This window comes from Roseateles sp. (assembly GCF_039595595.1).
Classification (GTDB): domain Bacteria; phylum Pseudomonadota; class Gammaproteobacteria; order Burkholderiales; family Burkholderiaceae_C; genus Roseateles.
The window spans coordinates 1-55,981 of record NZ_JBCNLG010000016.1 but is presented as its reverse complement, the minus strand read 5'-3'; the positions used below and the strand labels follow the sequence as shown (position 1 = coordinate 55,981).

Here is a 55,981-nt window from a genome sequence, read left to right as displayed (position 1 = left end):
ATCTTGGGCCAGTCGGCCGGGTCGCACCAGCGGAACAGCTGGCTGCGGCAGAACGAGGTGATCGCCGCGACGAAGCGCGCGCGCTTGATCTTCTCTCCCAGGTACAGCGAGGCCGGGCGATCGAACTCCTCGGAGCCGTGGACCATCAGGCTGTAGGTCGGGCCGCCCAGCGCCTCGATCAGCGCGGCCAGCTCGGCCGGGTTGGTCGCGAAGTGCGCATGCAGGTGGGTCACGCCGGCCGCGCGCAGCATCGGCACGGCGACGCAGGCCTCGGCCAGATAGATCAGGTGATAGGGCCAGGGGCGATCGCCGCGGCGGCTGAGCTTGAGCGCGAGCTTGAGCGCCGACAGGAAGCGCCCGGGCGAGCTCAGCGCCATCGACAGCGTCGCGCTGGCCAGCCGCCCCATCCCGTCCTTGAGCAGGTAGTGGGTCTTGCCCTTCTCGACCTGGTCGACCGGATCGGGCGCGGGGTCGTCCCAGCCGCGCACCGCCATGCGGAACACCTCGATGCCCTGCTTCTCGACGGCGAGGATCTCGCGCCGGATGAAGGTGTGGCTGACCTTGGGGTAATGGTTGACCAGGTAGCCCACGCGCGGCCGCGTGCCGCCGGCCTGCGCCGGGGAACCGGCCACCGCGCCGGGCGTGGTGGGGGGCAGGCCGCTGGCCTGCTTGGCATCGAACTTCGTCGTGATCACTCGTTTTCTCCCTGATCGGCGCAAGCGCCTCAGGCCGTCGTCAGCAGGTCGCCGCGGGCCCAGCAATCGCCCGGCGCGGTGGCGCGCACCACCAGGCGCGAGCCCGCGAACTTGTCCGGCCACTCGAAACTGACCGACTTGCCGTCGGCCAGGTCGCCGCTGTCAAAGGTCCAGCCGCCGGACTTGGCGTCGCCGCCGCCGGCGCCGCGCAGCTGCAGGCGCAGCGTCGCGCCGTTGCCGGTGCGCGCCGTCAGCCGCATCGCCTGGCCCGGCTGCGGCTTGGCCCAGGTCACCGCGGTGATCTGGCGGCCGCTGGTGTTCACCACCGTCAGCCCCGGTTTGGCGTCCTTCACGACCACCGCCTGCTGCCAGGTCTCGAAGCGCGCCTGCGCGTCGTCGCGCTCGGAGCGCCAGGCCCCGCGCATCGACAGCAGGTTCATCGGCTCGCGCAGGTCCACCGGGCGGCCGTTGCCGTCCAGGTAGCCCTTGGCCGAGGTCACGCGGCGCAGTGCGGCGCGCATGACCTCGAGGTCGCTCGCCGCGCGCCGGTTCCAGACCGTGGCGCTGTGCAGCTTGGCGTTGCTGCCGATCTCGGCGTAGACGACGAAGGGCGTGCCGATGTTGCGGTCCACGACATAACCGCCATAGACCTTGAGCGCCTCGGCGATGCGGCGCAGCCGCGGATCGTCGACCTTGGACACGTCGAAGTCGGGCGGCAGCATCATCAGCGCGCCCTCGGGGATGCGGCCGTTGTTGTTGCTCAGGCCCACGTCGGCCGAGGTGGCTGGGAAGACATAGCCCGGATCCGCGCTCAGCCCGTTGAAGGTCAGCGACAGGGCCAGCGCGTGACGGATCGGACCGGCGCCCTCCTCCAGCTCATGGCGGCGCAGCAGGCCGCCCATGGTCGGCACGGCGGCCGCGCGCGCACCCTGGAAGTAGTGCGCCGGGTCGCCCCAGCCGCGTCCATCCAGCCGCGTCCAGGCGTACTGCTTCGCACACCACTGGTCGTCGACGCGGATCAGCCGGAAGAAGGAATGGATGATGCCGGCCTCGGCATCGACGATGTCGGCATGGCCATCCGAGCCCGTGGCCGGCAGCACGCTGGCGGGCCAGCGCGGCAGCACGATCTCGGGCTGCGTGGTCTCGGCGTCCGGATCCCAGACGCCCTTCTGGCCCGGCAGGCCGACCACGCGCATCGGCTGGTCATCGGGCTGGCAGACGAAGACGCCGGTGGACCACTTGCCCGACTCCAGCGCCGGCACGTAGGAGGCCTTGGGAATCTCCCAGTCGTCCAGCACCGGCTCGACGGGCCGGCAGTTCCACGGCGACTGCGCCGAGAAGGGTCGCAGCACGGTGCCGAAGCGCTCGCCGTGATCGCCGCGGTCGGCGGGCGCCGCGCGCTTGTCGGCCGCGGCCAGCAGCGCCTGTGGCAGGGCGCAAGCGCTCAGTCCGAGTCCCGCGGTGGCACACCAGCGGCGTCGATTCCAGGCCATGTCTCAGTCCTCCATCGTCATCGGCTGCGCGGCCGCGTCCGGCGCGGCATCGGCCCCGCCGGACGTGGCCGCCCCCGCCTCGCGCGCGACGATGCGCGCCGGATTGCCCACCGCGGTGGCGCCCGGCGGCACGTCGCGCAGCACCACGGACATCGCGCCGACCTTGCAGCCCGCGCCCAGACGCACGCCGCCCAGCACCTGCGCATAGGCGCCGAGCTCGACGCCGTCCTCCAGCACCGGGCAGGGGCCGTCGGCGACGCGGTTGCCCAGCGTCACGCCCTGACGCAGCGTGCAGCGCGCGCCGATCACGGTCTGCGGATGCACGAACACATTGCCGAAGTGCCAGATGCGAAGCCCGGGGCCGATGCGGCACTCCTTGGGCAGGCTGATGCCGGTCAGCGTCTCCACCGCGCGGAACGCGAGCCAATAGGCGCGCGTGTGCCAGCGGCGCGCGACGCCCTCGGGCATCGCGTCGACACGGCGTCCGTAGCGGTACACGCGCAGCGCCCACAGCGACTGCTCGCGGCGCAACGCGGCCGGGCCGCCGCAGCGGGCCAGGTCGGCCTGCCAGTCGGCATCGTCACGGGCCCGCCGCGGGGCGCGCGTGGCGCTCATCGCGCGCTCCCTTCGGCCGCGGCCGGCGCGCGGCGGCCGGCGCCGACCCGCTTGGCCAGGTCATTGAAGCGGCGTTCAACCTGGAAGGTCGACACATGCGCGATCGCGAACAGCGCCAGCAGCAGCAGCGGGCGTTTGAGGTACTTGGTGACCACGTCGCCGCTGCCCAGCCAGGTCGCGGCCAGCGGCAAATGCCAGATGTAGAGCGCGTAGGAGACCGTGGCGATGTACGAGAAGGCCGCGCCGCCCAGCACGCGCGAGAGCCGGTGCGCCGGCTGCGACAGCAGCGCCGCGACGAAGGCCGCGGCCAGATACGGGCGCAGGAAGCTCAGCGGATTGACGCCTGGATGCGGCAGGAAGCTCGCGGCCAGCAACGCCACGAGCAGCAGCGGGATCATGCCGGCACGCGCCAGCTGCGCCTTGGCGGCCGGCCAGTGGCGCGAGTGCATCAGCAGCGCCAAGCAGGCGCCCGCCAGCAGGTCGTCGCAGCGGAACCAGGTGACGCTGGAGGCGGTCACCTGATAGCCGACGCGCATCGCGGTCGCGCCTAGCAGCAGCGCCGGGAACAGCCACCAGATCGCGCGCACGCGCAACCACAGCATCAGCGCGGCGAGCATGTAGAACTGCACTTCCAGGCACAGGCTCCAGAAATGGTCCACCGGCGGCACCAGGCGCTGCGGCGGCAGGTTGGCGTAGAACAGCAGGTAGCTCAGCGCCGTGTCCAGGCTCACCGGCCGCACCCACCACACCACCGCCAGGCAGATCCACGCGGCCGGTACCACGCGCAGCAGGCGCCGCGCGACGAAGGACGACACCGGCGGCTGCTTCAGCAACTGGCCCGTGATCAGATAGCCCGACAGGATGAAGAACAGCGCCATGCCGAAGATGCCCAGCGACTCGTTCAGCGCCACGCCGCCCACCCGCAGCGGGAACAGGTGGGTCCACAGCACCGCCAGGATGCTGATGGCGCGCACGCCGTCGAGCACCGGCTCGCGCTCGCCATGCGCGGGGGCCGGCGCAAGGACGGGACGGTCCTCGCGGCTCATCGTCCGCGCTCCATCGCGGGCATCGGCTGCGTGATCGAGAACTCGCTCACGCGCGGCAGCGTGGCCGGGAAGTCGGTCAGCGGCGCGCGGCCCTCGCGCGGGCGGTAGCGGCTGGGCCGGATGCCCCAGGGCCGGCGCTGGCGCGGATCGGCCGCGCCGGCGATGCGGCAGGACAGCGCGCACACCGCGCCCATCGTCAACCAGAAGTACCAGTTGTAGATGAGGTAGGACAGCATGTTGTCCGACAGCGAGACCAGGAAGTTGGCCAGCAGCAGCGCCAGCGCGATCAGCGCGAGCAGGAAGCGCACCGACAGCAACGGACGCAGCAGCCGCGCGGTGGCCAGGAACACCCAGACATAGGACGCGACACCGACCGCGCCGTACTCGAAGAACATCTGCACCACGGCGCTGTGCGCGCCCCAGCTGCGGCCGCCGGCCATCGAGAAGAAGGTCTGCGAGTGGAACAGGAAGGACTCCGCGCCGTAGCCGAAGACATAGCGCGAGGTGGCCATCCACGACAGCGCGTCGGCCCACAGCAGCTTGCGCCAGGCGAACGAGTTGAGCTTGGCGTACTGCACGACCTGATTGCCCTCGGCCAGGCCGGTGACGCGCTCGCGCACCTCGGGGATCAGCATGGCCAGCATGCCGCCGATGACCAGGTAGACCAGATAGCGCCGCTCGCGGAACACGCCGTAGACGACGAAGATGAACAGCACCGAAATCCAGGCGCTGCGCGTCTTGGTCGCGAACAGCAGCCCGATCAGCAGCAGCATGTAGAGCAGCACCGTCGCGGTCGCCAGCAGACCGCGGCCGGCCAGACCGCTCTTCCAGCGATAGAAGAGGACGCCCACGGACAGCACGAGATAGAACGCCAGGATGTTGGCGTGAGGGAAGGGACCGCCGTACCGGCTGGCCGCGGCTTCGAAGCCGTCCACGCTACCAGCCGTTTTGCCCAGGCCGATGTAAATCAGGGTGACAACTGCGACAGGCACCGACGACCAGGTGACCAGCTTCAGCATCTTGTTCAGATCCGCTTCTTCCCTCACGAGATAGAAACTGACCAGGAAGAGCGCCACCACCGACAGCTGGCCCAGATACAGCCGCACCGCCTGCATGCGGTCCGGCGAATACACCAGCCCCAGCGCCTGCACCACGACGAAGGGCAGCCACACCATCCAGGCGATGCGCGGCACGCGCTTGGGATCGCGCGCGATGATGATGCCCGCCAGCACGATGATCAGCGCGTTGAGCAGGCCACCCAGGCCGCCGATCGCGGCCAGGCGGGTCTCCTCGAAGACCGGGTTGGCGCCGGCGCGCACCAGCAGCACCACGAGCAGGAAGGCCTCGCGGCTGTAGAGGAACAGGAAGGCCGTCAGCAGCATCAGCGGCAGCACGGCCATCATCACCGGCTTCTCGGAGGCGAAGCCGCCCACCAGCACCGTCAGCACGCCGACCGCCACCGCGCCGGCGAGCAGTCCCGCCAGCCCCGCGGCGGACATGCCCTCCAGGCCATCCCGCCAGCGGCGCCAGGCGGCCGACATCCATCCGCCCGAACTCCATCCCACCGCGCTCATCGCTGCCGTCCCATCGTCGTTGCGGCCCCGTCCTCAGCGCACCAGCAGGGTCCGCGTGCCCGCGGGCACCGCGGCGACCAGCTCGCGCAGGAAGCCTTCCATCACCGCCTGCGAGCGCGCGGCGCCGTCCGCCTGCGTCAGCCGCTGCGAGGCGCGCACCAGCATGCCGTCGGGAATGCGCCCGCGGAAGCCTTCGTTGAGGATGTACCAGCGCGCGGCCATGCCGTCGCCGCCGTACTGCGTGCCGATGCGGATCCAGTAGCGCACCGACTCGTAGCCGCCGCCGCGCGCCTCGGCCAGCAGCTGCGTCGTGGGCACCGGCTCGGCGCGGCCGGCGGTGGCCACCGGGGCACCGTCGCCGATGCGGCGCACGGCATAGCCCTGCGCCGGATAGCAGACCTCGGGGCGGTGCACCTTGACGTCCTGGCGCTGCCGCTCGCCCCAGGCCAGCGCGAGCATCACCTGCTCGCCCTGGCTGTTGACGTAGGTGCGCATCACCGTCTGGTCGTAGGGCTGTTCCTGCACCGTCTCCACGCCCTGCGACACGTCGACCTGCGGCACGCTGTCCTGCACCACGCGCCAGTCGCCGAAGGCCTTGGGCACGGTCGCGTCCAGACTGGGCGCGCCATGCATCGCCTGCAGCCGCGGCGTCGCCAGCCAGGCGCCGCCCGCGGCGGCGGCCATCAGCGCCACGCCGCACAGGCACACGGCGACGGACAGGCGCGGCAGCGGCGCGGCCGGCGATGCGGGCATGGGGGCCTGGGACGTCACGGGCGCGCTCATGCCGCCTCCTTGCCGCGCCAGCGGTCCCAGCGCAGCGACAGCGTGCGCAGCAACCCGTCGACGACCACGATCAGCATCAGCGCCGTCAGGAACAGCGCCATGCCGGAGAACTCATGCATGAAGCCCTGCCCCACGTCGTCGCCGAAGTGGTAGGTCAGCAGGGCCAGGATCAGGATGCGGATCACGTTGGAGCAATAGGAGATCGGCACGATCAGCACGGCCAGCGCGATGTTGCGGAACACCGATTCGTGGCGCACGACATTCATGTAGAGCAGGCCCAGCGCCTCGAGCGTGAACAGCGAGTTCAGGCCCGCGCAGGCGTCGGCCACCATCAGCTGATAGGACCCGACCTGCAGGATCACGCCGGCGCGCGCCACGGGATAGCCCAGCGCGAACATCAGGTGTTCCGCGCCCCAGGACGCGGCCAGCTTCATCGGCTGGGTGATGACGTCGACGATGGAGGCCGGCAGCGGCACCGCGAACAGCAGCAGGAAGAACGCGAACCAGTAGCGGCGCGCGATGGCCGGGCCGGCCAGGAGCAGCGCCAGGCCCAGCAGGACGGGCAGCAGCGAGCCCATCTCCAGCAGCGCCAGCGACTGCGAGCGGCCCAGCACATAGGCCGCCAGCCCCAGCACCAGCACGGTCCAGCCGGCCAGCGGCGCGGGGCGGGTCTGGAAGGTCTCGCCCTGCCCGCGCAGGCGGCGGGTCTGGAAGTAGAAGTACCAGGCCGACAGCGCGAGCACGATCGGGCCGTGGGAATTGCGGTCGCCGCGCCACGGGCCGTGGATGAAGTCGATCACCGTGGGCACGTACAGCAGCGCCAGGCCGATGGCCAGCGCGGCCAGCGCCAGCCGGTTGGCCGCCAGGAAGCCGGGCCCCGAGCCCGGCGCGGCGCGGTCTGCGGCGCGGAGGAACATGTTGCTAGCCATGACTTTCACTGCAATTTCCGCGTAAAAGGTCCCGACCCGAACGCGGAGGGGCCCGAAAACTCCACCTGCCCCGACGGCCGGCGCGGTGCCGATTTGGGATGCATCGCTAGGCGCAAACCGCAGCCATAGCCCAGCTATGGCGAGGATTTGCAACAACGCGAGGCGCCCAAATCGGCACCGCGCCGGCTGTCGGGGTCAGTACTGGTTCATGACGGTGCCGACGAGCGTCGTCGACATGCCGTCGAGGCTGTCGGTCAGATCCTGCAGCGCGGTGACCCGCGACTTGTTCTGGCGCGCCAGCACCAGCGCGGCGCCGCAGCGCGAGGCGACGATGGCCGCGTCCGCGCCGTACTGGCCGGCCGAGGTGTCCACCAGCACATGGTCGAACTTGACCGCCAGCTCGCGCATCAGCAGCCCGAAAGCCGGCCGCTCCAGCAGTTCCACCGGATTGGGCGGCACCGCGCCGACCGGCAGGACGAACAGGCTGTTGAGCCCCTCCACCTGCTGGATCACGCGCGGCTCGCTGCGGCCCGACAGGATCGAGGACAGGCCCGACTGGTTCTTGATGTCGAAGATCTCGTGCTGGCGCGGACGGCGCAGGTCCGCGTCCACCAGCAGCGTGCGGCCGCCAAGTTGCGCCAGCGTGACGGCCAGGTTGGCCGCGAAGTAGCTCTTGCCGTCCAGCGAATCGGGGCTGATCACCGCCAGCGCGCGGCGCGCCTCATTCTCGCGGTACAGCCGCATCGTGATCTGGCTGCGGATGCCGCGGAACACTTCCGCCTGCGACGAGAACGGCTGGTTCAGCGCCACCAGCTCGGGGCTGCGGCTCTTGCGCTCGCTCGGCGCGTACGGGTAGTGGAACTGCTTGGACAGCGCCTCCAGCACGTCCTCGGCGTTGACGTAGCCCAGCGCCACCGCGGCCTCGCCGAAGCGGATGCCGCGCTCGCGCTGGTACTGCAGCACGCGCTCGACCTGATCGGCGCTGAGGTTGCGGGTCTCCGCGATGATCGAGCCGATCGAGCGGTCATGCACGCCAGCGCTTGCGGGCTTGTTCAGAGGTCCGTCCACGGGGTTGCCTTGAGCCAGGGAAATGGGTTCCTGCAGGTCCGACATCACGCGGCTCCCCGGGAAGTGCGGGACGTGTGTCCCAGCAGGCGGCGCTCGGCCGAGGGCAGCGCCGACACGCGCTTGCCCGGCGCGGGCAGCACACCCAGCATCGGCAGCGGCAGCACGGCCATGACGTCGTCGGCGTCGCGGACCTTGCGATCGCGCATCTCCTGCAGCAGCGCGATGCCCACCGCCAGGATCACGCTGGCGACGAAGGCCAGCGCGGTGTTCAGCAGCAGCTTGGGGGACGAGGGCTTGAGCGGCGGCACCGCCTCGGTCAGCACGTTCACGTTGCTCTGCGTGGTCTGGCTTTCCAGGCTGGTCTGCGTCAGCCGCGTGGTGATGTTCTCGTAGGCACGCTGGGCGCTCTCGGCCTCGCGCATCAGGCCGCTGGCGTCGTCGCGCGCGGCCTTGAGCTTGGCCACCTTCTCGCGCTGCGCCTCGAGCTGGGCGCGGATCTCGCTCTCGCGCTGCTTGTTGATGTTGTTGGTGACGGTCACGCCGCCGCTGACGCGGCCGATCTCGGCGCGCAGCTTGCTGCGCACGTCCGCCACCGAGGCCTTGGCCTCGATCACCTGCGGGTGGTTGTCGCCGTAGCGCGTGCCCAGCTCCTGCAGCTTGGCCTCCGCGCGGCTCAGGTCGGACTTGAGCTGCATCACCACCGGGTTGGACAGCACGTCGGGCAGTTGGTCCGCGCCGCGGGCGGCCTGGCCCTGGCGGCTGCCGGACTCGGCCGACAGCGCCTGCAGCGCCACCAGCTGCGAGGACAGCTCCACCAGGCGGTTGTTCTCGACGTCCAGGCGCTCGTCGCTGGCGATGATGCCGTGCTCGCGCTCATAGGCCGACAGCTTGGCGCGCGAGGCCTCGAGCTTCTCCAGCGCCACCTTGGCCTGCTGGTCGAAGTAGCCGGCGTATTGGCGCGCGGGCTCCACGCGCAGGTCCAGCGTGGTGGACACGTAGGCCTTGACGAAGGCGTTGGCCAGCGCCGCGGCGAACTGCGGATCCGGCGCGCGGTAGGCCACCGTCAGGACGTTGCTCTCCTTGGAGGGCTTCACGTCCATGTTGGTCTGCAGGAAGTTGATCAGCCACTGCTCGATCGTGCCCTCGCCGCCGGTGGCGGTCTGCCACTGCTCGCGGATCGCGGGCACCTCGGCCAGGCGCAGGTCGCGCACCACGCGCAGGGCCACGCGGTCGCTGCCGATCACGTCGACCTGCGTGTTCATGAAGGCCGGCGAGGCCAGGCCCGGATAGATCAGCGCCGAGATCGGATCGGGCTTGGCATCCACCACCACCGAGGCCGTCGCGACGTACTTCTTGGGCAGCACCAGGCTGACGCAGAAGGCGGTCAGCGTGGTGAGCAGCACCACGAGGACCACCATGGACCAGCGCGCGCGCAGGATGGAAAACAGTTTGCTTGGCGTCACGGGACCTCCTGGACCGGGCCTTGAGCGCCCGGCATCACACAACTCAGAACAGGCTTTCTCGGACGAACACCACGTCGCCGTCCTTCAGCGGCTCGTCCATCGCGGGTTTGATTTCCTGCACCTTGCCCGAGGCGTCCTTGCGATGCACGCGGATGCCGCGGTCGGTGCCGCGCAGCGTCAGGCCACCGCCGGCGGCCAGGCCCTGCAGCAGCGTCATGCCGCGCTCCAGGCGGATCTGGCCGGGCTTCTGGACCTCACCGTAGATGTAGACCATCGGGAAGCGGTCGACCCACAGCACGTCGCCGTTGAGCACCACCACGTCCTGCTCGCGGCCATTGGGGCCGAACAGCGTCGGCAGGTCGACCTCGAGGCGGAACGGCTTGCCGCCGCGCACGCCGCTGAGCACCACGATGTCGCCGCCGGTGGCCGCGACGCCGCGGGCGTTGGCCAGCAGGTCGGTCAGGCGCGTGTCGGCGACTTCCAGCGGATAGCGGCCGGGCTGGTTCACCTGGCCCAGCACGCTGGCCTGGTTGCCGGTGACCTTCACCACCAGGATCGTGACCTGGGGCTGCTTGACGAAGTTGCCCTTCTTGAGCCCGTCGGCGATGCGCGCCTCGGCCTCGCTCACCGGCAGGCCGCCGATGCGCACCACGCCCAGCAGCGGGAAGGTGATCGTGCCGGCCTCGGACACGCGCGTGTCCAGCGTCATGTCGGGGTTCTGGAACACCGAGATGCGGATCGAATCGCCCGCGCCCAGGCGGTACTCGGCGGCCGCGCCGGTCGACAGGCCGGCTGGCGCGGGCGCCGTGGCCGCTCGCGGCGCCGCCTGCGAGGCGGGCTGCGCGATGGCGCCGGTGGCGAGCGAGACGGCCAGCAGCGCCGGGACGGCGGTCGAGGCCAGCGAAAGGAGAGGAATGCGCAGGTGCTTCATTTGATGCCGAGGCCCTTGGCGAGGTCGTTGTTGTCCACCGGACCGCTGGCGGCGGTGGGGCTGTCGGAGGCGGCAGGCGCGGTGGCGGGCGCGGACGCCGCGCCTTCGGCGAACTTGCCGACGTATTCGATCCTGGCGTTCTCGCGCATGGACTTGATGTCCTTGGCGACGAGCTCGGCGCGGCGCTGGTTCAGCAGGAACATCTCGATCGAGGGGCGCGCCTGCGCCTCGGTCGCGGGCTGGCTCTGCGAGCCGGCCAGGAACAGCACGGTCAGGCCGCCGGGGTGGCCGTTCATGATGAACTGGCCGTCCTTCAGACGCGAGATCGCGTCCAGGTTGTTGAGCGGGATCTGCTCGGCCGAGCGCACCATCTGCGAGCCGACGAACTTGAAGTTGTCGGCCTTGAGCGCGTCGACGAATTCGGGGAGGGTCTTGGCACCCTGGAGCTTGGCGCGGATCGTTTCGAACTGCTCCGGCTTCGCCTCGATGTTGATTTCCTGCAAGTTGTAGATACGACGCTCGGCAAAAAGTGCCGGTTTGTCGTTGTAGTACTGCCTGATTTCCTGGTCGGTCGGCTTGGTCACCGTCTCGCCCAGATGGTCAGCATAGGCCCTGGCGATGATCTCCCGCTTCGCGGTTTCGATCTGTTGCACCACCCGCGGATCGCGATCGAGCTTGAGGTCCTGGGCCTTCTGGACGGCGAGTTCCTGGTCGATCAGGCGCTCCAGGATCTGGCGCGAGGCGGCGTCCACCTGCTCGGGCTTGAGGTTGGGCTGGCGCTGCAGGACGAAGTTGATCTGGTGGACGGTGATCTCTTCCTTGTTCACCTTGGCCGCGGTCTGCGAGGCCTTCGCGCCGCTGCCGCCGCCACAGGCGGCGAGCATCGTTGCGGCAAGAACGGCCGCCGCGATCGCGGCGGCCGAGCCGGCGCGCCGCGCTTGAATCCCGAGGACCCGAGTCCTGATCACCTGCATGTTGTCGACCTTGGTAGTTTTTTCTGTGCGCGAGCCCGTCCAGGAGGCGTTTCACGCGTTCGCGAGAGCGGCGAGTGTAGCCCTGCACCATGACGGAACCGCCTCGTTCCAGGGGTCCCCGGGCCCTCCATTCCGGGGTCGGAGGGGACATAGCAAGAATGGGTCCCGCCCCCGTCGCCATCGGGCCTCCAGCCCCCGCGAACAAGGGGGACGCGAGACGCCGGGTACGCGCGGGAACATCAATGCAACCGCTTGAAATCAGCCGTAAATGAACGAGGCCGCCGACCTCGCGGACGGCGGCCCGGGACCGGCTCCGTGTCACCCCGGCGGGCGCCCGGCGGCGCGGCGCAGCGCGCCGGGCGGCTGGCCGACGATGCGCTTGAAGGCGCGGCTGAACGACGCCTCCGAGTCATAGCCCAGCCGATCCGCGGCCACCGCCACGCGCATGCCGTCGTGGGCGATCCAGCGGCGGGCCTGGAACATCTTCACCTTGGCCACGTACTTGGCCGGGCTCTCGCCGACGGTGCGGGTGAAGGCCTCGGCGAAGCGCGAGCGCGACGCGCCCATCAGCCCGGCCAGCTCGGGCACGCTCCAGTCGCGCTCGGGCTCGGCGTGGATCGCCGCGATCACCTTGCCGATGCTGGGACACTGCACGGCCGCGATCCAGCCGCTGGCGTCGTTGCAGGCGCACTCCACCCAGGCGCGGATGATGCTGGCGGCCAGCACGTCGGCCATGCGCGCGAGGATCCCGCAGGCGCCGATGCGATCGAGCGCCACCTCGCGCTCCATCGCCTCGAGCAGCGCGGGCACGGTGGGGTCGCGGCGCGCCAGGTCGTTGGCGCGCATCGCGTCCGGCATCATCGCCAGCAGCGGATGCAGCGGATCGAGGTTGAAGCGCATCGCGCCGCAGAACATCACGTCGACCGGCTCGGCGGATGGCATCGCCCTGGCCGCGGCCTCGGCCTCCGCGCCGACGAGATAGATGTCGTCGGCGACGGCGCGGCGCGACAGCGAATCGATCTCCACGGCGGGCAGGTCGGGCGCGCTCGCCAGCACGTGCGCGCTGCCGCGCGGCAGCAGCACCGCGTCGCCGGCATTGAGCCGCACCCACTCGGCGCTGCCGGCGGTCTTGAGCCAGCAGCCCCCGCGGGCGACGAAATGGAAGCGCGCCTCGGCGCGCGCCGGGAAGGCGACGGCCCAGGGCGCGCGCAGCAGGCAGCGGCCGTACTCGACGCCTTCCAGCCGCAGGCCCAGCAGGATCTGCGTGAGCAGGTCGGCCGGCTTGAGCGGCGCCGGCGGGAGCGGCCCGGTGACGGGGACATGAACGGGGGCATGAACGGGTGCGTGGACGGCGGCAGCTCTGGAGGATTCGTCAAGCATTTCGGCTCTTCCGTCATGGAAACGCCGGGATGCTATCCGTAAGCTGATCCCCATTGCCACTGCCCTGTCTTCCGCCGTGACTTCCCATTGCACCGACTGCCTCGACGCCCGCCCGCCGGTTTCTCCGGCGGCGGCCCTTCCGCCCGCCCTGCCCGGCGCCAGCCACGCCCACTGGAGCGCCATCGCCTCGCTGACGCTGGGCGTCTTCGGCCTGGTCACGGCGGAGTTCCTGCCCGCCAGCCTGCTCACCGCCATGGCGGCGGATCTGGGCGTCAGCGCCGGGGCGGCCGGCCAGACCGTCACCGCCACGGCGCTGGTCGGCGCGGTCGCGGCGCCGTCCATCCCGCTGCTGACCCGGCGCTTCGACCGGCGCCTGGTCATGGTCGCGCTGACGCTGCTGCTGATCCTGTCCAACGCCATGGCGGTCACCGCCTCCAGCCTGGGCATCCTGCTCGCGGCGCGGGTCATCCTGGGCGTCGCGCTGGGCGGCTTCTGGTCCATGGCGGCGGCGCTGGCGATGCGGCTCGTCCCCGAGCACCTCTTCGCGCGCGCCATGTCGGTCATCCTGGCCGGCGTCTCCGTCGCCACCGTCTGCGCCGCGCCGATCGGCGCGTGGATGGGCGAGGTCTGGGGCTGGCGCAGCGCCTTCATCGCGGCGGGCGCGCTCAGCCTCGTCACGCTGATCGCGCAAGTCCTGACCCTGCCCAGGCTGCCGCCCAAGGACAACCCCGACCTGCGCGTCCTGGGCGAGCTGCTCGCGCGGCCGGGCGTGCGCGTCGCGCTGCTGGCGGTGCTGCTGGTCATCTCGGGCCACTTCGCCGGCTTCACCTACATCCGTCCGCTGATGGAGAACGTCACCCATCTGCCGGTCTCCGCCATCTCCGCGATCCTGCTGGGCTACGGCATCGGCGGCTTCTTCGGCAACCTGGCCGGCGGCTTCATCGCCGAGCGCAGCGAACGCCGCGCCATCGTCGCGGGCGGCTCGCTGATCGTCGTGCTGGCGGCCAGCCTGTTGCTGGCGGGCTCCTCCACCTGGGTCACCGCGGTCGCCGTGGTGCTGTGGGGCTTCGCCTTCGGTGCCTTCCCGGTCGGCTTCCAGACCTGGATCGTCCGCGCCGCGCCGGACCAGGCCGAGGGCGCGGGCGGCCTGCTCGTCGCCGCATTCCAGATCGCCATCGCCAGCGGCGCCATCGGCGGCGGCATGCTGGTCGACCACATCGGCGCGCTCGGCGGCCCCACCTTCGCCGCGGCCGCCATCACCCTGGGCACCCTGCTCACGCTGCGTCACGGCCCCCGCGCCGCTTGAGCGAAGGCGCCCGCGGGTCGGAACGCTCAGTGCAGCCGGAAGGCCGCCACCGATTGCACCAGCGCGTCCGCCTGCTGCCGCAGGCTTTCCGCAGCGGCCGCCGACTCCTCGACCAGTGCCGCGTTCTGCTGCGTCACCTGGTCCATCTGGCTCACCGCCTCTCCGACTTGATTGACGCCTGCCGACTGTTCCCGTGCCGCGTTGCTGATCTCGCCGACGACGTCGGTCACGCGTGCGATCGCAGCCACGATCTCGGACATCGTCGCGCCAGCTTGCTGGACCAGTCCCGATCCCTGTTCCACGCGTTCGACGCTGACGGTGATCAGCGATTTGATTTCCTTGGCCGCCTCGGCGCTGCGCTGCGCCAGCGCGCGCACTTCCGACGCCACGACCGCGAAGCCCTTGCCCTGCTCGCCGGCCCGCGCGGCCTCGACGGCCGCGTTCAGCGCCAGGATGTTGGTCTGGAACGCGATGCCATCGATGGTCCCGATGATGTCGGCGATGCGGCGGCTGCTCTCGTCGATGCCATGCATGGTCTCCACGAACTGTGTCACCACCGCCCCGCCGCGCTGTGCCACCTCGCTCGCGGAGCGGGCCAGCCGGTCTGCTTCCTGCGCATGTTCGGAGGTCTGCTGGAGCGTCTCGCCAAGTTCGGTCATCGTCGCGGCGGTCTGTTCCAGCGCGCTGGCCTGTTCCTCGGTGCGCTGGCTCAGGTCGCCATTGCCCATCGCGATCTGCGCACTCGCGCTGGCCACCGACTCGCTGCCTTGGCGCACGCCGCCGACCACCTGCCGAAGCGCGCTCTGCATCGCGTGCAGGCCGGCGATCAGGCTGTGCTGGTCGCCGGGGCGGACGTGGATGTCGCTGCTGAGGTCGCCGGCCGCGACGCGGCGCACCAGCTGCGCCGCCTCCGCCGGATCGCCGCCCAGCAGCCGCCGCACGTGACGCGTCAGCAGCCAGGTCAGACCGACCGCCAGCACCACGGCCGCCAGGGTCAGCAGCAGCGTCCAGCGGTGACCCGCCACGTAGCCCTCGGCGGCGGCCAGCCGCGATTGCTCGCTGCCATGCGCGTTGTAGTCGGCCGTGCGCTCGATCGCCTTCACCCAGGTGTTGAAGCTGCTGCGCGACTCCGAGCGGAAGAAGGCGCGCGCCTGGGCGTCCGCCCCGTCATCGCGGGAGAGCTTCAGCAGCGTCTCCTGGGCCGCGAAATAGCGGTCGCGCGCCGCGGCCACCTCGGCGTAGAGCCGGCGTTCCTCGTCACTCGAGATGAACGGCTGATAGGCCTTCTCGGCAGCCATCAGCTCCTTGCGGGCGTGCTCGATGGCGCGCTCGATCTGGGCCATCTCCTCGCGGTCGGTGGAGAGCAGGTGATCCGGCTCCATGCGCCGGATCTGGTTCGCCTTGACGCGGATCGCCGCCATGCTTTGGATGCTGGGCAGCCAGTCCTCGGCGATCTCGGTGGTGCCGTCGTGGACACGGCTCATCTGCAGCAGTCCCATGCCGCCGACCAGCGCGCACAGCGCCACCAGCAGCACGAAGGACGCGGTCAACTGCGTGGACAAACGCCAGGTGCCGATGTTCATGTGATTCTTCCTCCCTTGGTTGAACCTTGAGGTCATCCCTGCGCGGGCGCGGTCGCCGCCGCAGCCCGCGAAGGGCGCTTCCCGTCACATCGGCCGATCGTGCCCAAAGGTTGAGCGCGGCGCTACGCCAGTCGCCCTTCCCCGCGGCCCGCACGGCCCGGGACGCTGTCGCTCATTGCGGGGTCATGCCGCCACCGCCCATTCGGAATGGCCCTGGCCGGCCAGCCGGATCTGGCCCTTGCCGCTGCGCTTGACCGCGTACATCGCCTCGTCGGCGGCGTGCAGCAACTCGCGGCAGCCATCGTCGCCGCCGCCCAGCACCGCGCCGATGCTGGCGCCGACCGACACCTTCTCGCCGCTGTCCAGCGTGATGCGGCGCTGGATGGAGAAGAGGCAGCGCTGCAGCGTCTGCTCGACATCGGAGGGCCGCGCCACGTCGGAGAGCAGGATCGCGAACTCGTCGCCCCCCAGCCGCGCCACCACGTCGTTGCTGCGCACCAGGTCCTGCAGGCGCTGGGCGACTTCGGTCAGCACCTCGTCGCCGGCTTCGTGGCCGTGCTGGTCGTTGATCGGCTTGAAGCCGTCCAGGTCCAGGTAGCAGACCGCGAAGCCGCGGCCCGTGCGGCGCGCCGCGTTGATCGCGTCGCCGACCTTCTCCTCGAACAGGCGCCGGTTGGGCAGATTGGTCAACACGTCGCGCAGCGCCAGGTGCTGGGCCTGTTCCTCGCTGCGCTTGAGGCCGTCGATGTCGACCAGCATCCACATCGATTCGGTCTCGGACAGCACGGTGCCGTGCAGGTCGACCCAGAACTCGCCGCCGTCCTTGCGGCGCATGCGCAGCTGGGTGTGGAAGCGATCGCCCGAGCGGATCGCGGCGCTGCCGGCATCACGGACGCGGGCGTGTTCCTGCTGGCTCAGAAAGAGCAGGTGCGAGGGCTGGCCGACCAGCTCGCCGGGGCCGTAGCCGAACATGCGCTCCAGCGCCGGATTGCCCCACACGGCCTGTTCATCGCGGATCCGCACCATGCCGATCAGGTCGTTCTGCAGCATCGCGTCCTGCTCGCGCGCCAGTTGCTGCAGCGCGTCGCGGGCGCGGCGCTCGCCGCGGTGGATGCGATGGATCAGGCCCGACGCCGCCGCCACGGCCAGCGCCACCAGCGCCGCCAGGAGCGCTTGCTGCACCACCTGACCGCGCCAGCCGGCGAGGAAGTACTCGGTGCTCATGCCGGTGAACAGCGTCATGCCGTAGCCCGGCACCTTGCGGTAGGCGGTGATGCGCTCGACGCGGTCCAGCGCCGTCGGCGTGATGTAGACGCCGCGCTCCGGGTTCTGGGCGAGCGAGCGCAGCGCCTCGTCGGACAGCGCCTTCTTGCCGAAGCCCTTGGTGGAGCTGGGCTCGCTGGCGGAGAAGCGCGCCACCAGGTTCATCCCCTCCGAGCGCAGCGACACCGCGCCCGACGGGCCCAGCGCCACGCCGCTGAAGCGGTCGACGAAGTGCTGCGCCGTGACGACGGCGTAGACGATGCCGTCGAACTTGCCGTCGTGGTCGATCAGGCGGCGCGCCAGGATCACGCACCAGTGACCCTGGGTGCGGCTGTTCAGCGGCTCGGAGACGACCATGGCGTCGGTCAGCCGGGCCTGGGCGAAGTAGGCGCGGTCGCCGATGTTGAAGGGGCGCTCGCCGGGCATCAGGCCGGTGACGACGGTGCCGTTGACGTCGGCGATGCGCAGCGCCGCGACCTGCGGCAGCAGGCCGCGCTGCTCCTCCAGCAGGTGGGCCACCATCGCGGTCTGGTCGGGCGACGGCCGCGCGCTGCGGTAGCGCAGCGCGATCGTGGCGAGTGCGTTGTCGGTGTTGCGCATCTCGGCGCCGACCTCGACCGCGATGTTCTGGGCGAGGTTCTCGACCACGTCGCGGGCCCGGTCGGTGTCGGTCAGGCGCAGGTTCCACAAGCTGAGCGCCGACATCGCGACCAGCGCCGCGACCATCAGCAGGTTGCCCACCAGCAGCCACCGGGCCATGGGGCCGCGGGCGGACCAGGACAGCGCCGGCAGCGCCGGCATCGACCACCGGGGCAGCCGGGGGAGTTTCGGCAGCGAAGGCAGAGAGATGGCGAGCTTCATGGCGGGTCCTCCTTGGGGGTCCGGTCAGCCGTGGGCGGCAGCGCAAAGGTCGGCGTTCATGCCGCCATTCATGGTCACCAGGGCTGCGCCACGGCGGCACAGCTCTTGCAGATCGCTGAGCAGTTGCTCGAAATCGAAGGCCTTGTCGTAGAAGGCATCGGCGCCGCGGTGACGGCACAGGGTCGCGCAGGTGTCGGCGGCCTCTGCGCTCAGCACGAAGACGCGGCCCGCGTAATCGTGGCCGCGCAGGCGTTGCAGCACCGACAGTCCCGTGCCCTGCGCCAGCCGCAGGTCCAGCAGCACGACATCGGGCGTGGTGGCCAGCACGGCTTCCACGGCCTCGTCCTCGCCGGACGCTTGCGCGACCACGGTGATTCCGCCGAGCTTCTCGGCCCGGCGGACCAGGAGCTGGCGGACAGGAACGTGATCTTCGATGACAGCGACTTTCATGGCTGCCATGGTCTGCTTCCCGGGCCGGGCACGCCATCCAGCGGTGCCATCTCCCGATGAACGCCGGTTGCCGGAGCGCGTGTAGGGGCTTGACCTACAGCGCGGTCTCGGCCGTGGAAACCGACATCGACAAGCGCCGCGGCCGTGACAAGTTGCGCGATCCGGCGCGCCGGAGCGGCCGGGCGCCGATCAGGCCCGGGCCGCGCGCTGCACGCCGATCGGGCGCGGCAAGCCGCGTACCCATCGGCCTCCTGATTTCCCGCATGTCCGCGGCCTCGCGGGACCGGTATGGTGCGCCGGCTCACTCGCACAGAGCCGCTCGAGCGGCCATCCCACCCTTCGGGCCACGGAGACAAGAGATGACCCTGGCCTCTTCCAAGCCCCGCCGCCTCGCGCCGCGAGCCATTGCCCGCGCGGGCGCGATCGCCCTGCTGGCGGGCGCGATGGCCGCCCCGCTGTCCGGCGCCTTCGCCCAGACCACCACGCTGGGCACGCGCGGCACGCTCAGCGCGCCCAATCCCGCGATCACCGCCAACGCCACCGCGTCCTGGCCGGCTTCGGCCTATACGCGGGCGCCCGACTACCCGCGCGCGGTCACGCTGCCGCTGCAGTTCATCCGGCTGTCTTCGGGCCGGCAGCTGGCGGTGCTGGTGTCGATGCCGGCGGACTTCCTGGGCTTTCCGAAGCCGGGGCGATTCCCTGTCGTGCTGACGCAGACCGCCTATCGGATCGACGTCGGCCAGTTCCTCGGCGTCTTCACGCCGGCCGGCGGCAATACGCTGCTGATCGGCGGGCTGGACCAGTTCATGGTGCGGCGCGGCTACGTCACCGTCGCGATCGACGCGCATGGCACCGGCATGAGCGGCGGCGTCACGCAGCTCATCGGCGCCGAGGAGCAGCAGGCCTACCGCGAGGCCGTCGACTGGGTCACGCGGCAGCCCTTCTTCAATGGCCGCATCGGCGTGGCGGGCACCTCCTATCTGGGCATCAGCTCGCTGCTGACCGCGGGGCAGCAGCATCCGGCGGTGAAGGCCGCCTTCGCGCAGGTGCCGATGGGCGACGCCTTCCGCGGCGTCGCGGCCACCGGCGGCCTGTTCAACGCGCAGTTCCTCAGCACCTGGCTGCCGCTGACACAGTCGCTCAGCGTCGCGAATGCGCCGGAACTGCTGCTCAATCCCTGGTTCGCGAGCCAGATCAACGCGGCCACCGACGACCATGTCGCGGCGATCGGCGCCTGGTACGCGCCGACCTTCGACGGCTTCGTCGCCGGCACGAGCGGCATCGCGACCGATGACGGCGGCTTCTGGGCCTCGCGCTCGCCAATCGAGAGCGCCGGGAAGATCCGCGTGCCGACCTTCATCGTCGGCGCGTCGCTGGACATCTTCCAGCGCGACCAGCCGCTGCTGTACGAGCAGCTCAAGCGCAACGTGCCGGCCAAGCTGGCAATCCTGCCGGGCGCGCATCTGCAGTCGGTGCAGGCGGGCATGGGCGGCTATGGCGGCGCGCCGTCGTTCGGTCCGCCGAGCACGACCTCGCTGCTGCTGCAATGGTTCGACCAGTACCTGCAGGGACGCGAGACCGGCGCGCAGGCGCTGCCGGCGGTGACGCAGTTCGTCGATGGCTACGGCGAAGGCGCGCCGCGCTTCGCGACGGCCAGCGATTGGCCGCATCCGCGCATGGCGCCGCAGCGCTGGTATCTGCAGCCGGATGGCAGCCTCGCGGCGCGCATGCCGGCGACGGCGGCGGGCTGGACCGTGAGCGAGCCGCCCGCCCCGACGGCCGCGCGCGGCACGGCGCTGGGCACGCTGTTCACCGCGAGCGTGCAGGTGCGTGATCACAGCGACTGCTCGGCCAGCCAGGTGCAGTGGACGCTGGGGTTGGCGGGGCTGCTGCCGCGGCCCTGCTACACGGACAGCGCGCGCGTCGAGTCGCTGCAGGGCGCGGCGGTCTACGAGACCGCGCCGATGGCCCAGGACCTCTACCTGAACGGCCCGATCCAGGCGGACCTGTGGATCTCGGCGACGCGCACGCAGGCGGCGCTGTCGGTGCGTGTCGACGACGTCGATCCGGCGACCGGCGCGGTCAAGCCGCTGACGCATGGGTTGATGTCAGCGGCACACCGCGCCGTGGATCCGAGCCGCTCGCGCTTCGTCAACGGGACGATGATCCAGCCCTGGCATCCGTTCACCACGGCGGCCGCGCAGCCGGTGGTGGCGAACGAGCCGATGCTGGTGCCGGTGGAGGTCTTCCCGGTGGCGGCGCTGGTGCGCGCGGGGCACCGGCTGCGGATCGCGGTCAGCGCGAGCAACCAGGCGCAGGGCATCTGGCCGGGGCCGCAGCAGGCGCAGGCGAACGGCAATGTGACGACCATCCTGGCTGGCCCGCAGCGGCCGTCGAGCATCGTGCTGCCGGTGGTGCCGGCGAGTGAGTTGAACTGAGCGTGCGGGTCAGGCAAGGCCTGGCCCCGCGAACGTCCATCCTCACTATCGATATGCGTGGGGGGACCGGCCTACTCGAACCGGTATCCCCCGGCGATGCGCCCTTCGGAGGGAGTGAATCGCGACCGGCTCATCGTCAGACTGCAGGGCATTCGGGATGAATGTGCAGTCGAGAAAGGATGAGCGCGATGAGTGCAGTGTTGAAGGACGTGGCGGTGGACGAGGCGCTCGTGACTGACGCACCGCACGGCGACGGGTTGCCGGCCGTCCCGCCCGGCGCCTGGGGCGAAGGGGTAGCAGCCTTGGTTCATCTGTTGAGGCACCCGGAGAAAGTGCATCGCTGGCCCCTATGCGACTTGCCGGTCAACAACAAGGAAGTCGTGGACTGGGGCGCCCTCGCGCAGCAGTTGACCTCGCTCTTTGAGGAGAAGGAGATGCGCTGCATCGATGCCTACCTCATCTTGCGCTTGGCTCTGGCGGTTCTGAAGATGAAGGAGGTTCCGCTGTGCGCAGGGCCGGTGGGCGTCTGCTTCTGGCTGGACGAGTGCGGCTTCCAGAATGTGCACCTTGAACTGACCGTGGACACGGACAGCTATCGCGCCCTGAAGCTGAGCGAGGACTTGTGGCGGCTCAAGAGCGCCTGCCATGCCGGGCGCGCTGGATTCAGCGTGAGCTATGAGTCCGTCCATCCCTACGATCCCGCGCATTGGCCGCCGAGGCCAGACCGGGAGCAGGGGGACGATGAAGATGGCGATGACGAGGAGTGAACCGCCATGCACATCACCGCCAAGCTGCTCCGGCGCGATGCCGAGGATCAAGCCCGGAATGCCACGACGGAGGTCCGGCGCCGCTCAGCCGTCTCCCGGGCCTATTACGCGTCGTATCACCGCTGTCAGCGATGGGAGGCGCTCCTTCCCTACAAGAGCACCTGCCGGCCACGGGGCGGAACCCACGCGCAATTGATCGATCGGTTGAGCGAGCCAAATCCGTTCTGCGGCAAGGCGCTCATGGATCGGTCCGAGGCACTGGGTGAACTGCTCGCCAAATTGCGCCATCTCAGGGTGATCGCGGACTACCGCTTGGAGCACGAGATTGACCGCAAGGTCATGGAGAGCCAAATCGATCGCTTGAAGCAGGTGTTCGAGAAGTGCGCCGACCCGGACACCTGACTTTCCGCATTGGCCTATGCTTGCCTGGCCCGGCCGCCGCTTCGCGGCCGGATCGACTTGCACATGGATGGTCTTATGCGCCACAGCTTCTCCCGCTCCTCCCTTTTCTCCGCCACGATGGCCATCACTGCGGCGCTGGCGGGCTTCGCCGCCGCGCCGGCGCGCGCCGACAGCATCGCGACCTCCGCCTCGAGCGCCGGTTCGGTCTCCTCGCGCCAGCTGTCCGACTCGATCGGCCAATCCAGCGACAGCTCCAGCCGTGACCGCAAGGTCGCCGAGGGTGAGTACAAGGTCCTTGCCGTCGAGGACGCGGCCGGCCGCCCCGACACCACCCGCCTGCGCCTGGAGCCGGTGCGCGCCGAAGGCGGCACCGAGTTCTTCCTTTACGTCCCCAAGCAGGCCGTCGCCGGCCAGCCGCTGCGGGTCGGCGACCGCGTGCTGGCGCGCCAGCGCGACTACGGCTACGAGTTCGCGCGCGCCGAGAACCAGCAGGCCTTCCTGCTGGCGCTGCGCGACGACTGGCATCGCGAACTTGAGTCGCATCCGGTGACCTTGTGATCGGCTGGAAGGCGGCGGCGCTGATCGCGGCGCTCGCCGCCGCACCGCGGGTCCACGCCGGACAGTTCTGCGACCGCCCCGCGGACCTCAGCGCCACCGACCAGGATCGGCAGCTGCAGGTCGTCGCGATGGCACGCCGCGCGCTCGAAGCGAGCGGCGCCTCGGCGGCGCTGGTCTCGCGATCGGGCACGGACCTGAGCCGCTTCCAGCTGCTGTACTCGCACGCCGGCCTCGCGCTGAAGGACAGCCGAAATGGCCCCTGGTCGGTGCGGCAGCTCTACTACGCCTGCAACGAGTCGCGCGCCAGGCTCTATGACCAGGGCCTCGCCGGCTTCTTGCTGAGCGCCGGCAACACCGCGCCGATCCGGCTGTCGATCGTCACGCTGCCCGATGAGGACGGCGCGCGGCTCGCGCAGCGCGCGCTGGACAACCGGCTCGCGCTCGCGTTGCTCTCGCCGCGTTACAGCGCGAGCGCCTTCGCCTTCAGCACCCGCTATCAGAACTGCAACCAATGGGTCGCGGAGCTGATGGGTTTCGCCTGGGCGCCAGCCGCCGAGGCGCATGAGCTCGACGCGCCTTCGCGCGCGCGGGCGCAGCGCTGGCTGAGTGAACTTGGCTACGACCCGGCACCAGTGGTGGTGCGTTCCCACGCGGTCATGTTCGCGGCCCAGTTCGTGCCGCTGATCCACACCGACGATCACCCGCTCGACGACCTTTATGCGATGCGGCTGCGCGTCTCCACGCCGCCGGCGCTCGAGGCCTTCGCGCACCGGCTCGCGCCGCGCGCGCAGCGCATCGAGTTCTGCGCCTTTGCCCGCGAGGTCGTCGTGCGCCGCGGCTGGACACCGCTGGATGCCGACTGCCGCCCCTCGGGCAGCGACGAGGTCCTCCCGCTGGCCTCCTGACCGCGAGCCGGATGTAAGACCTGTTTCAGGGGACGTCCCCCCGAACGCTCATCATCAAAGCTTCATCGCCAGCCCCCTACCCTCCGGGCACCTCACGTTGTTCCGACGCGATCATCACGCCGCTCGCACGCGCGCAGGCGGCCGCCCGGAACGTTTCACTCGTCCGATGGAGAGTCCCGCATGAAGCTGCTTCGCACCGCTGTCCTTGCCACCGTCGCCGCCTGCGCGCTGACGACGGGCGCCTGCGCCCACGACTGGCAACACCCGCCGCGCGCCAAGGCGCCGCTGCTGATCGCCCATCGAGGCGCCAGCGGCTATGTGCCGGAGCACACGCTGGCCGCGTACTGGCTGGCGATCGAGCAAGGCGCCGATTACGTCGAGCCGGACCTTGTGCTGACGAAGGACGGCGTGCTGGTGGCACGCCACGAGAACGCGATCGCGATCCTGAGTCCTGACGGTTCGGTCCGCGAGGCGACGACCGACGTGGCGGAGCGTCCGGAGTTCGCGTCCCGCAAGGCCACGAAGACGATAGATGGCGTCGCGATCACCGGCTGGTTCACCGAGGATTTCACGCTCGCCGAGCTCAAGACGCTGCGCGCCCGTGAGCGCATCCCGCAGATCCGTCCGGCCAACGCGCGCTTCAACGACATGTTCGAGATTCCCACCTTCGAGGAGGTCCTGCGGCTGGTCCAGCAGGCCAACGCGCGGCGGGAGCAGGAGGCCCGCGAGTCAAGGGACGGGAAGGACGTCAAGGAGGGTCCATGGGGCCATGGCCGCAGGCTCAAGCCCATCGGCGTGTATCCGGAGACCAAGCACCCGAGCTATTTCGCCGGCATCGGCAAGCCGCTGGAGGAACCGCTGGTGCGGCTGCTCAACAAGTACGGTTACCGCGGCCCGGACGCCCCGGTGTTCATCCAGTCCTTCGAGGTCGGCAACCTGCGCAAGCTGAACCGCATGACGCGCGTGCCGCTGGTGCAGTTGCTCAACGGCTCGGGCCAGCCCTATGACTTCACGCTCAGCGGGGACAAGCGAAGCTACGCCGACCTGGCCAAGCCGGCCGGCCTGGCCGAGATCGCCAGCTACGCGCAGGGCATCGGCGCGAACACGAACCTGATGATCCCGCTGGTGGCGGGCCGTCTGGGCACGCCGACGACGCTGGTGAAGGACGCGCACGCGGCGGGGCTGGTCGTGCATGGCTGGACCTTCCGCGCGGAGAACAACTTCCTGCCCGACGAGTTCGATAGCAGTGCCGACCCCGCCGCGATCGGCAACCTGGCCGGACAGATCGAGGCCTTCCTGAAACTCGGCATGGACGGCCTGTTCAGCGACCAGTCCTTCCTGGCGCGCAAGGCGATCGATGCGTCTGTGAAGCGCTGATCCGGCGCGTTGGATTCCGGCGATGGGGAGGTCTGACTGCTTCGCTAGACTCCTCCCCATTCGTCTGGAGTCTTCCGCATGACCGCCTCCGCGCCGCTGCTGCTGCCCCCGCCCGAGCTCAAGGGCGTCGACCACGTGGTCGCCGACCCGCTGCGCTTCAAGGCCAAGCTCGCCATCGGCGAGGCCGCCTACGCCTCGCTGCGCATGATCAACCGCGGCCGCGAGGTCTGGGACGTCCTGGGCGCCGCGGGCGCCGGCGCCGCCGTCGCCAAGACCGGCATGGTGGCATCGCTGCTCGGCGCCTCCGCCACGCCGATCGGCTGGGTCGCGCTCGCCGCCCTCGCCTCCGGCGGCGCCTGCTACGGCATGTACCGGCTGCTCAGCTCGACCAAGGGCGAGCGCGTCATCGAGATCCCCAAATACCTCAACACCCCGCTCGACACCCTGGGCCTGGCGCTGTTCGACCTGATCGCGCCCTTGTCGCTGCGGCTCGCGGCCGTCGACGGCGCCGTCGAGCCCGCTGAGCGCCAGTACCTGATCGATCACCTGATCGCCGACTGGGGCCTCGATCGCGGCTTCGTCGAGCAATCGGTCGCCGCCGTCGAGGCACGGCTGGGCGGCAGCGAGCTCGAGGCGATGGCCGCCGAGGGCGCCGAGTTCCTGCACCTGAACCCCGACTGCAACCACGCCACCATCGCCAAGGAGCTGGGCGTCTTCATGCGCGGCATGCTGGAGGCCGGCGGCCCGCTGACGCCCGCGGAGACCGAGGCGCTCGACACCGTCGTGCGCCTGCTCGCGACCGCGCCCGCGGGCGAGCTGTCCCGGCGCTGGAACCAGACCGTGACGATGGCCGGCGGCGCGGCCGGCCAGGTGAAGACGGTGCTGGCCGACGCGGCCGACTGGACGCAGCAGCGGCTGCCCGCCATCGATCAGGTGCGGGCCCAGGCCGGTGAGGCCGCCGTCCAGGCCGCGGACGCCGCGAAGAAGGCCGCCACCTGGACGCAGGAACGCCTGCCCAGCGCGGATCAGGTCCGCAGCACCACCGCCGACGCAGCCGCGAAGGCGATGAGCGCGGCGAAGAAGGGCCTGGCCTGGGCCAAGGACCTCACCACGCGCGCCACCGACGCCGCAGGCGTCGACCGGCTGCTGCGCCGCGACGATCCGCCGTCGAAGTCCTGATCAGTTGTTGATCACGGCATCGCGTAGTCGCGCTGCGTGACCAGGTCGATGCCGCACTTCAGTGTCCCGACCCAGTCGATGAACTGCCCCACCGCGGCGCCCACCAGCGGCGCGCCGTGCTGCGGCACGATCATCCGGATCGGCAGCGGGCGAACCATCTCCGCCCACAGCTTCAGCACCTTGCCGCTGACCATGTAGCGCCGGTGGAAGGCCGCCATCGATGCGATGTGCGGGCCGAGTTCCGAAATCGGCTGCCCCGGGTCGACGCCGATCGACACGCCCAGGTCGCCCGAGAACAGGATGCCGCTCGCCGCGTCCCAGAACTGGAAGTTGCCCTCCGAGTGCATGAAGTGCGCCGGCAGCGCCACCAGCTCGCTCGCGCCGATGGCGATGCGCATGCCGCGGTCCGGGATGCCGATGACGCGGCCCGCCGTCTTGCCCGGCTTGCAGAAATGCGGGACGAAGCGCTCCCAGATCGTCGAGATGTAGACCGGCGCCGCGGTCGCCGTCATCCACCGGTCCAGCGACGCGATGATGTCCGGATCGGCATGCGAGGCCAGGATCGCCGACAGCCGGTGCGGCGGGAAGCAGCTCGTCATGCCGATGTAGAGGTCGTTGTAGGCCAGGTTGCCGCCCGGGTCGATGACGGCGCCGGTGTGGCCGTCCACGATCAGGAACTGGTTGGCCTGCACGCCATCGTCATGGCCGAAGTCGCTGAACATCAGGCACCGATGCCCGCCTTCGTTGAAGAGTTCCATCGGCATCGCCGCTCCCTTGATCACGCTGGATCCTTGTGAAAAGCGGGCGACGATAGGACGCGGCCAAGCCGTTTCGCGCGCGGACTGCACCAGCGCGGACACGGCCTTGACGAATCGCAAGGCGAGGCGCGCTGGCGCACCGCGTCCGCGTCAATCGATGTCGGACAGCTGGCGCTTGCGGATCAGCGTCAGCCCGATCAGCCGCGACACGACGGCGGCCAGGTACATGACGCCGACGAACATCTCGATCGTGGTCATCGCCCGCGCCAGCGGCCGCACCGGGATCACGTCCCCGATGCCGGTGCTCGACAGCAGCGCGAAGCTCAGGAACATCAGCTCGGTCCAGCTGCGCGGCGCCTGGGGATCGACCGCCGCGGCGAAGCTGCCCGGCTGGATCGACTGCACCACCACGAACGCGTGCGCGAAGCCCCAGGCCAGCAGCGTGAAGGTTGCGCCGGCGGCGAAGAGCTCGTCCGTGGTGGCGTGCCAGTCGCTCATCATGTAGGCGATCAGGCTGGCGGCCGCGTAGAAGTAGAACAGCGCCTCCAGCGCCGAGGACCAGGGCAGCAACGCGTGCATGCCGAGGAAGGCCTGCAGCAGGAGCATCACGATCGCGGGCAGCGCGATGGTGACGCTGATCCAGGTCAGGCCCGGCGTGCTGCGCACCATGCGCGTGGTGAAGACCAGCACGGCGATGCCGAAGGCCCCCAGCGCCAGCGGCGCCCAGCGGCTGGTCTCGAGCAGCGGGTAGAGCACCAGGCCCAGCAGCTGCACCACCAGCAGGATGGCGGAAGGATGACGGCGCGTCAGCGCCAGGACTCGGAGCGGATGCATCGGCGCATTCTCTCCGCGCGGCGGCGGTGGCGCCGCTCAGCGCCGGCCGAGGTTCATCAGCGCCGTGCCCGCGATGGCCATGGTGCCGCCCACCAGCAGCGAGGCGTCGACGACCTCGCCCAGCCACATCGCCGAGAACACGACGCCGAACACCGGCACCAGCGTGATGTAGCCGGCGGCGGCGCCCGCGCCCAGCGCCTTCACGCCGTCGAAGTACCAGGCGTAGGCGAGCGCCGTCGAGCCGACGGTGATGCCGGCCATGCAGAGCCAGGCGTTGCGCGGCGCGGCCAGCACGCCGGCGACCCCGGCGGCGCCGTCGACCGCCAGCGTCAGCGCCGCCAGCATCAGCGCGCCGATCGCGGCGGTGATGGCGGTGGTGGTCAGCGCGTCGACGCCGGCCATCACCTTGCGGCCGATCAGCGTGTACGCGACCCAGCAGGCGACGCAGCCCAGCAGCAGCAACTCGCCGATGCCGACGCGGCCGTCGAAGACATGCCACGGCTCGCCCTTGGTGATCACGACCGCGGCGCCAATGGCGGCCAGCGCCATGCCCAGGCCGATGCGCTTGTTCAGACGCTCATGGAAGATCCACGCCGCGAGCAGCAGCGTGATGACCGGATTCAGCGTGATCACCAGCGCGCCCTTGCCAGCGGGCACATGCTTGAGACCGCTCATGAAGAAGGTCGCGTAGCCGAAGACGCCGAAGCTGGCGGCCAGCACCATGCCGGCCCAGCGGCTCGCGCTCCAGTGGCGCAGCGCCGCCAGGCGGCCGGTGCTGCCCAGCCAGATCATCAGGATCGCCCCGGCGATCAGGAAGCGGCAGGCCGCGGCGGCCAACGGCGGCATGGACTGCGCCAGCACCCGTCCCCAGGGCCAGGACGCGCCCCACAGCACCGCCATGCCGACCAGGCGCAGGTGCGTGGAGAAATGCGAGGGGGCGTGGGTCATCGGGGCGGCGCTCATGGAGGGAGACTATCGCGGCTCCAGGCGGCGCGGCGGGCGATGCCCGCCCGCGCCGCTCGGACGTGGCCGCTCAATGCGGATAGGCCATCCGCTTCTCCATCCACTTCTGCACCTGCTCGAAGGCGAAGCTCAGCAGCCAGTAGATCGCCGCGGCGGCCATGTAGAGCGGAAAGGGCTGGAAGGTGGTGGAGATCACCTCCTTGGTGGCGAGCATCAACTCGGTCACCGCGATCACCGACACCAGCGAGGTGTCCTTGATCAGCGAGATCAGGCTGTTGGACAGGCTGGGCACGGCGGCGCGCAAGGCCTGCGGACCGATCACGTAGCGCAGCGTCTGGTGGCGGTTCAGGCCGAGCGAGGTGCCCGCCAGCCACTGGCCCTGCTCGATCGCGCCGATCGCGCCACGCAGGGTCTCGCTCATGTAGGCGGCGACGTTCAGCGTCAGCGTCAGCACGCCGGCAACCAGCGGGGAGAACTCGATGCCGATGCTCGGGAGACCGTAGTAGACGATGAAGACCTGCACCAGCAGCGGCGTGCCGCGCATCGCGCTGACGTAGATGGCCATCAGCTTGTCCAGGATCGGCAGGCGAAGGACACGCACCAGCGTGATCAGGCCCGCCAGAGGCAACCCGAAGATCATCGCCATCACCGCGAAAAGCAAGGTGTAGCCGGTGCCCTTGAGCAGCACCGGCCAGGCCAGCTCGGCCAGGGAAAGCAACGACGGGATGTCCATGGAGTTCTTGGGAGAGACGCGCCTCGCGGCGGAAGTGGCGATGTTGCCATCTTCTCCTCTCCCTCTTCGCTCCCCCTCTTGAACTCCCTCGCCCGCTTGCGGGAGAGGGGGGTGAGGGCTCGTCGCACGCCACCACCGCCGTACTTCGACGCCCCCCTCTCCCCTGCCCTCTCCCCGCGCACGCGGGGCGAGGGAGTTCATGCGGGCTAGCCAGCGATGAGCGCGTCGGTGAACCGGAGGAGTGCCGTCAGTAGGCCAATGCCGTCGCCTTGCCCTTGAAGACGCTGTATGAAAACAGGCTGTAGGCCAGGATCACCGGCATCGTGAGGACCGCGCCGATCAGCAGGAAGCGCAGCGACTCGTCCGCCGCGGCAGCCTGCCACAGCGTGATCCGGTCGATGACGACGAACGGATAGAGGCTGTACGAGAGGCCGAAGAAGCTCAGCGTGAGCACGACCCCCATCAGCGCCAGCGGCGCCCAGCAGAGCTTGCCCAGCACGCGATGCGAGTTCAGCAGCCCGCGCAGCGCCGCCAGCGCCAGCAAGGCCATCAGCGGCAGCGGCGCCAGCGCGATGATCCCCGGCATGTCGAACCAGCGCGCCCGCACCGTGGCGCTCATCCACGGCGACGCGATCGACACCAGCGCCAGCCCGGCCACGACCGCTGGCCACGCCCGCTTGGCCCACACGGCCGCGCGCCGCTGCAGCTCGCCCTCGGTCTTGATCAGCAGCCAGCCCGCGCCCAGCAGCACATAGCAAGCGGTCAGCGCCAGCGCGATGCCGCCGGCAAAGACCAGCGCCCCCGCGCGATCGTCGAAGCCGGTGACGTACCGTCCCAGCATCCACCCCTGCGTGAGCGACGCCAGCGCCGATCCGGCCGCGAAGGCGCAGTCCCAGCCGCGCTTGTGCGCGGGGTTGCCCTTGGCGCGGAAATCGAAGGCCGCGCCGCGCAGGATCAGCCCCAGCAGCATCAGCGCCACCGGCGCGTAGAGCGCCGTCAGCACCACGCCCTGCGCCTTCGGGAAGGCGATCAGCAGCAGGCCCACGGCCAGCACCAGCCAGGTCTCGTTGGCATCCCAGAAGGGGCCGATGGACGCGATCATCCGGTCACGATCCCCCCCGCGCACCGCCGCGGACAGCATCCCGACGCCCAGGTCGTAGCCATCCAGCACGACGTAGATCAGCAGGGATAGCCCCATCAGAGCCATGAAGATCACAGGCAGCGCGCTGCCTTGCGCAGCGTTCAAGGCGGGCAGCGTGTTCATGCGAAGGTCCTCGAAATCACGGGGGCTGGATCCCGCGCCGATGCGGGCGATGCGGGCGACGCGAGCGCTGCTGGCGATGCGGGCGCGAGCGGGGCGCTCTTCTCCGCCATCCGCTTGATGGCGGCGATGTAGGCGATGAGCAGCGCGAGGTAAACCGTGGCGTAGCCCGCCAGCGACGCGGCGATCATCGAGCCCGGGTTGCGCGCCGCGACCTCGCTGGTGCGCAGCAGGCCGTAGACGATGAAGGGCTGCCGGCCGATCTCGGTGACGTACCAGCCGGCGACCGTCGCGATCCAGCCGGAGAAGCTCATCAGCGCCAGGCCCCACAGCCACGCGCGCGGCAGGCGCAGCCAGCCCGAGCGGCGGTACAGCCACCAGCCGCCCCAGGCGAAGACCAGCATCAGCATGCCCACGCCCACCATCACGCGAAAGCCGAAGAACAGCGGCTTGACCGGCGGATGCGCGCCTTCGAATGCATCCAGGCCGCGGATCTCGCCCGCGGCGTCGTGCTTGAGGATGAGGCTGGCCAGGCGCGGAATGCCGATGGCGAGCCGGTTCTCCCTGGCCTGCTCGTCGGGCAGCGCGAACAGCAGCAGCGGCGCGCCGCGCTCGGTGGTCCACACGCCCTCCATCGCGGCGATCTTGGCCGGCTGGTGCTGGAGCGTGTTCAGGCCATGCAGGTCACCGGCGGCGATCTGCAGCGGGATCAGCACCGCGCCGATCGTGAGCCCCAGCCGCATCACGCGCCGGGTCTCCGGCCGCGTCGCGCCCTTGAGCATCTGCCAGGCGCTGACACCGCTGAGCAGGAAGGCGACCGTCAGCCCCGAGGCGAGCAGCTTGTGGGCCAGGCGGTAAGGGAATGACGGGTTGAAGATCACCGCCCACCAATCGACGGCATGCACGACGCCATCGCGGATCTCGTAGCCGGCCGGCGTCTGCATCCAGGAGTTGAGGCTGAGGATCCAGAACGCGCTCAGCGTCGTGCCGAAGGCGACCGTCGCGGTGGCGATGAGGTGGACGCGCGGGCTGACCCGCTCGCGGCCGAACAGCATGATCCCGAGGAAACCCGCCTCCAGGAAGAAGGCGGTGAGCACCTCGTAGCCGAGCAGCGGGCCGGCGATGTTGCCGGCGCGTTCCATGAAGCCGGGCCAGTTCGTGCCGAACTGGAAACTCATCGTCACGCCGCTCACGACGCCGAGCGCGAAGCTCAGCGCGAAGACTTTCGTCCAGAACTGGTAGGCGGCGACCCACGCGGACTCGCCGGTGCGCCGCCAGCGCCAGAGCATGAAGAGCACGACCCAGCCCAGCGCGATCGTGATCGTCGGGAACAGGATGTGGAAGGTGATGTTGAGCGCGAACTGCATGCGCGCGAGGATCAGCGGGTCCATGGGCTCGAAGTGTTCTCAACTTCGCGCCAGCGCGGAAGGGACAGATCGTCCTAGGACAGAACGCCCTAGGACAAATTGCCCCGCATCACCATCCTCCGTCGCCTTCGCGATGCGGCTCGAAGCGCTCCAGCAGGAAGTCCACCAGCGCGCGCGTCTTCGCGGCGAGTTGCGCGCGCGGCGGATAGACGAGATGGATGTCCGCCGGCGCCAGCTCCCACTCCGCCAGCACCGGCCGCAGCCGCCCTGAGCGCAGCATCGGCGCCGCTTCCCACAGCGAGCGCATCAACACGCCGTGTCCATCCAGGCCCCAGGCGAGCACGCTCTCGCCGTCATTCGCCGCCAGCGGCCCCCGCACCTTGACCGTCTCCTTGCGCGCGCCTTGCCGCAGGTGCCAGGTCCCGAAGGTCTCGCCGCTCTCGCGGATGAACAGACAGGCATGCCGCGCCAGCTCGCGCGGCGACGCCGGCTCGCCCGCCCGCTTCAGATACGCCGGCGACGCGCACAGCACGCGCCGGTTGCGCGCCAGCAGCCGCGCGGTCAGGCGCGCGTCGGGCGGCTCGCCGACATGCACCTCCAGATCGATCCCCTGCTCGATCAGATTCACCGGCCGATCGGTGAGCTCCAACTGCAGCTCCACCTCGGGAAACCGGCGCGCGAACCTGGACAGCGCCGGCGCGATGTGCCTGCGCCCGAAGCCGAAGCTGGCCGCGATCCGCAGCAGGCCTTTCGGCGCCGCGCGGCTCCCCGCCACGGTGCGCTCCAGGGCCTCGAGCTCCTCCAGCACGCGCGCCCCGTCCACGAGATAGGTCTCCCCCTCCGGCGTCAGCCCGATGCGCCGGGTCGTGCGCTGCAGCAGCCGCACGCCAAGCCGGCGCTCGATCGCCGCCAGCCGCTTGCTGACCGCCGGCGGCGTGACGCCGAGCTGCTGGGCCGCCGCCGCCAGGCTGCCCTGCTTCACCAGCAGCGCGAAGAAGGCCAGATCCGAGAAGCCGTCCATTGATGATCCTCAGGAACGAAAGAACTGCCAATCTGGAAATTATGTGCGCCGGATTCACTTCCAGAATCAGGTTCAACGCGGACCGCCGGTCTTCGACGCCCGATCCCGCCCCTGGAGACCGCATGCCCCCTTCCCCCGCCATGAGCGCCCCGGCCCCGTCCGCCTTCGCCGGACTGCCCGAGGCCATTGCCGGCCGCGGCGCGCTCGATGCGCTGTTCCCCGGCTTTCGCCACTTCCGCGTCGCGACCGCCGACGGCGTGCACATCGAGGCCACCGTCGGCGGCTCGGGCCCGCCGCTGCTCCTGCTGCACGGCCATCCGCAGACGCGCGCGATCTGGCACAAGGCCGCGCCCGCGCTGGCCGCCCACTTCACCGTGATCGCGGCGGACCTGCGCGGCTACGGCGACTCGTCCAAGCCCGAGAGCGGCGGCGATCACGCGGCCTACAGCAAGCGCGCGATGGCAGCCGACGTGCTGACCGTGATGCGAGCGCTGGGACATGCGCGCTTCGACGTGCTCGCGCATGACCGCGGCGCGCGCGTCGCGCACCGGCTCGCGATGGACGCGCCCCACGCCGTGCGCCGTCTGGCGCTGCTCGACATCGCGCCGACGCTGGCCATGTACGAAGGCGCCAACGACGCCTTCGCGCGCGCCTACTGGCACTGGTTCTTCCTGATCCAGCCCGCGCCGCTGCCCGAGCGGCTGATCGAGGCCGACCCGGGCGCCTACCTGCGCGACGTGATGGGCCGCCGCAGCGCGGGGCTGGCGCCCTTCGACCCGATGGCGCTGGCCGAATACCAGCGCTGCCTGGCGCTGCCGGGCACCGCGCGCGGCATCTGCGGCGACTACCGCGCCAGCGCCGGCATCGATCTCGATCACGACCGCGAGGACCGCGCCGCCCACCGCGCGCTGACGATGCCGCTGCTGGCGCTGTGGGGCGAGCAGGGGGTCGTGCATCGCTGCTTCGATCCGCTCGCGCTGTGGCGCCGTGTCGCCGCGGACGTTCGCGGCCAGGCCCTGCCCTGCGGCCACTACATCCCCGAGGAGGCCCCGGCACTGCTGCTCGAGCACGTGCTGCCCTTCCTCACCGCCCCGCAGCGCCAGGAAGGCCAGCCATGACCGCCTCGCCCCCGCACGCCGAACGCCCGGACACCGCGCCGCGCACGCTCTATCGCAAGCTCGTCGACAGCCACACCGTGGCCACGCTGGACGCGCAGAACGTGCTGCTGTTCTGCGACCTGCACCTGATGAACGAGTACACCAGCCCACAGGCCTTCACCGGCCTGCACGAGCAGGGCCGCGGCGTCGCGATGCCGGGCCAGAACGTGGCGGTGGTGAGCCACATCATCCCGACCCATCCGGTCGCGCCGCAGCTGCGCGTGATCGCCGACCCGCCCTCGGCGCTGCAGGCCACCAACCTCAAGGCCAACTGCGACCGGCATCGCATCCGCCTGTTCGACACCACCGACGCGCTGCAGGGCATCGAGCACGTCGTCGCGCCCGAGCACGGGATGATCCGGCCCGGCATGGTCGTGATCTGCGGCGACAGCCACACGACGACCTATGGCGCGCTGGGCGCGCTGGGTTTCGGCATCGGCACCACCGAGGTCGAGCATGTGCTCGCGACGCAGACGCTGATCTACCGCGTCGCGAAGGACATGCGCATCCATGTCGACGGCACGCTGCCTGCGGGCACCACGGCCAAGGACCTGGTGCTGGCGATCATCGGCCGCATCGGCGCGCAGGGCGCGCGCGGCTATGTGGTCGAGTTCCGCGGCACGGCGATCGACGCGCTGTCGGTCGAGGCGCGCTTCACGCTGTGCAACATGGCGGTCGAGGCCGGCGCGCGCGGCGCGCTGATCGCGCCGGACGACACGGCGATCGCGTACGTGCTCGCCCGCTGCCCCGGTCTGGCCGGCGTCTGGCGCGAGCCCGCCCTCGCCCACTGGCGGACGCTGCGCAGCGATGAGGGCGCGGTGTTCGACATCGAGCACCGCTTCGATGCCGCCGATGTCGCGCCCCAGGTCACCTGGGGCACCAGCCCCGACCAGGTCGCGCCGATCGATGCGCGCGTGCCCGATCCGGCCGCCATGAACGACGGCCCGGTCCGCGCGAGCGCCGAGCGCGCGCTGCGCTACGCGCGGCTGGACGCTGGCGCCGCGCTGGAGGGCACGCCGATCCAGCACGTGTTCATCGGCTCCTGCACCAACGGCCGCATCGAGGACCTGCGCGCCGCCGCCGCCGTGCTGCGCGGCCGCCGCGTCGCGCCGGGCGTGCGCGCGATGGTGGTGCCGGGCTCCGGCGCCGTGCGCGCGATGGCCGAGGCCGAAGGCCTGGACCGCGTGTTCCTAGACGCCGGGCTCGAATGGCGCCAGCCGGGCTGCTCGATGTGTCTGGCGATGAACGACGACGTGCTCGCCGACGGCGTGCGCTGCGCCTCGACGACCAACCGCAACTTCGAAGGCCGCCAGGGCCGCGGCGCGATCACGCATCTGATGAGCCCCGCGATGGCCGCCGCCGCCGCGGTGACCGGCCGCCTCACCGACGTGCGCCGCCTGGCGCCGCCACCCGACCAGGAGCATCCGCGATGAATCCCGTCCGTCACGTGGAAGGCCGCAGCGCCGCGCTGAGGCTGGAGAACCTCGACACCGACCAGATCATGCCCAAGCAGTTCCTGCGCGGCATCGACAAGCGCGGCCTGCGCGACGGGCTGCTGCATGACCTGCGCTTCGACGCCGAGGGCCGCGAGCGGCCGGACTTCGTGCTGAACCAGCCGGCCTATGCCGGCGCCTCGGTGCTGATCGGCGGCAACAACTTCGGCTGCGGCTCCAGCCGCGAGCACGCGGTGTGGGGACTGCAGCAGGCCGGCATCCGCGCCGTGGTCGCACCGGGCTTCGGCGAGATCTTCTATTCGAATGCGATGGGGAACGGGCTGCTGCTGGTCGCGCTGCCGGAAGCGGACGTCCGCCGGCTGATGGACGAGGCCGATGCGGCGCCGGACAACGTCGTCAGCATCGATGTCGCCGCGCTCACGCTGCGCAGCGCGGGCGGCATCCACGCGCGCTTCGAGATGCTGCCGCGCCATCAGCGCATGCTGCTCGACGGGCTCGATGCGATCGGGCTGTCGATGACCTACCGGGATCGCATCGAGTCCTTCGCGCGCGCCCACTGGGCCGCGCAGCCGTGGCTCAAGGACGTGGCGCGCGCCTGATCACGCCGCGGACCTCATGCGGGGAAGGGCAGGCTGCGCAGCCGCTTGCCCGTCAGCGCCGCCACGGCGTTCGCGATCGCCGGCGCGATCGGCGGGACGCCGCATTCGCCCATGCCGGTGGGCGGATCGGCCGAAGGCACGATGAACACGGCCACCTGCGGCGCGTCCAGATGGATGGGCACGCGGTAGTCGTTCCAGTTGCCCTGCTCGACCTCACCGTTCTTCAAGGTGATCGCCGCGCCCGGCAGCGTCATGCCCAGGCCCATCACCAGCGCGCCCTGCACCTGGGCCTCGATGGTGCGCGGGTTGATGGCGAGGTTGCAGTGCACGCCCGCCGTGACCCGGTGCAGCACCGGACGCCCGTCCTTCATCGACACCTCCGCCACGTAGGCCACCACGGTGTTGAAGGACTCGTGCACCGCCACGCCCCAGGCGCGGCCCTTGGCCAGCTTCGTCTTGCCATAGCCCGACCGCTCGACCGCCAGATCCAGCGCCGCGATGTGCCGCTCATGCTTGGCGAGCAGCTTGCGGCGGTACGCCACCGGGTCCTGCCTGCCGGCGCGCGCGAGCTCGTCGACCAGCGTCTCCATGACGAAGGCCGTATGCGTATGCCCGACCGAGCGCCACCACAGCACCGGCACGTTGACCTTCGGGTGATGGACCTCGAGCGCGATCGGGAAGGGATAGGCGCTCTCGGCGACGCCTTCGGTCATCGTCGTGTCGGCGCCGTTCTTCACCGTGAAGCCCTCGAAGGGCGTGCCCATCGTGATCGACTGGCCGACGATCACATGCTTCCATGCAACGACGTTGCCCTGCCGGTCATGCGCGATCTCGACGCGGTGCAGGTGCGACGGCCGGTAGTAGCCGCCGCGCACGTCGTCCTCGCGCGACCAGATCATCTTGATCGGACCGCTCTTGCCTGCCGCATGCCGCGCCTTGGCGACCTGGGCAGCCTCGACGAGGTAGTCCGACGTCGGCGTCGCGCGCCGGCCGAAGCCGCCGCCCGCCGTCATCGTGTTCAGCGTCACCTGCTCCGGCTTGAGCCCGAGCACGCCCGCCACCTGCGCCTGATCGACGGTCTGGAACTGCGAGCCCACCCACACCGTGCAGCGGTCGCCGCGGAAGTCGATGCTGCAGTTCAGCGGCTCCATCGGTGTGTGGGCCAGATAGGGGAAGGTGTACTCCGCCGAGATCCGGCCCAGGCCCGGCCTGGCCGCATCGAGCGCGGAGGTGTCCGCCTTCTCGACCACGATGCCGGGCGTGCGCGCGAGCGCGCGGTACTGCTCGAGTTGCGCGGCGCTGTCGACGCGCTCCACCCCGGCCAGGTCCCAGTCGACCTTGACCAGCTCGCGCGCCTTGCGCGCCGGCCAGAAGCCGTTCGCGACGATGGCCAGCCCCACCGCGCCGCCGCTGAGCGGCACCTGGATCACCTCTTCGACACCGGGAACGGCCAGCGCCGGCGCCGGATCGAAGCGCGCGACGCGGCCGCCGAAGACCGGCGGATGGACCATGACGACGGTGCGCAGGCCCGGCAGCTTCAGGTCGATGCCGAAGTCCTGCCGGCCGCTGGACTTGGCCCGCGCATCGAGCCGGCTCACCGGCTTGCCGATCAGCTTGAACTGCGCCGGCGTCTTCAGGACGACGCCGCTGGGCACCGGCTCGGCGAACGCGGCCTGGGCCAGCACGCCGTAGCCCAGCCGCCGGCCATCTGGCGCGATCACGCTGCCCGACTCGGTGCGCAGCTGCGCGGCCGGCGCGTTCAACTGCTTCGAGGCGGCGCCCACCAGCATCGCGCGCATGCGGGCGCCGATCTCGCGGTACTGCTGCCACGAGCCCTTCATGCTGGTGGAGCCTCCCACCATCTGGATGTGGAAGAACGGATCCTTGTAGGCCTCGCCGGCGGGCGCGAGCTCGCAGCGCACCTTGCTCCAGTCGGCGTCCATCTCCTCGGCGACCAGCATGGGCAGCGCGGTCTGCACGCCCTGGCCGAAGTCGATCTTGCCGATGGTGACCGTGACGATGCCGTCGGCGTCGATGGCGACGAAGGCCGACGGCTGCTGGAAGGGCTTGAGCGGCTCCGGCGCGCCGGGGCCGCTGCCGCCCTGCGTCGCGTCCTGCGCACTGCCGCCGGCCGCGTACAGCGCGAAGCCCGACGCCAGGCTCATCTTCAGGAAGACGCGGCGGCCGAGGCCGCCGGGCGCTGCCGCGGCGGACTCCTCGAGCGCCGCGGGCAGCGCGCCGTTCAGGTACTGGAACATGGGTCGCATGACAGGCTCCTTCAGGCGAGCGCCAGCGCGGCGTCCTTGACGGCGGCATGGATCCGCACGTAGGTGCCGCAGCGGCAGAGGTTGGCGCTCATGGCGGCGTCGATGTCGGCGTCGCTGGGCTTGGGATTGGCCGACAGCAGCGCGACGGCGGCCATGATCTGGCCGCTCTGGCAGTAGCCGCATTGCACGACGTCGTGCTTGACCCAGGCCTCCTGCACCGCCTGGCCGATGCGATCGCCGCCGACCGCCTCGATGGTGGTGATCTGCTGGCCGGCGACGGACTCGATCGGCGTGACGCAGGCGCGGCGCTGCTGGCCGTCGATGTGCACGGTGCAGGCGCCGCAGACCGCGATGCCGCAGCCGAACTTGGTGCCGGTCATGCCCAGCGTGTCCCGCAGGACCCACAGCACCGGGGTGTCGCCCGGCACGTCGACCTGTTGCGGTTGGCCATTCAGGCGGAACGAGATCATGGCTGGCTCCTCGAAGCGGTGTGGTCGTTGTTGGCGGCGAGCGCGCGCAGGTGGTCGACGACCTCGCGCGTCGCGTCCGCCTTCGTCGTGCCGATGGACCGGCGCAGCGGCTCCGTGGCGTCGCAGGGCGCGCCGTTGCGGATCCAGGCGCGAACCTGCTCGTCGAAGGCCGTCTTGTCCAGCGGCGGCAGCGTGCGCCCCGGCCCCGGCTGCCAGCCCCAGGCGACGAGGTGGTCCGTCACCATGTGCTGCTCGAGCATCGCCAGCGAGCGCTTGCCGTTGGTCTCCGGTTCACGCAGGACCTTGCACAGCGCCGCGCCCTTGAGGCCGATCCACGACATCTTCATGTGCTCGGGCGGCATGTGCCAGCCGGGGCGGCCGTCCGTGTCCAGGCCCGGCGGCACGTGCGGCAGCGGGCTGTTGGCGGTCGAGTGGCAGGTCGCGCACTGCAGCGGCGCGACGCCCTTGCCATCGGCCCCGCGCTGCACCGGCGGGTAGTGCACGCGGCTGAAGTCGCCCTGCAGCGGAGCGTTGGGAACGTGACAGTTCAGACATCGCGGATGGAGCAGCACGCGCTCCATCTGCGCGAAGGCGGCCAGGCCTGCCTGCCGGTCCGGTGTCGCTGAAATCGGGGTCGGCTGGAAGCCACCGCCGCTGTTGCTGCTGTCCCCGGTGCCGGCGGCATGAGCCGGCGCAAGCGCGGCCAGCAGGCCCAGCGCCGCCGTGCAGGCGATCGCGCACGGCGATGGCCACGAGACTGCCGATGCGAAACGCACATCCATGTCGACCTCCTGTCCGCTGCGTCGGACGCTCCGCAGTCTAGAAAGGCGGGCGGCGGCGCGGCTTGCCTGATCCGACGGGAGGCTTGCACGATGCTGCGCGCCGCGAGCAGGCGCGCCCCGGGTGAAGGCCTCCGTCCGCGGCGGGGATCGACGGCGCAGGCAGGGGCATCAGCGGGAGCCAACGAGAGCGCCAACGAGAACGTCAGCGAGAACGTCAGCGAGGGCGCGAGAAGCGCCGGGCCCCGGCGACGCAGCCGATCACGGCGACGGTGACCGCGAGCATCGCCGGACTCACCGCTTCCCGCAACAGGCCCGCCGCGAGGGCGAGGCCGAACAGCGGCTGCAGCAGTTGCAATTGGCCGACGGCTGCGATACCGCCTTGCGCGAGGCCGCGGTACCAGAACACGAAGCCGATCAGCATGCTGAACAGCGACACGTAACCGAGCCCGGCCCAGGCCGCCGCGCCGACGCCTGCGACGCTGGCGGGCAGCCGCCACAGCGCGAGTCCCAGCATGAACGGCAGCGCCAGCGCCAGCGCCCAGCAGATCACCTGCCAGCCGCCGAGCGCGCGCGACAGCTTGGCGCCTTCCGCGTAACCCAGCCCGCACACGGCGATGGCCGCGAGCATCAGCAGGTCGCCGGCGGGCGCGGCGCTCAGGCCCTGGGCGGCGGCGAAGGCGACGACCAGCAGGCTGCCCAGCAGCGAGCAGGCCCAGAACGCGGGACGCGGGCGTTCGCCGCCGCGCAGCACGCCGAAGGCGGCGGTGGACAGCGGCAGCAGGCCGATGAAGACGATGGAATGCGCCGAGGTCACATGCCGCAGCGCCAGCGCCGTGAGCAGCGGAAAGCCGATGACGACGCCGATCGCGACGATGACCAGTGGCCAGGCCTGCGCGCGCGTGGGCCGCGGCGCGCGCAGCGCGGCCAGCGCCAGCAGCGCGAGTGCGCCGGCGATGGACGCGCGCGCGGCGGTGAGGAAGAGGGGATCGAAGTCGGCCACGGCCACGCGCGTGGCCGGCAGCGAGCCGCTGAAGATCAGCACGCCGATGAATCCATTCAGCCAGCCTCGCGTTGCGGTGTCCATGAGCGCCCTGCCTCGATGCGATGAAAGCGGTCAGCCTATCCGGCTCCATCAATACAATCAAAAAATTGTCATGGGTACACGGAGGGGACGATGGCGGAGCCCAGGTACAAGGCCGTGGTGGACCAGTTGGCGCAGGACATCCGCGCCGGCGCGATCGCGGCCGGCACGCGGCTGCCGACGCACCGCGAACTCGCCCAGCGCGAGGGCATCGCGCTGGTGACCGCGACGCGGGTGTACGCGGAGCTGCGGACGATGGGACTGATCAGCGGCGAGACCGGCCGCGGCACCTTCGTGAAGGAGACGGCGCTGGCGCCGGGACAGGGCGTGGACCTGGATGCGGTGGCGGCGGACATGGTCGACCTCAGCTTCAACTACCCGTCGCTGCCCGGCCAGGCCGAATTGCTGCGTGGCGCGCTGCGGCAGCTCGCCGGCGCCGGCGACCTCGAGGCCTTGCTGCGCTACCAGCCGCATGGCGGCCGGCTCGCCGACCGCGCGGCGATCGCGCGCCACTTGGTGCGCCGCGGGCTCTCGGTCGAGGCGGAGCGGGTGATGATCGTCGACGGCGCCCAGCATGGGTTGGCTGTCACGCTGATGGCGCTGCTGGAGCCAGGCGACGTCGTCGCCGTGGACGCGCTGACCTATCCGGGCTTCCGGCTCGTGGCGGAGATGCAGCGGCTCGAACTCGTGGCGGTGCCCGCGGCTGGCGCGGGGCCCGACCTCGGCGCGCTGGAGACGCTGTGCCGGCGCCGCCGGGTGAAGGCGATCTACACGATGCCCACGCTGAACAACCCGCTCGGATGGGTGATGGCGGCGACGCGGCGGCGCGAGCTGGTGGCGATCGCGCGGCGGCACGGCCTGCTGATCGTCGAGGACGGCGCCTATGCCTACCTCGCGAAGGATCCGCCCCCGCCGCTGGCGATGCTGGCGCCGGAGCGCACCGTGTATGTGTCGGGCTTCTCGAAGAGCGTCGCGGCGGGGCTGCGGGTCGGCTTCGCGGTGGCGCCGCCGGACCAGGTCCGCGCGATGGCGCGCGCGATCCGCGCCACGACCTGGAACACGCCCGGCGTGATGACCGCGATCACCGCGGGCTGGCTGGAGGACGGCACGGTCGCGCGCCTGGAGGACGAGAAGCGCGCCGACGCGACGCGGCGGCAGCGGCTGGCGGCGGAGCGGCTGGGGCCGATCAAGCGGATCGGGCACCCGTCCTCGTACTTCGTGTGGCTGCCGCTGGGCGAGGCCGTGCGCGCGGATCAGGTGGCGATGGCGCTGCAGCGCGAGCGCGTGTCGGTATCGACGGCCGAGCCCTTCGCGGCCGGCCGCCAGGTGCCGCATGCGATCCGGCTGGCGCTCGGTTCGGTGGAGATCGGCCGGCTGCGCAGCGCGCTGGACCTCGTCCGCGCGGCGATCGAGGCACGGACTTTCTGAGCCGCGCGGCTGGCGGGTGGCTGGCGGGCGGCTTCAGCCGATGCTCAGCAGCGCGCCGCGGCCGCTGGCGGCGGTGGCGCGGTAGAAGCCGGCCAGCGCCGGGAAGTAATGGAGCAGGTAGTCGAGCGCTTCCTCGCCGTCGCGGACCCAGATGTCGGGATAGATGTCGGCGGCGGCCATGGCCTCGGGGTCGAAGGCCTGGCGGAGCTGGTCCTCGGTGATGGTCGCGAGCGCATCGGCGATCTCGCGGACCTTCGCAGCGTCGAGCACGCGCACGTCCTCGTCCTCGCTGACCGGATCACCGCCGAGCACGGCTTGCGCCAGCGGCGCGTCCTCGCCCGCGCCGGCGGCTTCGGCGATCGCGCTCAGCAGGAAGTGCAGGCCGTGCCAGGCCTTGTCCACGTCCACGATGCCGAGATCGGCCGGATCCTCGATCTCCTCTTCCTCGTCATACAGGCGCTCGATCGCCTCGGGGTCGTCGCGCAGCGACTGCGCGGTGTCCTCGTCGATCGGTCGGAAGCTGGCGTACAGGCCCATGAGGCTCTCCCTGATGGCGGTGGGGGTCGAAGGGAAACGGTGGATGAAGGACGGCGGATGGTAGCCGCCGCGCGCGTCAGGTGGGCGACATCGGCTGGCGATACACGAGCACCTTGAGCGCGCGCTCGTCCGAGACGTCGGCGAAGCTCGCCGGATTGGCGACGCGCTCGATGAACGCGAGGCCGGGCGCTTCGGTGGCCAGGAGTTCATGCAGGAACTGCGTGCCGAGCTTGGGCGTGTTGAGGCACACGAGCGCATGGCCGCCGGGCGCGAGCAGCTCGGGCAGTCTGCGTGCGAGGCGGGCGTAGTCCTTGGTCGCGACGAAGCTGCCCTTCTGGTAGCTCGGCGGGTCCAGCACGATGAGGTCGTAGGGACCGCCGCGGCGGATCTTGCCCCAGGAGTTGAAGATGTCGTGCGCGTGGAACGAGGCGCGGTCCTGCACGCCATTGAGCTGATGGTTGCGCCGTCCGATGGCGAGCGGGGCGCGCGCCATGTCGTAGTTGTCCGCCGAGGCGGCGCCGGCGTGCAGCGCAGCGACCGAGAACGCGCAGGTGTAGGCGAACAGGTTCAGCACGCGTCCGCCAGGGCGGGCCTGCGCCCAGCGCCGGACCCAGCGGCGGCCCTCGGCCATGTCGAGGAAGAAGCCGTGGTTCTGCCCATGCGCCAGATTGACGAGGAAGCGCAGGCCGTCTTCCTCGACGACATGTTCGTCGGGGATGGCGCCGGCCATCAGGCGGTTGACGGGGCGGTTTTCGTCGCGATGCTGGAAGAGCCAGTTCAGCGGCTCGCCCGGGGCGATCTCGGACCAGCGAGCAGCGAGCGCGCTGCCGATGCGCGCGAGCTCGCCCTCCTCCACCGGCGCGAAGCTGGTGAGCAGCCAGACGGGCGGGTAGAAGTCGAGCGCCCAGTGCTCGCAGCCTGGATGCAGGCCGCCACGGCCGTGGAAGACGCGGCAGGCCTGGGTCGGGCGGGACAAGGTGGCGATGGCGTCGAGAAGCGGCTGCATGGGGGGCTCGGGGGAAGGGGCGACAGTGTAGTCAGGCGGACTGACTTGCATGCGCCAGCTTCGTTTCGCTATTTTCGAGATCGCGGGGACGCAGTAGGCTCGGGAACATGAGCACCAGCAAGCACGCCCAGACCTCCCGCGCCACGCGCAGCCGCAGACCGAAGGCGCCGCCACCGCCGACGCAGATGCATTTCGCGCCAGGGGCGCAAAGCGATGCGCCGGAAACCTTGACCGCCGCTGTCCGGCGGGCGCTGGCCATCTGCGCCCACCTCGGCGCGGATGATCCCTATCCCGATCCGGAGGCGCTTGCGGATGTGCACGGCGCCGTGGAGAAAGTCTTGAATGAACTGGAAGTGCTGGCGAGCTCGATCGTGCGCGTGCGGGACCCGCAGTATGGCGACCGGCGGGTGAAGGTGGAGTACTTCGCCGATCCGACCCGGCCAGCAGCGGTGCTGATGCGCTTCGAACCGGCGACTCAGGTGCCGGTCGTCATCGGTAAGCCAGAACGGATCACCACCTCCGAAGCCGCGAGCCTGCTGGGGCTGAGCCGGCCGCATGTGGCCATGCTGTGTGATCAGGGACACCTGGGTCCCGTCGAGATCACCCAAGGCGGGCAGCGCCGCGTCCTTCGTGAAATGGTCATGGCCTATCGAGAAGCGTCGCTGCGTCAGCGGCGAGCGCTCGACGAGATGCTCGAACTGACTGAGCCGCTCCTTGAAATGGAGCTGGCGGACGCCAGGCGCGCAGCCGCGCGAAAGGGTGTTCACTGGGGGTCGGCGAAGCAACTCGCAGGACAGTCCGCGAAGCGCAAACCGTCCAAGGGAACGAAGTCCGGATGAATCAGCAGAGCACTTGCCTCCAGTCCGACATTGAGACGCTCATCCGCTCAGGCCCACCCACCGTCCTTCTGGACGCCAATGTCTTGGTGCCGCAGTACCTGCGCGCCGTACTCCTCGAACTTGCGGAAGCGCGCTTGTTCCGTCCCCATTGGTCCAAGCACATCCTCGAGGAGGTGCGTCGGAACCTCGCAGGCCTGCAGAGCAGGTATCGGCTGCCGACCGAGCGCGTCGATCGCTTGCTGGCGCTCATGCAGACAAGCTTCTCGTCACGCAGAACACGCGCGACCTTCCGCAGCGCGCGTTCACTGGAACTCCGGCGCTCGCTGCGCGGCCGGACGCCTTCCTGCAAGCAATGCTCGCCATACGGCCAGCGATCTGTCTCGCAACGCTGTCAGCGCTCTGCAAGCGCCTACGCCGTCCTCCGATGAAGCGCGCGACATTGCTCGCGGTGTTGGAGAACGCAGGCTGCGCAAGCACTGCACTGTCCGTGGGCAAGCTTTGGAAACTGGTCCGGCAAGGGCGTCCACGAGGCGCCTGATTCACGAAGCTTTACCGCCGCCTCATCAATCGCGCGCGCGGCGATGCGACGCTGTGGGCTCCACTTCAGCGGAGTTCCCATGAAAGCAGTGTTGACCGCCATGGCTGGCGCCCTGATCGCCGCCCTCGCCCTGACCACCGTGCCCGCGCACGCGCAGGACGCCAAGCCACGGCAGAAGCTCGAGGATCGCTTCGCCGCCGCGGACACGGACCACGACGGCAAGCTGACCAAGGCCGAAGCCCAGGCCGGCATGCCCCGCCTGGCCAAACACTTCGACGAGATCGACACCCAGAAGACCGGCTCGGTCACGCTCGACCAGGTCAGGCAGTACGCGGCCGCCCACATGAAGGACCGCAAGAAGTAAGACCCGCTTGTCGCCGCGCCGGCCACTCGGCCGGCCCGCGTGCAGCCGATGTCGCGGCGCCCTCGCTTTCTCCGGCGTGGGCGCCGCGCCACATTCCGCGCTCGAAAGACGCCAGCCCCAGCCACGCACGCTGACCGATTTGCGTCAGTTCACTCATGGCCACCTGTTCTCACCCTCGATGGCAACCCCACCCGCACTCACCACTCCTGCTGGCGCCCTGACCGATATCGGGCGGCCGCCCCACGAATGCAGGTCAGTGGACCTCTGGCCGTCACGAAGAGGCACGATTCCGGTGACGGAGCAATCCTCCTTAGGAGCCACCCCGCCGGCTTCGTTGCATCCCGTCGAAACGCCCGAAGAATGTGTCTCCTTCGCCGCTGGAGCGGCATCGAGGACGAAGGCACGCCCATGTTTCGAGCGGCAGTCATGGAATCCCAGCGAGCCTCTTGGCTCGGCACCATCCGGGTGGCGCGCCGGCCCGGATTCGGCCTGGTCGCGGGCATCGCGCTGGCACTCGCGATCGCGTTGATCGCCTTCACGGTCATCGGCGAGGTCGCGCGCAAGGCCCGCGTGCCCGGGCTGCTCATGCCGGCCGGCGGCCTGCTGCACGTGGCCTCACCGCTCGCCGGCCAGGTCCATGAGTTGCTCGTGAGCGAAGGCGAGCCGGTCCGGCAGGGCCAGCCGCTGGTGCGCGTGCGCAGCGAGCGGCTGCTCGACGGCGGCGACATGGGCGCGCTCAACCTGCGGGCGATCCAGACGCGGCGCGACAGCCTCGATCTGGAACGCCGGCTGCAGCAGCGGCAGGCCGGCGAGCGCCACCAGACCATCGGCGATCGCCTGCGAAGCCTGCACGTCGAAGCCGCCCAGGCGCGCGAGGAACTGGAGATGGTCCGGCAGCGGGTCGCACTGGGACATCAGAACCGCCAGCGCTACGTGGCGCTCGCGGCCAGCGGCTTCGTGCCACAGACGCAGGCGCAGGAGAAGGACGAGGCGCTGCTGGACCTGCGCGCCCGCGAACGCGGCAGTCAACGCGTGATCGAGACGCTGATGCGCGAGGCCAAGGGACTCGAGGCGGAGCTGGCCGCCATTCCGACGGCGCTGGCGACCTCGCTGGCCCAGCTCGACCGCAGCGTCGCGCAACTGGAGCAGGAACGCGCCGAACTGGAGGCGCGTGCCGGTGTCGCCGTCACGGCGCCGCGGGACGGACGCGTGAGCGCCCTGCCGCTCCATGCCGGCCAGGGCGTGCAGGCCGGACAGACGCTGGTGACGCTGATCGCCGACGCGCGGCAGACGACGGATGACGCGAAAACGGCGCCCGCGGCGCGCCTGGTCGCGCAGCTCTACGCGCCGAGCCGCACGGTCGGTTTCGTGCAACCCGGGCAGGCGGTGTGGCTGCGCTACGCGGCCTACCCCTACCAGAAGTTCGGCATGGCCCGCGGCGAGGTCGCCCATGTGAGCCCGACGCCGATCGCGCCCCAGGACCTGCCGGCGGGGCAGGCCCAGGCGCTGGTCAGCGCGGCGCAGGCCAACGAGCCGCTCTATCGCATCGACGTGCGGCTGGACCGGCAGGCCATCGCCGCCTATGGCCGCGAGCTGCCGCTGCGCGCGGGCATGGCGCTGGAGGCCGACGTGAGCCTGGAGCACCGGCGCATCTGGGAATGGCTGTTCGAGCCGCTGCTGGCCACCGCCAAGCGCATCTGAGCCCATGTCCCGCCCCACCCCCATTCTTCAGGCCGAGATCGCCGAATGCGGCCTGGCCTGCCTGGCGATGATCGCGTCGGCGCATGGCCGGCCCGTCACGCTGCCCGAGTTGCGCCGCCGGTTCCCCTCGGCGCTGAAGGGCCTGTCCCTGCGCGACCTGCTCGACATCGCGGCCGGCCTGGGCTTCTCCGGCCGGCCGCTGAAGCTGGAGCTCTCGCAGCTGCGGCAGCTCGCCCTGCCCTGCGTGTTGCACTGGGACATGAACCACTTCGTCGTGATGACGAAGCTGCGCGGCGACACCGTCACGGTGCTCGATCCCGCGGTGGGCGAGCGCCGCATGAGCCTGGACGAGGTGTCGCCGCATTTCACCGGCGTCGCCGTCGAGCTCACGCCCAATGCGGAGTTCAGCGCGGCGGCAGCGCCGCCGCGCGTGTCGCTGCGCGCGCTGACCGGTCAGGTGCTGGGCCTGGGCCGCTCGCTGACGCAGATCCTGCTGGTCGCGCTGGTCCTGGAGCTCTTCGCGATCGTCGCGCCGTTGTTCAACCAGCTGATCGTGGACGACGTGCTGACCTCCGGCGACCGCGATCTGCTGAAGCTGCTCGTCGCCGGCTTCGGCCTGCTGCTGGTGACGCAGACGGCGCTGGGCCTGGCGCGGTCATGGATGCTGATCCTGCTGACGCAGACGCTGTCGCTGCAATGGCGCGGCAACGCCTTCGCGCACCTGCTGCGGCTCCCGGTCTCCTTCTTCGAGAAGCGCCATCTGGGCGACATCACTTCGCGCTTCGGCGCGGTCGACGCGATCCAGAAGACGCTGACCACCGCCGCCATCGAGGCGGTGCTGGACGGCCTGATGGGGATCGCGGCGCTGGTCATGATGCTGATCTACGCGTGGCCGCTCGCGCTGGTCGTGATCACGGCGGTCGGGCTCTATGGCCTGCTTCGATGGGCGAGCTACGGCCCCTTGCGCAACGCCTCCTCGGAACGTCTGGTCGTGGCGGCCCGCGAGAGCACGCATTTCCTGGAGACGCTGCGGGCGATGATGCCGCTCAAGCTGTTCGGCCGCGACCAGGAGCGGCGCGCGCAGTGGCAGAACCTGATCGTCGAGGTCCAGAACCGCGACGTGCGCACCGCCAAGCTGTCGATGGCGATGAGCACCGCCAACGCCTTCATCTTCGGCGTCGAGAACCTGCTGGTGCTCTACCTGGGCGCGACGCTGATCCTGGACGTCCAGCAAGGCGCCTCGACGGGGGCGCCGGCGGCCTCGGCGATGACGGTGGGCATGCTGTTCGCGTTCCTCAGCTACAAGACGCAGTTCACCGGGCGGGTGTCGGCCCTGATCGACTACGCGGTGGAGCTGCGCATGCTGGGCCTGCATGCGGAGCGGCTGGCCGACATCGCGCTGGAGCCGCCGGAGCCGGACCAGGCGCCGGCGAGTGACCTGGCGCACCTGGACGCGAGCCTGGAGCTGCGCGACGTGAGCTTCCGCCACGGCGATCGCGAGCCGTGGATCCTGCGGCACGCGAACCTGGTGGTGCCGGCGGGTCAGAGCGTGGCCATCACGGGGCCGAGCGGCGCGGGCAAGACGACGCTGATGAAGCTGCTGCTGGGGCTGCTGGAGCCGGTGGAGGGCGAGGTGCGCTTCGGCGGCATGCCGATGCGGCAACTGGGGCTGAAGAACGTGCGCGCGCAGATCGGGACGGTGATGCAGGAGGATGCGTTGCTGACGGGCTCGCTGGCGGACAACATCGCCTTCTTCGATTCGCGGCCGGATCTGGCGCGGGTGCAGGCCTGCGCGGCACTGGCGCTGGTGCATGAGGACATCTGCCGGATGCCGATGGGCTACCAGACGCTGGTGGGGGATCTGGGGAGCGGGCTGTCGGGCGGACAGAAGCAGCGGCTGCTGCTGGCGCGGGCGCTGTACCGCGGGCCGAGGATCCTGGCGCTGGACGAGGCGACCAGCCACCTCGATGTCGAGCGGGAGCGGGCGGTGGCCGCGAACCTCGCGCAATTGCCGGTCACGCGGCTGCTGATCGCGCACCGGCCGGACACGATCGCCGGCGCGGAGCGCGTGCTGGTGCTGGAGGGCGGCCGGCTCGACGAGAGACCGCGCATCGCGGTCTGACGCCGGGGCGGCGGCCGCCGGGGGTCACTTGTTGTCGATGGGCTTGCTGACGTCGCGCTCGAACCACTTGGTGGAGATCTTCGCGTAGGTGCCGTCGGCCTGCAGGTCGGCGATCGCCTTGTCGATGGCGGCCTGGAACTTCGGGCTGCCCTTGCGGAAGGGAATCGCGTTGGTGGCGGGGGTGCCGATGGCGGCGCCGGCCTTCACGGGGAGCTTGGTCTTCTCCTTGAGGTAGGGGATGAGCAGGCTGTCGTTGAGGGCGGCGTCGATGCGGCCGGTGGCGAGGTCCTGGAGGTACTCCGTGGCGCCGGGATAGGTGCGCACCTCGACGCCGTCCCAGCTCTTGGCGAGGTCGGCGAAGTTGCTGCCCTGGCCGACACCGACCTTCTTGCCCTTGAGGTCCGCGGGCGACTGGAGCTTGCGGGACTCGTTGGCGCGGACGATCAACTGGGGATAGGAGGTGACGTAGGGGGCGGAGAAGTCGAAGGTCTTGCGGCGCTCGTCGGTGGCGGCGACCTGGTTGACGATGACGTCGTACTTGCCGGCCTGCAGGCCGGCGAGGATGCCGCTCCACTCGGTGGTGGTGAATTCGGGCTTGACGCCGAGCTTGGCGGCGATGGCCTTGGCGATATCGACGTCGAAGCCGTCGAGCTGTCCCTTGGCGTCCTTGAAGTTGAACGGGGGATAGGTGCCCTCGACGGCGACGCGCAGCGTGCCGCGTGCCTTGACGTCGTCGAGCAGGTCGGCGGCGTGGGCCGCCAGGGAAGCGCCGGCGAGCAGCGCGGCCGCGATCAGGGAAGTGCGGAGAGCTTTCATGAGGCCCCTCGTTGTTCGTAGGAAGGGCCGATGTTGCCACCAGTCGTCCCGGGACGAGGTCATATCGATATGACGAGGGGATCTGTGCGAGGTTCAAAAGCTATGCCTCGCCCCCACCGCCACGACCGTCGGCCTCTCCCCCTCCCCGATGCCCAGCGGATTGATCGCGAAGTCGTAGGCGGCGCGGGCCTGGTTGTCGATGCGGGAGACATAGGCGTAGAGCCCAGTGCGCTTGGAGAGCGCGTAGTCCGCGCCGAGCGTCCATTGCCGCGATCCGCTGTCGTCGCCCGCCGAGACGAAGCCGACGCGCGCGCCGGCCGGGCCCTTGCCATCGCCGGCGTGGGTGAAGCTCGCGCGCAGGTTGAGCGCCGCGGCGATCTGCCAGTTCGCGGTCACGAAGAACGCATCGCGCCTGAGCGCGCCGATCGGTGTCTCGTAGCGCAGCCGTTCGGCGGCGGCGGCGAAGCGCCACGCGCCGAGGCGGTACGCGGCGCCGATCTTGGTCGCCGAGTCGTTGAGGCCCGGGCCCTGGTAGCCGCGATGCCGCTCGTGCGCGAGCGCCAGATTCCACGGACCGCTGTCCCACGTGATCGAGGCGGACCACAGATCCGGGCGCGATCCGCTCGGGCCGGTGTCGCCGTCGTTGACCGCATACGCGACGCGGCCCGCGAGGCCGTTCCAGGCCGGCGTCCAGTACTGCACGATGTTCTGCTGACGCCGGTCGAAGGACGCGGTGTTGGCGGTGTGGTTGGTTGTCGGCGCGGAGCCGTTGGCCATCAGCGACATGTAGCCGGCGGTGGTTGGATACCAGGGATCGAAGCTGCTCGTGGCGAGCAGGTAGGGCGTGCCCCAGTGCCCGGCGAACAGCAGGCCATAGGGCGTCTGCAGCCCCACGCGCGTGTCGCGATTGGCGAGTGACGATCCCGCGCCGGTGTCCACCGCGAGCGAGCCTTCGATCTGGAACAGCGCCTGCATGCCCCCGCCCAGGTCCTCCGCGCCGCGGAAACCGATCACGGAGCGGTTGTTGGATTCGCGATCGACGGCGCGATCGCGCGGTGAGTGGCCGGCATCGGCGTGCTCGAGCGAGACGTTGAGGCGGCCATAGATGGTGACGGTGGAGTCGGCATGGGCCGAGGGAGCGGCGAACGCGAGGGCGAGCGCCGCCGGCGCCAGCCGGGGAACGGAGCGGTACTGCATCGGAGTGACGAGGGTGGAGTCACGGCGATAGTGACGCGGGATCGAAGCCGGGGATTCTCTCGTTCGGGGGAGGCGCGAGGCGCCCTGTGCGCGCGCGCTCGGAGCGGCGCCAGCACCATTCGAAGGCGATGGTGAGCGCGACCAGCAGGACGCCATAGACGGGCCTCGCAGGATCGAACGCTTCTGTGGACATGTAAGCCGACTCCATGAAGGTCGTTCCCCGGGTAAGGGTCAGCGAGACATTCAGCGCCACATGCAGCAGGGTCGTGCAGACGATGGATTGGGTCCTCATGAAGACGATCGACAGGAGCAGGCCACCCGGGAAAATGAATGCCTCGTTGCCGATCGTATGCATGGAGGTGAACAACAGCGCACCCGCGACCGCTCCCACCCATTGGCTGAAGAACAGTCTGCTCAGCAAAGGCTGCAACAGCGCGCGACAGAACATCTCCTCGGCGAACGCGCCAACGACGATGGTCAGCACGACGCCCGTCAGCAGCCCGGGATCAGCAGCGTAGGGAGCTGGAAGGGCGAAGTGCGCTGCCCAGGACTCCCCTGGGGCGGCAATCGCCTCAGCGAGCGCGGGCAGCGTCGCTGCCGCGAGGGAAACGCCAAGCGCCGCTGCCGGCCGCGGCGCAAACAGCGTCCGCAGGGGCGGTCCGCGATGGAGCCAGGCGAGCACAGCGACCGTCACGCCGGCCTGGAGCACCAGTTCGGCCCGCGTTCTCAGATAGGGCGAGAGCCATGCGTACTTCTGGGCGAGTGCAGGCCAAACGGGCCATACCAACTTGCCGAACAACAAGCAGAACGTGAGCGCGGCCACGATCAGCAGCAGGTTCTTCGCGAAGGTCTTGACGCGGTCCGGCCCGCGAGAGTTTCTTCGGCACCAGAGCTCGACGGCGAGTGCAAGCAGCAGAAAGCCGATGAACAGGAGCGGCTTGGCCGCTCGGAATCCGGCCGGGTCCAGCAGGCTTGAGGCGATGAGCGGGCCTCCCTGCAGGCAGGCAACGGAGAGATCCAGCGTGGCGTGAATCAAGGTCGTGCAGATCACCGATCGCGTCCGGATGAAGACGACCCCGAAAAGGATGGCGGAGCAGAAGGTCGCCGGCCGGTTACTGCCCTGAGCCAGCGAGAGCATCAAAGCGGCGGCGAACAGGGCGACCCATCGGTTGCCAAGCATCCGCTGCAGCGTGGACTGCAGGAGCGCACGGCCCCAGATCTCCTGCTGCAGCGCCCCCAGCAAAAGTGTCGCCATGGCGACCAGCCAGGATTGCGGCTGCTCGAATGGATTGATCGGACGGAATTCGCTGTGAAGGACATCGGGATTGACGGCGAACGCGGACCCGAAGGCAATGAGCAGGATCGCCGTCGCCACCGGCAGACCCATGGCCACTGCCGGGCGAATCAGCGACAGCCATCGCGGGCCGATGTTCCACCAGGTCATGGCACCCAGCAGCGCCAAGCCCATGAGCGTCATCTTGAGATTCAGGGTGAACTGGTGGTCTCCATCGAATCCAGACTCGAATATTGACCATCCGCCGGCACCGCCAAATAGCGCGGCCCATTTCCCGAGCAGCACGATGGTAATCAGCAGCGGGCTCCATTTGACTATTCTGACCAGTCTTCCATAAGCGAATGGGAGGATTTTCAAGCGGTCGATATACCGAGGCATAGGTCAAGACGAAAACAATGGGAGCCGCATCCTAGTCATGCGGAAACCCATCGCCGCGAGGAGTTTCCCGATTACCTATGTTTGCCACCAGCCAGATGAACTAGCCCACATTTGCCATCCCGCCGGATCGGGCGATACGCAAGAATTTGCCGGCTTTCATGAGGAATACTCAAAGGGCGACACGGCTGTTAGCTTCCGGTCAGCGGATGGCTGTCATCCGCTCGCGCCCGAGCGGTTATCGGGAAGTTATGAGAGCGAATATGCAAGTCTTGACAAGCGAAGAAATCGGACTCGTCTTTGGCGGCAACGGCGGCAAGGACGCGCCCGAGAAGAAGCCACCAGAGAGTTCACCGAAGGAGCCGGGAAAGCCGAAAGAGAAGGAGCGCTTCGACCTCACCAAGTGCATCAGCGAATATTCAAGCCTGCCCGGTGTCAGTGAGAATTCGGCCATGATCAACTGCACCACAATCTACATTTACAACCGGTTGATGAGCTACTACTAAGAGCTCTCAAGGGCGCTGCGGCGCCCTCCTTTCATTTCCCCTTCCCCGTTAGGATGGCCGCCGTTTCCGTGCCTCCCCTTCCCTGCCGCCGGTGACTGCCGCCCTCGACATCGATCTGCTCCGAAGCCTGCTGGCCGTCGCCGAGACTGGCGCGCTCAGCAAGGCGGCCGCGCGCGTGGGGCGGACGCAATCGGCGCTGAGCATGCAGATGCAGCGGCTGGAGGATGTCGCCGGCCAGCCGCTGCTGCATCGCACCGGGCGTGGCGTGACGCTCACCGCCGCTGGCGAACGCCTCGTCGTGCAGGCGGGCGAGCTGCTGCGCAAGCACGACGAGGCGCTGGCCGAGTTGCGCGGCCAGCGCATGTCCGGCCTGCTGCGCTTCTGCTGCCCGGAGGACTACGCGGTCTCGCTCCTGCCGCATCTGCTGCAGGGCTTCGCCAGCCTGCATCCGCAGGTCCAGATGGAGGTCGTGTGCGCCCCCACCCCGCGCCTGCTGGAACTGCTCGCGCGCCATGCGGCCGATCTGGCGCTGGTGTCGGTGGCATCGGGCAGCGAGGCCGAGGTCATCCGCGAAGAGCCGCTCGTGTGGGTCGCGCAGCGCGGCACGCCGGCCGTCGGCATGACGCCGCTGCCGCTCGCCCTGGGCGCGCCCGACGCGCTCGATCACGTGCTGGCCCGGCAGGCGCTCCAGGCGCAGGGACGCGCGTTCCGCATCGCCTATGCGAGCAGCAGCCTGGCGGGACTGCTCGGGATGGCGCGCTCGGGCCAGGCGGTCACGGTGCTGACGCGCGCCGCGGTGCCGGAGGACCTGGAGATCCTCGGCGAGGACCGCGGCCTGCCGGCGCTGCCGGCCGTCGCGCTGACGCTGGCCTTCGACCGGGAGCGGCCGTCGCCGCTCACCGCCGCGTTCGCGGCCCACGTCCGCAAGTTCCTGCCGCGCTGATATCAGCCATCAACACTATTGGCTACCGCGGCGGCGGCGATGTGCCTACGCTCCGGGTCCTCGATGGTTGATGGAGGACCTCATGTCGCGCAATGCCGATCCGCTTTTCTGGGAACGTTCCCGCCAGCATCTGATCCGCTACGGCGGCAGCTTCGAGTCACTGATCATCGAGCGAGCGCGCGGCAGCTTCGTCTACGACGCCGACGGCCGCGCGATCCTGGACTTCACCTCGGGGCAGATGAGCTCGCTGCTGGGGCATGGGCATGTCGAGATCGCGACCGTGATCGCGGAGCACGCGAGCCATCTGGACCATCTCTTCAGCGGCATGCTGAGCCGGCCCGTGGTCGAGCTGGCGACGCGGCTGGCGGGCATCGCGCCGTCCGGGCTGGAGCGCGCGATGCTGCTGAGCACCGGCGCCGAGGCGAATGAAGCGGCGATCAAGCTCGCCAAGCTCTACACCGGCCGGTATGAGGTCGTGAGCTTCGCGCAGTCGTGGCACGGCATGACGGGCGTGGCGGCGTCGGCGACCTATTGCGCGGGACGCAAGGGCTACGGGCCGGCGGCGGTGGGCTCGTTCGCGATCCCGGCGCCGAATCCGTATCGGCCGCGGTTCGAGCGCCAGGGCGTCTATGACTGGCAGGCGGAGCTGGACTACGCGTTCGATCTCATCGACCGGCAGTCGAGCGGGAATCTCGCGGCCTTCATCGCGGAGCCGATTTTGAGTTCGGGCGGCTTGATCGATCTGCCGCCGGGGTACCTGAGCGCATTGCACGCGAAGTGCCGCGAGCGCGGGATGCTGCTGATCGTCGATGAGGCGCAGACGGGGATCGGGCGCACGGGCGCGATGTTCGCGTGCGAGCGCGATGGCGTGACGCCGGACATCCTGACGCTGTCCAAGACGCTGGGCGCGGGCATCCCGTTGTCGGCGGTGCTGACGACGGCGGAGATCGAGGAGCGCTGCCACGAGCGCGGGTTCCTGTTCTACACGACGCATGTCTCGGACCCACTGCCGGCGGCGGTGGGGCTGAAGGTGCTGGAGATCGTCGAGCGGGATGGGCTGGTGGCGCGGGCGCGCACGGCCGGGGCGCGGCTGGAGGCAGGGCTGCGGCGGCTGCAGCGCGAGTTCGATTGCATCGGCGACGTGCGCGGGCGCGGGCTGCTGCTGGGGGTGGAGATCGTCAAGAGCCAGGCCGGCAAGGAGGCGGCGCCGGAGCTCGGCGCGGCGATCACGCGGGCGTGCATGGCGCTCGGGTTGAGCATGAACATCGTGCAGTTGCCCATGATGGGCGGCGTGTTCCGCATCGCGCCGCCGCTCACCGTCAGCGACGAGGAGATCGACCTCGGGCTGTCGCTGCTCAAGCGCGCAATCGAACAGGTCTTCTAGAACTCCCTCGCCCCCGGCAGGGGGAGAGCAACCGTGTCAAGCGCTCTCGATTTGCCTCCATGGTTGACCGGACTTGAGGATGGCGTTGAGGATGATCAGCAGCTTGCGCATGCACGCGGTCATGGCGACCTTGTAGGCCTTTCC

The 55,981-nt window shown here is 70.2% G+C and carries 51 protein-coding genes and 1 pseudogene (1 of these 52 cut by a window edge); 20 read left to right on the top strand and 32 right to left on the bottom strand.

The window, feature by feature from the left end; all coding sequences use genetic code 11:
• The 12 genes from ABDW61_RS18110 to ABDW61_RS18055 all read right to left on the bottom strand — a co-directional run.
• Positions 1–695, bottom strand: partial view of a glycosyltransferase family 4 protein gene (locus tag ABDW61_RS18110; protein WP_343640631.1) — the 5' portion only. The gene continues 625 nt to the left of window position 1, outside the view; 695 of the gene's 1,320 nt are visible here — the first part of the coding sequence; it begins with the start codon at positions 693–695; its stop codon lies off the left edge, out of view.
• A gap of 29 nt (positions 696–724) precedes the next feature.
• On the bottom strand, positions 725–2,188 hold the full coding sequence (locus ABDW61_RS18105; protein ID WP_343640630.1) for an Atrophin-1 multi-domain protein: 1,464 nt from the start codon (positions 2,186–2,188) through the stop codon (positions 725–727).
• A 3-nt stretch (positions 2,189–2,191) separates the two neighbouring features.
• Positions 2,192–2,803 (bottom strand): serine acetyltransferase, encoded by a 612-nt coding sequence (locus ABDW61_RS18100; protein ID WP_343640628.1) that lies wholly within the window; start codon positions 2,801–2,803, stop codon positions 2,192–2,194.
• A complete protein-coding gene (locus tag ABDW61_RS18095) occupies positions 2,800–3,849 on the bottom strand; it encodes an acyltransferase (RefSeq protein ID WP_343640626.1) in 1,050 nt (349 codons plus the stop codon). The genes ABDW61_RS18100 and ABDW61_RS18095 overlap by 4 nt, the downstream gene beginning before the upstream one ends.
• Positions 3,846–5,390, bottom strand: coding sequence for an O-antigen ligase family protein (locus ABDW61_RS18090; protein WP_343640625.1), 1,545 nt, complete (start codon positions 5,388–5,390; stop codon positions 3,846–3,848). The genes ABDW61_RS18095 and ABDW61_RS18090 overlap by 4 nt, the downstream gene beginning before the upstream one ends.
• Positions 5,391–5,456: 66 nt before the next feature.
• Positions 5,457–6,206, bottom strand: a complete 750-nt coding sequence (locus ABDW61_RS18085; protein ID WP_343640624.1) for an exosortase C-terminal domain/associated protein EpsI — start codon at positions 6,204–6,206, stop codon at positions 5,457–5,459.
• Positions 6,203–7,135: an exosortase B gene (xrtB, locus tag ABDW61_RS18080; RefSeq protein ID WP_343640623.1), complete on the bottom strand. Its 933-nt coding sequence runs from the start codon at positions 7,133–7,135 to the stop codon at positions 6,203–6,205. Before xrtB ends, ABDW61_RS18085 begins: the two co-directional genes overlap by 4 nt.
• 195 nt (positions 7,136–7,330) lie before the next feature.
• Entirely contained in the window at positions 7,331–8,248 is a 918-nt protein-coding gene (locus ABDW61_RS18075; protein WP_343640621.1) for a polysaccharide biosynthesis tyrosine autokinase, read from the bottom strand.
• Positions 8,248–9,666: a chain length determinant protein EpsF gene (epsF, locus tag ABDW61_RS18070; protein WP_343640619.1), complete on the bottom strand. Its 1,419-nt coding sequence runs from the start codon at positions 9,664–9,666 to the stop codon at positions 8,248–8,250. Before epsF ends, ABDW61_RS18075 begins: the two co-directional genes overlap by 1 nt.
• Before the next feature lie 43 nt (positions 9,667–9,709).
• On the bottom strand, positions 9,710–10,597 hold the full coding sequence (gene epsE / locus ABDW61_RS18065; protein ID WP_343640618.1) for a polysaccharide export protein EpsE: 888 nt from the start codon (positions 10,595–10,597) through the stop codon (positions 9,710–9,712).
• On the bottom strand, positions 10,594–11,571 hold the full coding sequence (locus ABDW61_RS18060) for an EpsD family peptidyl-prolyl cis-trans isomerase (RefSeq protein WP_343640617.1): 978 nt from the start codon (positions 11,569–11,571) through the stop codon (positions 10,594–10,596). The genes epsE and ABDW61_RS18060 overlap by 4 nt, the downstream gene beginning before the upstream one ends.
• A gap of 318 nt (positions 11,572–11,889) precedes the next feature.
• Entirely contained in the window at positions 11,890–12,951 is a 1,062-nt protein-coding gene (locus ABDW61_RS18055; RefSeq protein WP_343640615.1) for an AraC family transcriptional regulator, read from the bottom strand.
• A gap of 148 nt (positions 12,952–13,099) precedes the next feature.
• On the opposite strand from ABDW61_RS18055, the gene ABDW61_RS18050 reads away from it, so the two are divergent.
• Complete coding sequence (locus tag ABDW61_RS18050; protein ID WP_343640715.1) at positions 13,100–14,257, top strand: MFS transporter; 1,158 nt, start codon at positions 13,100–13,102, stop codon at positions 14,255–14,257.
• Positions 14,258–14,283: 26 nt separating this feature from the next.
• Here ABDW61_RS18050 and ABDW61_RS18045 read toward each other — a convergent pair whose 3' ends face one another.
• The 3 genes from ABDW61_RS18045 to ABDW61_RS18035 form a co-directional block, all read right to left on the bottom strand.
• Positions 14,284–15,840, bottom strand: a complete 1,557-nt coding sequence (locus ABDW61_RS18045; RefSeq protein WP_343640614.1) for a methyl-accepting chemotaxis protein — start codon at positions 15,838–15,840, stop codon at positions 14,284–14,286.
• A 183-nt stretch (positions 15,841–16,023) separates the two neighbouring features.
• Positions 16,024–17,964: a diguanylate cyclase gene (locus ABDW61_RS18040; RefSeq protein ID WP_343640612.1), complete on the bottom strand. Its 1,941-nt coding sequence runs from the start codon at positions 17,962–17,964 to the stop codon at positions 16,024–16,026.
• A gap of 24 nt (positions 17,965–17,988) precedes the next feature.
• Entirely contained in the window at positions 17,989–18,414 is a 426-nt protein-coding gene (locus ABDW61_RS18035; RefSeq protein WP_343640610.1) for a response regulator transcription factor, read from the bottom strand.
• Positions 18,415–18,773: 359 nt separating this feature from the next.
• Between ABDW61_RS18035 and ABDW61_RS18030 the strand changes: the two genes are divergently transcribed.
• The 7 genes from ABDW61_RS18030 (at position 18,774) to ABDW61_RS18000 (ending at position 26,040) form a co-directional block, all read left to right on the top strand.
• Positions 18,774–20,852, top strand: a complete 2,079-nt coding sequence (locus tag ABDW61_RS18030; RefSeq protein ID WP_343640608.1) for a CocE/NonD family hydrolase — start codon at positions 18,774–18,776, stop codon at positions 20,850–20,852.
• 179 nt (positions 20,853–21,031) lie between these two features.
• On the top strand, positions 21,032–21,619 hold the full coding sequence (locus ABDW61_RS18025; protein ID WP_343640607.1) for a hypothetical protein: 588 nt from the start codon (positions 21,032–21,034) through the stop codon (positions 21,617–21,619).
• A 6-nt stretch (positions 21,620–21,625) separates the two neighbouring features.
• Positions 21,626–22,021 carry a hypothetical protein gene (locus ABDW61_RS18020; RefSeq protein ID WP_343640605.1) on the top strand — a complete coding sequence of 132 codons (396 nt, stop codon included), beginning with the start codon at positions 21,626–21,628 and terminating at the stop codon, positions 22,019–22,021.
• A gap of 75 nt (positions 22,022–22,096) precedes the next feature.
• On the top strand, positions 22,097–22,579 hold the full coding sequence (locus ABDW61_RS18015; RefSeq protein ID WP_343640603.1) for a hypothetical protein: 483 nt from the start codon (positions 22,097–22,099) through the stop codon (positions 22,577–22,579).
• On the top strand, positions 22,576–23,484 hold the full coding sequence (locus ABDW61_RS18010; protein WP_343640602.1) for a DUF2145 domain-containing protein: 909 nt from the start codon (positions 22,576–22,578) through the stop codon (positions 23,482–23,484). The genes ABDW61_RS18015 and ABDW61_RS18010 overlap by 4 nt, the downstream gene beginning before the upstream one ends.
• 180 nt (positions 23,485–23,664) lie before the next feature.
• Positions 23,665–24,861, top strand: coding sequence for a glycerophosphodiester phosphodiesterase (locus ABDW61_RS18005; RefSeq protein WP_343640601.1), 1,197 nt, complete (start codon positions 23,665–23,667; stop codon positions 24,859–24,861).
• 78 nt (positions 24,862–24,939) lie between these two features.
• A complete protein-coding gene (locus tag ABDW61_RS18000; RefSeq protein ID WP_343640599.1) occupies positions 24,940–26,040 on the top strand; it encodes a hypothetical protein in 1,101 nt (366 codons plus the stop codon).
• An 11-nt stretch (positions 26,041–26,051) separates the two neighbouring features.
• On the opposite strand, the gene ABDW61_RS17995 is transcribed toward ABDW61_RS18000, so the two are convergent.
• From ABDW61_RS17995 to ABDW61_RS17965, 7 genes are all read right to left on the bottom strand, one after another.
• Positions 26,052–26,804 (bottom strand): MBL fold metallo-hydrolase, encoded by a 753-nt coding sequence (locus tag ABDW61_RS17995; protein WP_343640713.1) that lies wholly within the window; start codon positions 26,802–26,804, stop codon positions 26,052–26,054.
• A gap of 144 nt (positions 26,805–26,948) precedes the next feature.
• Positions 26,949–27,632 carry an ion channel gene (locus ABDW61_RS17990; protein WP_343640597.1) on the bottom strand — a complete coding sequence of 228 codons (684 nt, stop codon included), beginning with the start codon at positions 27,630–27,632 and terminating at the stop codon, positions 26,949–26,951.
• Between the two features lie 36 nt (positions 27,633–27,668).
• Entirely contained in the window at positions 27,669–28,580 is a 912-nt protein-coding gene (locus ABDW61_RS17985; protein ID WP_343640595.1) for a DMT family transporter, read from the bottom strand.
• Between the two features lie 85 nt (positions 28,581–28,665).
• Positions 28,666–29,328, bottom strand: coding sequence for an amino acid ABC transporter permease (locus tag ABDW61_RS17980; protein WP_343640593.1), 663 nt, complete (start codon positions 29,326–29,328; stop codon positions 28,666–28,668).
• 247 nt (positions 29,329–29,575) lie between these two features.
• Positions 29,576–30,592: a cytochrome d ubiquinol oxidase subunit II gene (locus ABDW61_RS17975; RefSeq protein ID WP_343640591.1), complete on the bottom strand. Its 1,017-nt coding sequence runs from the start codon at positions 30,590–30,592 to the stop codon at positions 29,576–29,578.
• The gene (locus ABDW61_RS17970; protein WP_343640590.1) at positions 30,589–31,980 is read right to left on the bottom strand and encodes a cytochrome ubiquinol oxidase subunit I; all 1,392 of its coding nucleotides are present in this window, start codon (positions 31,978–31,980) and stop codon (positions 30,589–30,591) included. Before ABDW61_RS17970 ends, ABDW61_RS17975 begins: the two co-directional genes overlap by 4 nt.
• Positions 31,981–32,065: 85 nt before the next feature.
• Positions 32,066–32,977 (bottom strand): LysR substrate-binding domain-containing protein, encoded by a 912-nt coding sequence (locus ABDW61_RS17965; protein ID WP_343640589.1) that lies wholly within the window; start codon positions 32,975–32,977, stop codon positions 32,066–32,068.
• A 122-nt stretch (positions 32,978–33,099) separates the two neighbouring features.
• Here ABDW61_RS17965 and ABDW61_RS17960 point away from each other — a divergent pair, with 122 nt between their 5' ends.
• From ABDW61_RS17960 to leuD, 3 genes are read left to right on the top strand one after another with little or no spacing between them, the layout of a single operon-like run.
• Positions 33,100–34,095: an alpha/beta hydrolase gene (locus tag ABDW61_RS17960; protein ID WP_343640587.1), complete on the top strand. Its 996-nt coding sequence runs from the start codon at positions 33,100–33,102 to the stop codon at positions 34,093–34,095.
• Positions 34,092–35,567 (top strand): 3-isopropylmalate dehydratase large subunit, encoded by a 1,476-nt coding sequence (gene leuC / locus ABDW61_RS17955; RefSeq protein WP_343640585.1) that lies wholly within the window; start codon positions 34,092–34,094, stop codon positions 35,565–35,567. The genes ABDW61_RS17960 and leuC overlap by 4 nt, the downstream gene beginning before the upstream one ends.
• Positions 35,564–36,187: a 3-isopropylmalate dehydratase small subunit gene (leuD, locus tag ABDW61_RS17950; protein ID WP_343640583.1), complete on the top strand. Its 624-nt coding sequence runs from the start codon at positions 35,564–35,566 to the stop codon at positions 36,185–36,187. The genes leuC and leuD overlap by 4 nt, the downstream gene beginning before the upstream one ends.
• A gap of 14 nt (positions 36,188–36,201) precedes the next feature.
• On the opposite strand, the gene ABDW61_RS17945 is transcribed toward leuD, so the two are convergent.
• The 4 genes from ABDW61_RS17945 to ABDW61_RS17930 form a co-directional block, all read right to left on the bottom strand.
• The gene (locus tag ABDW61_RS17945; RefSeq protein WP_343640711.1) at positions 36,202–38,445 is read right to left on the bottom strand and encodes a xanthine dehydrogenase family protein molybdopterin-binding subunit; all 2,244 of its coding nucleotides are present in this window, start codon (positions 38,443–38,445) and stop codon (positions 36,202–36,204) included.
• A gap of 20 nt (positions 38,446–38,465) precedes the next feature.
• Complete coding sequence (locus ABDW61_RS17940; protein ID WP_343640582.1) at positions 38,466–38,924, bottom strand: (2Fe-2S)-binding protein; 459 nt, start codon at positions 38,922–38,924, stop codon at positions 38,466–38,468.
• A complete protein-coding gene (locus ABDW61_RS17935; protein WP_343640581.1) occupies positions 38,921–39,706 on the bottom strand; it encodes a hypothetical protein in 786 nt (261 codons plus the stop codon). The genes ABDW61_RS17940 and ABDW61_RS17935 overlap by 4 nt, the downstream gene beginning before the upstream one ends.
• 214 nt (positions 39,707–39,920) lie before the next feature.
• Positions 39,921–40,790 carry a DMT family transporter gene (locus ABDW61_RS17930; RefSeq protein ID WP_343640579.1) on the bottom strand — a complete coding sequence of 290 codons (870 nt, stop codon included), beginning with the start codon at positions 40,788–40,790 and terminating at the stop codon, positions 39,921–39,923.
• 90 nt (positions 40,791–40,880) lie between these two features.
• On the opposite strand from ABDW61_RS17930, the gene ABDW61_RS17925 reads away from it, so the two are divergent.
• Positions 40,881–42,215: a PLP-dependent aminotransferase family protein gene (locus ABDW61_RS17925; RefSeq protein ID WP_343640578.1), complete on the top strand. Its 1,335-nt coding sequence runs from the start codon at positions 40,881–40,883 to the stop codon at positions 42,213–42,215.
• Between the two features lie 33 nt (positions 42,216–42,248).
• Here the strand turns inward: ABDW61_RS17925 and ABDW61_RS17920 are convergent, their stop codons facing one another.
• Together ABDW61_RS17920 and ABDW61_RS17915 are read right to left on the bottom strand one after the other, a co-directional pair.
• Positions 42,249–42,752 (bottom strand): YfbM family protein, encoded by a 504-nt coding sequence (locus ABDW61_RS17920; protein WP_343640577.1) that lies wholly within the window; start codon positions 42,750–42,752, stop codon positions 42,249–42,251.
• Positions 42,753–42,828: 76 nt separating this feature from the next.
• Positions 42,829–43,758: a class I SAM-dependent methyltransferase gene (locus ABDW61_RS17915; protein ID WP_343640575.1), complete on the bottom strand. Its 930-nt coding sequence runs from the start codon at positions 43,756–43,758 to the stop codon at positions 42,829–42,831.
• 107 nt (positions 43,759–43,865) lie between these two features.
• On the opposite strand from ABDW61_RS17915, the gene ABDW61_RS17910 reads away from it, so the two are divergent.
• The 5 genes from ABDW61_RS17910 to ABDW61_RS17890 all read left to right on the top strand — a co-directional run bounded on the left by ABDW61_RS17910 (position 43,866) and on the right by ABDW61_RS17890 (position 49,322).
• A complete protein-coding gene (locus ABDW61_RS17910; RefSeq protein WP_343640574.1) occupies positions 43,866–44,597 on the top strand; it encodes a helix-turn-helix domain-containing protein in 732 nt (243 codons plus the stop codon).
• The gene (locus tag ABDW61_RS17905) at positions 44,594–45,025 is read left to right on the top strand and encodes a PIN domain-containing protein (RefSeq protein ID WP_343640573.1); all 432 of its coding nucleotides are present in this window, start codon (positions 44,594–44,596) and stop codon (positions 45,023–45,025) included. Before ABDW61_RS17910 ends, ABDW61_RS17905 begins: the two co-directional genes overlap by 4 nt.
• A gap of 189 nt (positions 45,026–45,214) precedes the next feature.
• Positions 45,215–45,499, top strand: coding sequence for an EF-hand domain-containing protein (locus tag ABDW61_RS17900; protein ID WP_343640572.1), 285 nt, complete (start codon positions 45,215–45,217; stop codon positions 45,497–45,499).
• 426 nt (positions 45,500–45,925) lie between these two features.
• On the top strand, positions 45,926–47,200 hold the full coding sequence (locus ABDW61_RS17895; RefSeq protein WP_343640570.1) for an HlyD family efflux transporter periplasmic adaptor subunit: 1,275 nt from the start codon (positions 45,926–45,928) through the stop codon (positions 47,198–47,200).
• 4 nt (positions 47,201–47,204) lie between these two features.
• Positions 47,205–49,322 carry a peptidase domain-containing ABC transporter gene (locus ABDW61_RS17890; protein WP_343640568.1) on the top strand — a complete coding sequence of 706 codons (2,118 nt, stop codon included), beginning with the start codon at positions 47,205–47,207 and terminating at the stop codon, positions 49,320–49,322.
• 24 nt (positions 49,323–49,346) lie between these two features.
• Here the strand turns inward: ABDW61_RS17890 and ABDW61_RS17885 are convergent, their stop codons facing one another.
• The 3 genes from ABDW61_RS17885 to ABDW61_RS17875 all read right to left on the bottom strand — a co-directional run bounded on the left by ABDW61_RS17885 (position 49,347) and on the right by ABDW61_RS17875 (position 52,914).
• Positions 49,347–50,138, bottom strand: a complete 792-nt coding sequence (locus ABDW61_RS17885) for a transporter substrate-binding domain-containing protein (RefSeq protein ID WP_343640567.1) — start codon at positions 50,136–50,138, stop codon at positions 49,347–49,349.
• A 93-nt stretch (positions 50,139–50,231) separates the two neighbouring features.
• Positions 50,232–51,335, bottom strand: a complete 1,104-nt coding sequence (locus tag ABDW61_RS17880) for a porin (protein WP_343640566.1) — start codon at positions 51,333–51,335, stop codon at positions 50,232–50,234.
• A gap of 19 nt (positions 51,336–51,354) precedes the next feature.
• On the bottom strand, positions 51,355–52,914 hold the full coding sequence (locus tag ABDW61_RS17875; protein WP_343640565.1) for a CPBP family intramembrane glutamic endopeptidase: 1,560 nt from the start codon (positions 52,912–52,914) through the stop codon (positions 51,355–51,357).
• Positions 52,915–53,267: 353 nt separating this feature from the next.
• Between ABDW61_RS17875 and ABDW61_RS17870 the strand changes: the two genes are divergently transcribed.
• From ABDW61_RS17870 to ABDW61_RS17860, 3 genes are all read left to right on the top strand, one after another.
• Positions 53,268–53,510, top strand: coding sequence for a hypothetical protein (locus ABDW61_RS17870; RefSeq protein WP_343640564.1), 243 nt, complete (start codon positions 53,268–53,270; stop codon positions 53,508–53,510).
• Positions 53,511–53,601: 91 nt separating this feature from the next.
• Positions 53,602–54,453: a LysR family transcriptional regulator gene (locus ABDW61_RS17865; RefSeq protein ID WP_343640563.1), complete on the top strand. Its 852-nt coding sequence runs from the start codon at positions 53,602–53,604 to the stop codon at positions 54,451–54,453.
• Between the two features lie 82 nt (positions 54,454–54,535).
• The gene (locus tag ABDW61_RS17860; protein WP_343640561.1) at positions 54,536–55,837 is read left to right on the top strand and encodes an aspartate aminotransferase family protein; all 1,302 of its coding nucleotides are present in this window, start codon (positions 54,536–54,538) and stop codon (positions 55,835–55,837) included.
• A gap of 36 nt (positions 55,838–55,873) precedes the next feature.
• Here the strand turns inward: ABDW61_RS17860 and ABDW61_RS17855 are convergent.
• A pseudogene (locus ABDW61_RS17855) lies at positions 55,874–55,981 on the bottom strand (IS110 family transposase); the annotation flags it as partial.

Excerpts from the sequence above, each read along its gene's own strand:
- ABDW61_RS17910 (WP_343640574.1), top strand. The coding sequence starts at position 43,866 with ATGAGCACCAGCAAGCACGCCCAGACCTCCCGCGCCACGCGCAGCCGC.
- ABDW61_RS17980 (WP_343640593.1), bottom strand. The coding sequence starts at position 29,328 with ATGGACATCCCGTCGTTGCTTTCCCTGGCCGAGCTGGCCTGGCCGGTG.
- ABDW61_RS17885 (WP_343640567.1), bottom strand. The coding sequence starts at position 50,138 with ATGAAAGCTCTCCGCACTTCCCTGATCGCGGCCGCGCTGCTCGCCGGC.
- ABDW61_RS17870 (WP_343640564.1), top strand. The coding sequence starts at position 53,268 with ATGCAAGTCTTGACAAGCGAAGAAATCGGACTCGTCTTTGGCGGCAAC.
- ABDW61_RS17985 (WP_343640595.1), bottom strand. The coding sequence starts at position 28,580 with ATGACCCACGCCCCCTCGCATTTCTCCACGCACCTGCGCCTGGTCGGC.
- ABDW61_RS17960 (WP_343640587.1), top strand. The coding sequence starts at position 33,100 with ATGCCCCCTTCCCCCGCCATGAGCGCCCCGGCCCCGTCCGCCTTCGCC.
- ABDW61_RS17970 (WP_343640590.1), bottom strand. The coding sequence starts at position 31,980 with ATGGACCCGCTGATCCTCGCGCGCATGCAGTTCGCGCTCAACATCACC.
- ABDW61_RS18055 (WP_343640615.1), bottom strand. The coding sequence starts at position 12,951 with ATGCTTGACGAATCCTCCAGAGCTGCCGCCGTCCACGCACCCGTTCAT.
- ABDW61_RS18100 (WP_343640628.1), bottom strand. The coding sequence starts at position 2,803 with ATGAGCGCCACGCGCGCCCCGCGGCGGGCCCGTGACGATGCCGACTGG.
- ABDW61_RS17860 (WP_343640561.1), top strand. The coding sequence starts at position 54,536 with ATGTCGCGCAATGCCGATCCGCTTTTCTGGGAACGTTCCCGCCAGCAT.
- ABDW61_RS17930 (WP_343640579.1), bottom strand. The coding sequence starts at position 40,790 with ATGGACACCGCAACGCGAGGCTGGCTGAATGGATTCATCGGCGTGCTG.
- ABDW61_RS18035 (WP_343640610.1), bottom strand. The coding sequence starts at position 18,414 with ATGAAAGTCGCTGTCATCGAAGATCACGTTCCTGTCCGCCAGCTCCTG.
- ABDW61_RS17925 (WP_343640578.1), top strand. The coding sequence starts at position 40,881 with ATGGCGGAGCCCAGGTACAAGGCCGTGGTGGACCAGTTGGCGCAGGAC.
- leuD (WP_343640583.1), top strand. The coding sequence starts at position 35,564 with ATGAATCCCGTCCGTCACGTGGAAGGCCGCAGCGCCGCGCTGAGGCTG.
- ABDW61_RS18085 (WP_343640624.1), bottom strand. The coding sequence starts at position 6,206 with ATGAGCGCGCCCGTGACGTCCCAGGCCCCCATGCCCGCATCGCCGGCC.
- ABDW61_RS17940 (WP_343640582.1), bottom strand. The coding sequence starts at position 38,924 with ATGATCTCGTTCCGCCTGAATGGCCAACCGCAACAGGTCGACGTGCCG.
- ABDW61_RS18020 (WP_343640605.1), top strand. The coding sequence starts at position 21,626 with ATGCACATCACCGCCAAGCTGCTCCGGCGCGATGCCGAGGATCAAGCC.
- ABDW61_RS18090 (WP_343640625.1), bottom strand. The coding sequence starts at position 5,390 with ATGTCGGCCGCCTGGCGCCGCTGGCGGGATGGCCTGGAGGGCATGTCC.
- ABDW61_RS18005 (WP_343640601.1), top strand. The coding sequence starts at position 23,665 with ATGAAGCTGCTTCGCACCGCTGTCCTTGCCACCGTCGCCGCCTGCGCG.
- epsE (WP_343640618.1), bottom strand. The coding sequence starts at position 10,597 with ATGAAGCACCTGCGCATTCCTCTCCTTTCGCTGGCCTCGACCGCCGTC.
- ABDW61_RS17935 (WP_343640581.1), bottom strand. The coding sequence starts at position 39,706 with ATGGATGTGCGTTTCGCATCGGCAGTCTCGTGGCCATCGCCGTGCGCG.
- leuC (WP_343640585.1), top strand. The coding sequence starts at position 34,092 with ATGACCGCCTCGCCCCCGCACGCCGAACGCCCGGACACCGCGCCGCGC.
- ABDW61_RS18030 (WP_343640608.1), top strand. The coding sequence starts at position 18,774 with ATGACCCTGGCCTCTTCCAAGCCCCGCCGCCTCGCGCCGCGAGCCATT.
- ABDW61_RS18095 (WP_343640626.1), bottom strand. The coding sequence starts at position 3,849 with ATGAGCCGCGAGGACCGTCCCGTCCTTGCGCCGGCCCCCGCGCATGGC.
- ABDW61_RS17905 (WP_343640573.1), top strand. The coding sequence starts at position 44,594 with ATGAATCAGCAGAGCACTTGCCTCCAGTCCGACATTGAGACGCTCATC.
- ABDW61_RS17895 (WP_343640570.1), top strand. The coding sequence starts at position 45,926 with ATGGAATCCCAGCGAGCCTCTTGGCTCGGCACCATCCGGGTGGCGCGC.
- ABDW61_RS18075 (WP_343640621.1), bottom strand. The coding sequence starts at position 8,248 with ATGTCGGACCTGCAGGAACCCATTTCCCTGGCTCAAGGCAACCCCGTG.
- ABDW61_RS17915 (WP_343640575.1), bottom strand. The coding sequence starts at position 43,758 with ATGCAGCCGCTTCTCGACGCCATCGCCACCTTGTCCCGCCCGACCCAG.
- ABDW61_RS18025 (WP_343640607.1), top strand. The coding sequence starts at position 21,032 with ATGAGCGCGATGAGTGCAGTGTTGAAGGACGTGGCGGTGGACGAGGCG.
- ABDW61_RS18000 (WP_343640599.1), top strand. The coding sequence starts at position 24,940 with ATGACCGCCTCCGCGCCGCTGCTGCTGCCCCCGCCCGAGCTCAAGGGC.
- ABDW61_RS18105 (WP_343640630.1), bottom strand. The coding sequence starts at position 2,188 with ATGGCCTGGAATCGACGCCGCTGGTGTGCCACCGCGGGACTCGGACTG.
- ABDW61_RS18040 (WP_343640612.1), bottom strand. The coding sequence starts at position 17,964 with ATGAAGCTCGCCATCTCTCTGCCTTCGCTGCCGAAACTCCCCCGGCTG.
- ABDW61_RS17945 (WP_343640711.1), bottom strand. The coding sequence starts at position 38,445 with ATGTTCCAGTACCTGAACGGCGCGCTGCCCGCGGCGCTCGAGGAGTCC.
- ABDW61_RS17995 (WP_343640713.1), bottom strand. The coding sequence starts at position 26,804 with ATGCCGATGGAACTCTTCAACGAAGGCGGGCATCGGTGCCTGATGTTC.
- ABDW61_RS17975 (WP_343640591.1), bottom strand. The coding sequence starts at position 30,592 with ATGAACACGCTGCCCGCCTTGAACGCTGCGCAAGGCAGCGCGCTGCCT.
- ABDW61_RS17990 (WP_343640597.1), bottom strand. The coding sequence starts at position 27,632 with ATGCATCCGCTCCGAGTCCTGGCGCTGACGCGCCGTCATCCTTCCGCC.
- ABDW61_RS18060 (WP_343640617.1), bottom strand. The coding sequence starts at position 11,571 with ATGCAGGTGATCAGGACTCGGGTCCTCGGGATTCAAGCGCGGCGCGCC.
- ABDW61_RS17900 (WP_343640572.1), top strand. The coding sequence starts at position 45,215 with ATGAAAGCAGTGTTGACCGCCATGGCTGGCGCCCTGATCGCCGCCCTC.
- ABDW61_RS18045 (WP_343640614.1), bottom strand. The coding sequence starts at position 15,840 with ATGAACATCGGCACCTGGCGTTTGTCCACGCAGTTGACCGCGTCCTTC.
- ABDW61_RS17965 (WP_343640589.1), bottom strand. The coding sequence starts at position 32,977 with ATGGACGGCTTCTCGGATCTGGCCTTCTTCGCGCTGCTGGTGAAGCAG.
- ABDW61_RS18015 (WP_343640603.1), top strand. The coding sequence starts at position 22,097 with ATGCGCCACAGCTTCTCCCGCTCCTCCCTTTTCTCCGCCACGATGGCC.
- ABDW61_RS17920 (WP_343640577.1), bottom strand. The coding sequence starts at position 42,752 with ATGGGCCTGTACGCCAGCTTCCGACCGATCGACGAGGACACCGCGCAG.
- ABDW61_RS17880 (WP_343640566.1), bottom strand. The coding sequence starts at position 51,335 with ATGCAGTACCGCTCCGTTCCCCGGCTGGCGCCGGCGGCGCTCGCCCTC.
- xrtB (WP_343640623.1), bottom strand. The coding sequence starts at position 7,135 with ATGGCTAGCAACATGTTCCTCCGCGCCGCAGACCGCGCCGCGCCGGGC.
- ABDW61_RS17890 (WP_343640568.1), top strand. The coding sequence starts at position 47,205 with ATGTCCCGCCCCACCCCCATTCTTCAGGCCGAGATCGCCGAATGCGGC.